36 protein-coding genes (2 of these 36 running past the window's edge) are annotated in these 57671 nt (G+C 73.8%); 19 read left to right on the top strand and 17 right to left on the bottom strand.

Going from position 1 to position 57671, the window contains the following annotated elements; all coding sequences use genetic code 11:
• A protein-coding gene (locus ABZ810_RS39215) for an ABC transporter permease (RefSeq protein WP_358411984.1) crosses the window boundary here: on the top strand, positions 1–315 show its end. 459 nt of this gene lie to the left of the window's left edge; 315 of the gene's 774 nt are visible here — the last part of the coding sequence; its start codon lies beyond the left edge, outside the window; it ends in the stop codon at positions 313–315.
• A 118-nt stretch (positions 316–433) separates the two neighbouring features.
• Here ABZ810_RS39215 and ABZ810_RS39210 read toward each other — a convergent pair whose 3' ends face one another.
• The 10 genes from ABZ810_RS39210 to grpE form a co-directional block, all read right to left on the bottom strand.
• A complete protein-coding gene (locus tag ABZ810_RS39210) occupies positions 434–1336 on the bottom strand; it encodes an LLM class flavin-dependent oxidoreductase (protein ID WP_358411983.1) in 903 nt (300 codons plus the stop codon).
• A 19-nt stretch (positions 1337–1355) separates the two neighbouring features.
• Complete coding sequence (locus ABZ810_RS39205; RefSeq protein WP_358411982.1) at positions 1356–2573, bottom strand: multidrug effflux MFS transporter; 1218 nt, start codon at positions 2571–2573, stop codon at positions 1356–1358.
• Positions 2574–2643: 70 nt separating this feature from the next.
• Entirely contained in the window at positions 2644–3249 is a 606-nt protein-coding gene (locus ABZ810_RS39200; RefSeq protein ID WP_358411981.1) for a malonic semialdehyde reductase, read from the bottom strand.
• A gap of 124 nt (positions 3250–3373) precedes the next feature.
• Complete coding sequence (locus tag ABZ810_RS39195) at positions 3374–4033, bottom strand: PASTA domain-containing protein (protein ID WP_358411980.1); 660 nt, start codon at positions 4031–4033, stop codon at positions 3374–3376.
• A 149-nt stretch (positions 4034–4182) separates the two neighbouring features.
• Positions 4183–5898: a hypothetical protein gene (locus ABZ810_RS39190; RefSeq protein WP_358411988.1), complete on the bottom strand. Its 1716-nt coding sequence runs from the start codon at positions 5896–5898 to the stop codon at positions 4183–4185.
• A 7-nt stretch (positions 5899–5905) separates the two neighbouring features.
• On the bottom strand, positions 5906–8314 hold the full coding sequence (locus tag ABZ810_RS39185; protein WP_358411979.1) for a hypothetical protein: 2409 nt from the start codon (positions 8312–8314) through the stop codon (positions 5906–5908).
• 6 nt (positions 8315–8320) lie between these two features.
• Positions 8321–9553 (bottom strand): hypothetical protein, encoded by a 1233-nt coding sequence (locus ABZ810_RS39180; RefSeq protein WP_358411987.1) that lies wholly within the window; start codon positions 9551–9553, stop codon positions 8321–8323.
• Positions 9554–9555: 2 nt separating this feature from the next.
• Positions 9556–12267, bottom strand: coding sequence for a hypothetical protein (locus ABZ810_RS39175; protein ID WP_358411978.1), 2712 nt, complete (start codon positions 12265–12267; stop codon positions 9556–9558).
• A gap of 16 nt (positions 12268–12283) precedes the next feature.
• Positions 12284–13867: an Hsp70 family protein gene (locus ABZ810_RS39170; protein ID WP_358411977.1), complete on the bottom strand. Its 1584-nt coding sequence runs from the start codon at positions 13865–13867 to the stop codon at positions 12284–12286.
• Between the two features lie 7 nt (positions 13868–13874).
• A complete protein-coding gene (grpE, locus tag ABZ810_RS39165) occupies positions 13875–14612 on the bottom strand; it encodes a nucleotide exchange factor GrpE (protein ID WP_358411976.1) in 738 nt (245 codons plus the stop codon).
• Between the two features lie 200 nt (positions 14613–14812).
• On the opposite strand from grpE, the gene ABZ810_RS39160 reads away from it, so the two are divergent.
• Entirely contained in the window at positions 14813–15478 is a 666-nt protein-coding gene (locus ABZ810_RS39160) for an ACT domain-containing protein (protein ID WP_358411975.1), read from the top strand.
• A 187-nt stretch (positions 15479–15665) separates the two neighbouring features.
• Positions 15666–17216, top strand: coding sequence for an AMP-binding protein (locus ABZ810_RS39155; RefSeq protein ID WP_358411974.1), 1551 nt, complete (start codon positions 15666–15668; stop codon positions 17214–17216).
• A gap of 68 nt (positions 17217–17284) precedes the next feature.
• Here the strand turns inward: ABZ810_RS39155 and ABZ810_RS39150 are convergent, their stop codons facing one another.
• Positions 17285–18199: a sugar kinase gene (locus ABZ810_RS39150; RefSeq protein ID WP_358411973.1), complete on the bottom strand. Its 915-nt coding sequence runs from the start codon at positions 18197–18199 to the stop codon at positions 17285–17287.
• A 73-nt stretch (positions 18200–18272) separates the two neighbouring features.
• Here ABZ810_RS39150 and ABZ810_RS39145 point away from each other — a divergent pair, with 73 nt between their 5' ends.
• Together ABZ810_RS39145 and ABZ810_RS39140 are read left to right on the top strand one after the other, a co-directional pair.
• The gene (locus tag ABZ810_RS39145) at positions 18273–18932 is read left to right on the top strand and encodes a class II aldolase/adducin family protein (RefSeq protein ID WP_358411972.1); all 660 of its coding nucleotides are present in this window, start codon (positions 18273–18275) and stop codon (positions 18930–18932) included.
• Between the two features lie 35 nt (positions 18933–18967).
• Positions 18968–19771 carry an enoyl-CoA hydratase gene (locus tag ABZ810_RS39140; protein ID WP_358411971.1) on the top strand — a complete coding sequence of 268 codons (804 nt, stop codon included), beginning with the start codon at positions 18968–18970 and terminating at the stop codon, positions 19769–19771.
• Between the two features lie 14 nt (positions 19772–19785).
• Here the strand turns inward: ABZ810_RS39140 and ABZ810_RS39135 are convergent, their stop codons facing one another.
• Positions 19786–20736 (bottom strand): formylglycine-generating enzyme family protein, encoded by a 951-nt coding sequence (locus ABZ810_RS39135; protein WP_358411970.1) that lies wholly within the window; start codon positions 20734–20736, stop codon positions 19786–19788.
• Positions 20737–20794: 58 nt separating this feature from the next.
• Here ABZ810_RS39135 and ABZ810_RS39130 point away from each other — a divergent pair, with 58 nt between their 5' ends.
• Together ABZ810_RS39130 and ABZ810_RS39125 are read left to right on the top strand one after the other, a co-directional pair.
• Positions 20795–22999: a sulfatase-like hydrolase/transferase gene (locus ABZ810_RS39130; protein ID WP_358411969.1), complete on the top strand. Its 2205-nt coding sequence runs from the start codon at positions 20795–20797 to the stop codon at positions 22997–22999.
• Between the two features lie 26 nt (positions 23000–23025).
• The gene (locus ABZ810_RS39125) at positions 23026–23451 is read left to right on the top strand and encodes a TIGR03668 family PPOX class F420-dependent oxidoreductase (protein WP_358411968.1); all 426 of its coding nucleotides are present in this window, start codon (positions 23026–23028) and stop codon (positions 23449–23451) included.
• 3 nt (positions 23452–23454) lie between these two features.
• Here the strand turns inward: ABZ810_RS39125 and ABZ810_RS39120 are convergent, their stop codons facing one another.
• The 5 genes from ABZ810_RS39120 to sbnA all read right to left on the bottom strand — a co-directional run bounded on the left by ABZ810_RS39120 (position 23455) and on the right by sbnA (position 27986).
• Positions 23455–24447 (bottom strand): ADP-ribosylglycohydrolase family protein, encoded by a 993-nt coding sequence (locus tag ABZ810_RS39120; protein ID WP_358411967.1) that lies wholly within the window; start codon positions 24445–24447, stop codon positions 23455–23457.
• A gap of 12 nt (positions 24448–24459) precedes the next feature.
• Entirely contained in the window at positions 24460–25569 is a 1110-nt protein-coding gene (locus ABZ810_RS39115; protein ID WP_358411966.1) for an acyl-CoA dehydrogenase family protein, read from the bottom strand.
• Positions 25570–25652: 83 nt separating this feature from the next.
• Positions 25653–25886, bottom strand: a complete 234-nt coding sequence (locus ABZ810_RS39110) for a hypothetical protein (protein WP_358411965.1) — start codon at positions 25884–25886, stop codon at positions 25653–25655.
• 35 nt (positions 25887–25921) lie between these two features.
• Positions 25922–26947, bottom strand: a complete 1026-nt coding sequence (gene sbnB, locus ABZ810_RS39105; protein WP_358411964.1) for a 2,3-diaminopropionate biosynthesis protein SbnB — start codon at positions 26945–26947, stop codon at positions 25922–25924.
• A 37-nt stretch (positions 26948–26984) separates the two neighbouring features.
• Positions 26985–27986, bottom strand: a complete 1002-nt coding sequence (sbnA, locus tag ABZ810_RS39100; protein WP_358411963.1) for a 2,3-diaminopropionate biosynthesis protein SbnA — start codon at positions 27984–27986, stop codon at positions 26985–26987.
• 346 nt (positions 27987–28332) lie between these two features.
• Between sbnA and ABZ810_RS39095 the strand changes: the two genes are divergently transcribed.
• From ABZ810_RS39095 to ABZ810_RS39040, 12 genes are all read left to right on the top strand, one after another.
• Positions 28333–29838 (top strand): amino acid adenylation domain-containing protein, encoded by a 1506-nt coding sequence (locus ABZ810_RS39095; protein ID WP_358411962.1) that lies wholly within the window; start codon positions 28333–28335, stop codon positions 29836–29838.
• A gap of 502 nt (positions 29839–30340) precedes the next feature.
• Positions 30341–39883 (top strand): amino acid adenylation domain-containing protein, encoded by a 9543-nt coding sequence (locus ABZ810_RS39090; RefSeq protein ID WP_358411961.1) that lies wholly within the window; start codon positions 30341–30343, stop codon positions 39881–39883.
• Positions 39880–47532: an amino acid adenylation domain-containing protein gene (locus tag ABZ810_RS39085; protein WP_358411960.1), complete on the top strand. Its 7653-nt coding sequence runs from the start codon at positions 39880–39882 to the stop codon at positions 47530–47532. Before ABZ810_RS39090 ends, ABZ810_RS39085 begins: the two co-directional genes overlap by 4 nt.
• On the top strand, positions 47529–51488 hold the full coding sequence (locus ABZ810_RS39080; protein WP_358411959.1) for an amino acid adenylation domain-containing protein: 3960 nt from the start codon (positions 47529–47531) through the stop codon (positions 51486–51488). The genes ABZ810_RS39085 and ABZ810_RS39080 overlap by 4 nt, the downstream gene beginning before the upstream one ends.
• A 15-nt stretch (positions 51489–51503) precedes the next feature.
• The gene (locus ABZ810_RS39075; RefSeq protein WP_358411958.1) at positions 51504–51713 is read left to right on the top strand and encodes an MbtH family protein; all 210 of its coding nucleotides are present in this window, start codon (positions 51504–51506) and stop codon (positions 51711–51713) included.
• Positions 51706–52335, top strand: a complete 630-nt coding sequence (locus ABZ810_RS39070; RefSeq protein ID WP_358411957.1) for a GNAT family N-acetyltransferase — start codon at positions 51706–51708, stop codon at positions 52333–52335. Before ABZ810_RS39075 ends, ABZ810_RS39070 begins: the two co-directional genes overlap by 8 nt.
• The gene (locus tag ABZ810_RS39065; protein WP_358411956.1) at positions 52332–53072 is read left to right on the top strand and encodes an alpha/beta fold hydrolase; all 741 of its coding nucleotides are present in this window, start codon (positions 52332–52334) and stop codon (positions 53070–53072) included. Before ABZ810_RS39070 ends, ABZ810_RS39065 begins: the two co-directional genes overlap by 4 nt.
• Before the next feature lie 153 nt (positions 53073–53225).
• Positions 53226–54218 (top strand): ABC transporter ATP-binding protein, encoded by a 993-nt coding sequence (locus tag ABZ810_RS39060; protein ID WP_358411955.1) that lies wholly within the window; start codon positions 53226–53228, stop codon positions 54216–54218.
• 51 nt (positions 54219–54269) lie between these two features.
• On the top strand, positions 54270–55421 hold the full coding sequence (gene chrA, locus ABZ810_RS39055) for a chromate efflux transporter (protein ID WP_358411954.1): 1152 nt from the start codon (positions 54270–54272) through the stop codon (positions 55419–55421).
• 86 nt (positions 55422–55507) lie between these two features.
• Positions 55508–56461 (top strand): ornithine cyclodeaminase family protein, encoded by a 954-nt coding sequence (locus ABZ810_RS39050; RefSeq protein ID WP_358411953.1) that lies wholly within the window; start codon positions 55508–55510, stop codon positions 56459–56461.
• 88 nt (positions 56462–56549) lie between these two features.
• Positions 56550–57137, top strand: coding sequence for a helix-turn-helix domain-containing protein (locus ABZ810_RS39045; protein ID WP_358411952.1), 588 nt, complete (start codon positions 56550–56552; stop codon positions 57135–57137).
• Positions 57134–57671: the start of an LLM class flavin-dependent oxidoreductase gene (locus tag ABZ810_RS39040; RefSeq protein WP_358411951.1), read on the top strand. 566 nt of this gene lie beyond the right edge of the window; only the first 538 of its 1104 coding nucleotides appear in the window; the start codon lies at positions 57134–57136; its stop codon lies beyond the right edge, outside the window. The genes ABZ810_RS39045 and ABZ810_RS39040 overlap by 4 nt, the downstream gene beginning before the upstream one ends.

Genomic DNA, 57671 nt, shown 5'->3' with positions numbered 1-57671 from the left:
TTCTTCATCCTCGCCATCACCTGGCTGTCGGTCGCCCTCGGCCTGAAGTCCCCGACCCCCGAAGCCGCGGCCAACGCCCCCATGCCCCTGGTCTTCCTGCCCTTCCTGGGCAGTGGCTTCGTCCCCACCGACTCCATGCCCACCGCCCTGCGCTGGTTCGCCGAATACCAGCCCTTCACCCCCATCATGGAAACCCTCCGCGGCCTCCTGCTCGGCACCCCCATCGGAAACAGCGGCCCGATCGCCCTGGCCTGGTGCGCCGGCCTCATCACCGTCTCCTACCTCTGGGCCAAGAACACCTTCAACAAGGCCTGACCCCATGAACGGGCCGAACAGGGCCGTCAGACCACCCGGTCTGACGGCCCTGAGCCATTCCCGCCGCCGTTCAATGGAGGGCGGGCTCGTGTTCGCGCCGGGACGAGGCCCGGAGTGGTCAGCGGACGGTTTGCAGGTGGAGGACGGCGTCGCGGGTCTCGGCCAGTTCGGTGTCCCAGTCGGCCGGGGGAGCCAGGGGCGCCAGGACGAACTTGGAGAGGCCCGCCTCGACCAGGCGTTTGAGGTGGGACTCCAGGCCGTCCAGGTCGGGGACGACCTCGTCCAGCGGGGCCGGGCCGCGGACGGCGCGGGAACGGGTCAGCCGGGACTCCACTTCCGGGGGCAGCGGGCCGCGGCGGTAGGGGACGACGGCGCCGAAGTGCTCCTCTTCGACCTCGCGGCCGGCCTCGGCGGCGGCCTGCTGGACGAGGAGGCGGCCGCGTTCCCCTTCGGCGGGGGTGACGAACGCGGCGAGCCAGCCGTCGGAGAGGCGGCCGGTGCGGCGGAGTTCGACGTCGGCCGCGCCGCCCATCCAGACGTCGAAGCCGCGCTTGGCGGGCTTGGGCAGCACGCGCAGCGCGTCGTACTGGAAGTGCGCGCCCTGATGGGTGACCTCGTCCTCGGCCCAGAAGCGGCGCAGGAGGGGCAGGGCCTCCTCGAAGATGGCGGCGCGTTCCTCGCGGCGGACGCCGAAGGCCTGCTGCTCGCCGGCGTTGCGCAGGCCCAGGCCGAACGCGGGCAGGAGACGGCCGCGGGCGAGGCGGTCGAGGGAGGCGAGTTCCTTGGCGACGAGGGCGGGGCGCCGGCCGGGCAGCGTCATGACGGACATGCCGAGCTTGATGCGCGTGGTCAGGGCCGCCGCGTAGGTGAGGGCGACGACGGGATCGGCGGACGGGCCGGTGGCGCGTTCGGAGACCCAGAGGGAGTCGAACCCCTCACGCTCCAGGCCCAGGACCAGCGCGGTGAGGCCGTCGGGGTCCGGGACGGCGGCGGGCGTGTTGTAGCCGATTCTGACGATCACGCTTCGACCGTACGGCGGGTTAGTTCTTTGACGCAACCCAGGCGGCGGGCACGGCGGCGAGGGCGCACACGGCGATGGTGACGGCCATCGGGACGGCGGTGCCCCCGGCCAGCGGCGCCGCGGCGCCGCCGATCGCGAACTGGCCGAGGCCCAGCAGGGCGGACGCGCTGCCCGCGATCCTGGGCGGGCGGCCGGTGAGCGCCAGGGCCGTCGAGTTGGGCAGGACCAGCCCCTGCGCCGCCACGACCAGGAACAGCGCGGGGAGGATGACGGCCAGGCCCGCGCCCGCCACGACCGCGATCAGGAGGACGACCGCGCCGGCGGCGACGACGGCCAGGCCGGCGGCCAGCAGGCGGCCGAGCGGGACCCGGCCCACCAGGCGGCAGTTGACCTGCCCTGCGAGCACGATGCCGAGCGCGTTGACTCCGAAGACGGCGCTGAACGCCTGCGGCGACATGCCGTACCCGTCCTGGAGGACGAACGGGCTGCCCGAGATGTAGGTGAACATGGCGGCGAAGGCGAGCCCGCCCGCCGCGGCGTAGCCGGTGAAGTGCCGGTCGGTGAGCAGGGCGCGGAAGGCGGCGAGCGTGGCCCCGATCCCGCCCGTCTCGCGGTTCTCGGGCGGCAGCGTCTCGCGCATGCCGAGCAGCGCGGCGAGGAACAGCGCCACGCCGATCGCGGACAGGACGGCGAACACGCCGGGCCACGGCGTGATCCGCAGCAGCTGGCCGCCCACGACGGGGGCGAGGATCGGCGCGAGGCCGTTCACCAGCATGAGCATCGAGAAGAACCGGGCGGCGGCGACCCCGTCGTACAGGTCGCGCACCACGGCGCGGGCGATGACGATCCCGGCGGCGCCCGCGGCGCCCTGCACCAGGCGGAACCCGATGAACGTCTCGACGGACGGCGCCAGCATGCATGCCAGGGACGCGGCCGAGTAGGCGAGCAGGCCGACGAGCAGCGGGCGCCGGCGGCCCCAGCGGTCGCTCAGCGGGCCCGCGACGACCTGCCCGGCGGCCAGGCCGATCACGCACGCGGTCAGCGTCAGCTGCGCCCGCGTCGCGCCGGTCGACAGGTCGGCGGTGAGGTCGGGCAGCGCGGGCAGGTACATGTCGATCGACAGCGGCGCGATCGCGGTCAGCGCGCCGAGGATGACGATGAGCCGCAGCCGCCGCTCGGGTGCGGCGGACGCGGTGGTCCCGGCGGTGTCGCCGGTGCCGGTGGCTGCCTGGGTCATGTGGTCTCCGGAAGGGGGACGCGCACCGCCGCGCACGGGGAACGCGCGGCGGTGCGCCTTGGGGAGATGGTCACACGGTCGTGACGACCTGGTCGTAGTCCAGGCGGGGCAGGCGAGGGAAGGTGCCCGCGGGGTCGGGACGCCCGATGTTGACCACGGCCACGGCCTGCTCGCCGTCGTTCAGGAACTCCCGGGCGACGCCGTCGGCGTCGTACCCGGCCATCGGCCCGGCCGCGAGCCCGGCGGCGCGGATGCCGAGGATGAGGTAGCCGAGCTGGATGCTCGCGTTGAACCGCGCGATCTGCGGGCGGCCGGGGTGGTCCTCGAACGCCTCGCGCGCGTCCGGCTTGTGCGGGAACGTGGTGGGGAAGTGCTCGTGGAAGCCGGAGTCGGCGGCGACGATCGCGGTGAGCGGCGCGGCGGCGGTCTTGGCCTTGTTGTTGTCGGTCATGTGGGCGACCAGGCGTTCGCGGGCCTCCGGCGAACGCACCAGAACGAGCCGCATCGGCTGGTTGTTCATGGCGGTGGGACCCCACTTGACCAGGTCGTAGATCGCCCTGACCTGGTCGTCGGTGACGGGCTCGCCGGTGAAGGCGTTGGCCGTTCGCGCCGACCTGAACAGCAGGTCCTGCGCCTCCTTGGCCAAGGCCAGCGTGCCGTCGTCCACCGTCGCCATCTCGTCACCCTCTCCGTAGCGGCTGAAATCCGAGTACAGGAGATGTAACGGTGTGACTGTCAGTTATCTGCCGCGTCAGGAAGTGGGGTCGGTCACATCAGCCGGCGCGCCTCGTCCGGTCACGTCAGCGGAGGGCCAGGGTGATCGTGGAGCCGCGCAGGTAGACGGCGCCGGGCCGGGGCTGCTGGCTCGCCACCAGTGTGCCCTGGCTGCCCACGGTGACCTGGAAGCCCAGCATCGCGGCGGTGCTGCGGGCCTGCTGCTCGCTCAGCCCCACCAGGTAGGGAACGGCGACCTCGCGGCCGGTGATGGTGCCGCCCTGGCCCGCCGACACGTACAGGGTCACCGGCGCGCCCGCCCGCAGCGTGGTGCCCGCCGGGGGATAGCTGCGCACGACGCGGCCGGCGTCCTGCGACGACGGCACCCTGATCACCGCGCCCAGCGGGATCTTGCGGGTCGCCAGGTTCTCGACGGCGGACGAGGTGCCGAGGCCGGTGACGGCCGGGATGGCGACGGGCGGGGCCGCGGCGTTCGCGGTGGCCCCGGTGCCGGTCGGCGCGGGCGTCGCGGGCACCTCCTGCTGGACGGGGGACGCCTCGCCCGCCGGCGACGTGCCCGGATCCGGCGTGGCGCCGCCGACGAGCAGGGTCAGGCCGAAGACGCTCACCACGGCCACGCTCATGATGCCCCCGAGGACGGCCATCGCCCGTCCCGACATCTCCGTTCCGGAGTCCGCCGCCTCCGCCGCCGGCCCCGACAGCTCCGGTGCGCTCTGCTCGGGCATACCTGCCCCCATCTTCAGGTGGGGTCCAACCCCCTCTTGGTCGGTGGGACGCCCGCTCACGCGGCGGAGTTCGGTCATCACGCGATTGGGCATCGAACCCGCGGCGCCGGGCGGGCCCGCGCAACGTGATCAGAACGCCGGCGGCGCGGTCAGAAGGGCAGCCGTGCCGCGGTGACGACGACCGAGGCGGTCAGGGCGGCGACGGTCAGCACCGAGAGGCAGGCGAGCACCGCCCAGCGTCCCAGTTGGTAGCCGAGCGGCACCCGGGCCGCGCCCCGGCCCTTGACCGGCCACGGCGACCGCAGCGGCGCGGTCCCCGGGACCTCGGTCGCGTCGGGCAGGGGGGTGCCGGACGACCCGTTCGCGGGCAGCCCGGAGACCCAGCCGAGCAGGCCGGCGACGTCGGCGGGGTCGGTCGCCAGCCCCGAGCCGAGGTACCGCACCTGGCCCGCGACCTGGTCGAGCGTGCGCACCGTGTTGCCGAGCCCGACGCCGCCGAGCCAGCCGCGCAGGTCGGTGCCGCCGCGCAGCGGGCTCCCGATCTCGGTGCGCTCCAGGAGGTCGGTCTTGGTGACGACGACCGCGACCCGCCGCTGCCGGCCCCGGTCGGGCCGGGACCGCAGCTCGTTCAGCAGCCGCTGCAACGTGTCGGCCGGGTCCTCCTCGGAGGACGCCGCCGAACGGTCGACCAGGCCGCGCTCCTCGGCCGTCAGCGACCGGCGGACCTGGGGGAGCGCGAACGGGTCGACGATGAACAGCAGCGCCTCGCCGTGGTCGAGGTAGCGCAGCGACTCCACCTCGGTGGCGCCGGTGTAGTGCTCGCCCGCCGGGTCGAACAGGTAGAGGATCCGGCGCGCGCGGCCCGGCATCTCCACGTCGACCATCGTGGCCAGCGGCAGCTCGGGACCCGTCTTGGCGAGCCGGCCGCCGCGCTGGAACTCGCGGATGGCGCCCGCGTACGCCTGCGCGTGCCGCTGCTCGACGAACGCCAGCCGCCCCTGGACGGCCCGCGCGCGGGCGTGCAGCGCGCGGATGCCCAGGAACATGAACGTGGTCTTGCCGGCCGCCGGGCCGCCGACGAACGGCAGCGGCTCGACCCTGACCCGCCCGATCCGTTCCGGCAGCCGGCCCTCGCAGTGCGGGCAGTACGCGGCGAGCCGGAACCGGCCCAGCGGCACCGTCGTCGGCAGCCGCGTCCCGCACCGGCACACGTGCCGGAACGCGCCCGCCCGGCCCGGCGCCAGCCGCGGATGCCGGGCGTCGCAGTCGGGGTTGGGGCACGCATACACCGGCAGCCCGACCCGCTCGTAGCAGAACGGGTGGGGGCAGGTCTGCAGGATCCTGCCGTAGGCCATGAAGCCCCGTTCGACCAGGGCCAGGACGAGCACGCACACCAGCCAGGCCGCGAGCCCGACCGCCGCCACCACCGCGTACAGCACCGTCAGCAGGGCGGCCAGCACCACCGCCGGGACCGCCGCCGCCAGGATGCCCGCGCACACCGCCAGCCAGATCGGGAACGTGAAGAAGCCCCAGAGCCCGCCGAGCAGGAACGTCCGGGTGAGCGTGACCACGGTGCCGACGGCGGCGTTCCAGATCAGCGGCACCACGGTGCGGGCGATCACCCACCAGTCGCGCCACACCTGTCCCAGCAGGTAGTGGCGGTAGGACACCTCCGGTGCGGGCACCGGAGAGGGCCCCTTCAGCGAGGTCGGCGCGAGCGTGCGGCAGGCGTGCCAGTAGTAGAGGCCGAGCGCGCCGACCGTCGCGACGATCAGCGTCGCGGGGAAGAGGTAGGGGAAGACGAAGACGAAGCCGGCGTACATGACCGCGACCCAGAGGGCCGCGGCCAGCAGGACGAGGATCATCTGCACGTCACTCACCCCGCCGCAGGTCGCGGAGCGCGGCGCTCAGCCCGGCGTCGCCGGAGAAGCGCGCCTCGAGCTGGCGGACGGAGAAGAACTTCGAGACCGCGGCACGCGCCCAGGCCTCCAGGGCCGGCTCGGTGACGCCGAGCGCGCGCGACCTCAGGACGACCTCCACCAGCTCGTCGCGGCGCGCGTTCTCCGCGGTGCGTTCGCCGCGCGCCCGGCGGCCCTTCACGGGCAGCCACGCGTCGGCGAGCCTCGCGCGCACACTCTCGGAGACCGCGGCGAGCAGCTCCGCGCGGAACCGCGGGGCGCGCCGTGCCAGCCGCCGCGCCGCGCCGTCGAAGGCCGCCTCGGACAGCCGCGGCGACGCGCCCGCCGCGCTCAGGGCGCCGAGGGCGGCGGCCGACGCCTCCGGCCGGTCCGCGGTCACCGCCTCGGCGAACGCCCGCACCGCCGCGCCGTCGCGTTCGGCGCCGGTGCCCGGCAGCAGCGCCCCGGCGCGCACGGCCAGCCGCAGCGTCGCCGCCTCCGCCAGGGCCGCGCCGTCGTCCGTACGCGCCACCCGGGCGAACGCGCGGGAGGGCAGCGGGCTCAGCGCCGACCGGCCCAGCACGGCCTCGGGGTACGCCTCCAGCAGTTCGAGGCACTCCGCGACCGTCGGCGGACGGGCCCATACGCGGCTCAGCGGCGGGTCGAGGTCGGTGATGCCGCGCCCGATCCGCAGCAGCTCGCCGGTGACCGCGAGCCGCCGGTCCCGCCGCCGGTGGCCGACCGACGCCAGGACGGCGCACGCCACCGCGGGCGCCGCCGCGAGCCTGCCCGGCTCACGTTCGTACAGCAGGTCGCACGCGGTGTTGGTGAGCACCGCCCGCCGCGTCGTCTCGTCCGCCGACTCCAGCCCGGCCAGGGCGCCGTCGAGCAGCGCCCCGTACGCGTCGGCGGGGCAGGCCGACAGGGCGGTCGGCAGGTCGGCGGCGCCCGCCTCGGCCAGCCCGGCCGCGACCGCCGTCACCTCGGTCGCGTCGACCGGCGCCCCGGCCCGCGACGCGACCGCCATCACCCGGGCCGCCTCGGTCAGGTCGGGGGCCGCCGCCAGCGCCAGGCGCACCGCCCCGGCCAGCTCGGCCCGCGACCCGGGCGGCAGCGGCGCCTCCGGCAGCCGGTCGCGGACGGACGCGTCCGACAGGGCCAGCACGGTGGCGCGCAGCGCGCACTGCGCGGCGACGTCGGCCGCGCCCGCGGACAGGGCCCAGTCGTGGATCGCCAGCGCGAGCCCGAACGCCATCGACGGCACCCCGCGCACGGTGCCGCCCGCAGGGGGGCGATCCCCCACGCCCTCCGGAGCGGCTCCGCCGCGGATGAGGTCACGCCACACCCACTCGGGGACGGCACGGCCGTGGCGGGTCAGCATCGCCGCGACGGCCTCCTCCTCGGCGGGCGGGACGGCCACGCCGCCCCGGCACATCGTCAGCAGGCCCGCCGCCCGGTCGAGGACGCCGGGGTCGAGGGGGTCGGGCTCCAGCAGCGCCAGCTCGCCCAGGGCGTCCAGGCCGGCGAAGTCGGGGCCGCGCCAGCAGTCCGCGACCGTCCGCGCGAACCGCCGCGGCGCCTCCGGCCCGCCCGCCTCGCCGACGGCGCGGCCCGCCTCCCCGGCGGCGGCCCCCGCCGATCGCAGGTCGACCGACAGCAGCGCCGCGGTGTGGTGCTGGGCGCTCGCCCACACGTCGGGCGTGGTGCCGACCAGGCGCTGCGCCGCGCCGCCCGGGTCGGCGCTGTAGGTGACGAACGACATCCGCGCCGCCGCCGCGACCGGCAGCGAGTACGACACCACCGCGATCCAGCGGGCGATCCGCTCGACGTCGTCGGCGACGAGCACGACCCGGCCGTGACCGCGGCCCAGCACCGTGACCATCGCGTCGATCAGCCGGGCCAGCAGGTCGTAGGCGTCCTCGCCGCCCGCCGCCAGCCAGCCGGCGAGCACCTCGGGCTCGAACTCCGCGCCCGGCACCAGCTCGTCCAGATCAGGGAGCTCGCCCCTGTCGTCGGGCCGCCGCGACCACAGCGGGGCACGCCACAACTCGGCGGGCCGCAGCCCTTCCAGCTCGTCCGGCTCGGCCACCACCGCGTGCGCGAAGAAGTTGCCGGAACGGCCCGAGTAGTCCTGCCCGAGGTAGCGGCACCACAGCAGCAGGGCAAGCCCGCCCGCCCGGTCGTACAGGAACGCCTCGGGGAACCCGCCGAGCTCACCCTCGTCCGGGTCGAGCGGCGCGCCCGGCGGCGGCCGGTACGACAGATGCGGCGTGACGGCGGCGCGCGCGCCGTCCGGCAACCCGGGCGTCTCGGCGACGAACTGGAACCCGGCCCGCCCCGTCGGGCCCCGGCGCGCCGAGGTGTAGTGCAGCTGCCAGGCCACGAGAGCTCACTTCCCGCCCGGACGTACGCCGTCCAGCATCCCGAACCGGTAGAGCAGCCACAGCAGCGGATCCTCGGCGCGGTAGGGGCGCACGCCGCCCGCGCCGACCTTGCCGTCGCGCGGGACGCCGCCCAGGGCCGACAGCCCGAACAGCGCGTACTCGGCGTACTGCTGCCGCAGGTAGAGGTCGAGCCGCCCGGCCTGCCAGTCGTGCAGCATCGCCCGGACCTGCTCGTCGACCGCCTCCCTGTCGTCCAGGTCGAGCACGCCCGCGCCGCCGCGCGAACGGTGCAGCGCCGACTGCCGCAGCAGACCGGGGCGCAGCGCGTCGATCTTGGTGAGCGCGACCGCGACGGGGACGCGCAGCCGGTCGCCGGGCCTGGTGCCGTTGCGGTCGCGCAGCGCCTCGGTCACCCGCGCGATGATGTTGATCGGCTCGCTGTCGGGATCGTCGGACGGCGCGTCCCGCGGCTCGTCGGCGACCTCGGCCCGCGCGCCCGGCAGCTCCAGCGGATCGACCAGGAAGATGATCGCGTCCGCCGCCTCCAGGTAGCGCAGGTGCAGGTCGCGGACCTCGCGGCTGCGCAGGTCCTCGCCCGCGGTGTCGAAGAGCACCAGCGCCAGCGACTCGTTCCTCGTGCGCGAACGCGCGAACCGTCCGCCCGCGCGGCTGCGGGTGAGCAGGTAGACCAGCGGCTCGCGCGGGCCGGTGGCGGCGCTCGCGGTGGTCGGCAGCAGCCGCCGCTCCTCGAGCAGCGGCCGGGCGAAGTCGCGTTTGTAGCGTTCGATCGTGCGGTCGTCGCACGCCACCAGCGAGGCGTCGAGCTCGGTGCCGACCCGGTTCATCAGCTCGTGCAGCAACACCGCGATGTAGGTGCTCTTGCCCGCGTTCTTGGCGCCGACCAGCGCGACGATCCGGCCGGGGGAGTCGCAGTACGCCGACGGCAGGGGATTGTGACACTCGGGACAGACCCGGCTGCCGGTGTCCTGGCCGCAGTCGGGGCAGGTGGCCCGGCTCCGGCGGCCGGACGCGGCGAAGACCGGCGGCAGCGACGCGCTCGCCGTCGACCCGGTGTAGGCGGCCAGCCGCTCGTCGAGCACCGGCTCGCAGCCCGCGCGCTGCCCGGCCCGCCCGCGGCAGCGGAAGGCCACCTTCTGCGGCGGCACCACCGCGAAGCAGTACGGGCACGTGACGCCGTCCCGGCCGTGCGAGCCGGGGAAGCGGGCCTTGTCGAGCATCCTCACCTCGTGACCTGGAGGCGGCGGACCGGGGGGTCGCTGAGCTCGACGACGTCGTCGTCGGCGAAGCACCGCAGCCAATATGGCCCGGACGTGGCCGGGAGGGGAAGGGACAACTCCCCGGGAACGGGCACCTGGTCCCATTCGGCGACGGTCTCGCCGTCGCCCGCGCGGTGCGGCATGACCCGGCCGGGGCGCAGCACGAGCACCAGCCGCGCGACGCGCAGCGGCCGGGGCGCCGTCAGCCGGATCGTCAGGGACCGGCGCCACGGCGGGCCGCCGCGTTCGACGTCGTAGCCGACCACCGTGCGCGCGCCGACCTCGGCCGTCACCGCGGGGCCGGTGACGCGCGCGCCGCCGACCGTGCCGGACGCCGCCACGTGCAGTTCGACCGGCTCGTTCTCCGGCACCGGCAACCTGATCCCGCCCTGGGTGTCGTACGCCGCGCGGGTGACGATCGTGACCGTGGGGCCGGGGTGGGCCGAGGCGGTGGTGACGGCGGTGGTGACGGCGGTGGTGACGGCGGAGGCGGCGGTGACGGAGCCGGACCCGATCCGGCAGGTCAGCTCGACCTCGGTGACGTCGTCCGGCCAGTCGAACCCGACGTGCACGAACGCGCCGCGCCGTTCGGCGACCAGCCGCCGCGGCGGCGGCAGGTTGACGTGCCGGTGGTAGGCGCCGATCGCCGCCGTGCCCTCCGCGACGCTCACCGCGAGCAGCCAGCCGCCGGCGCCCGGCCGCACCGCCAGGCCGCCCCGCACCGGCGTCGCCGACACCCGGCGGCTCACCTGCCGCACCTCGTCGACCGGGATGAGCGCGCTGCGCGGCCACGGCGGCGGCGCGGACGTCAGGACCAGCTCCGCCGTCCCGTGGCCGGGCGGCTCGAACCGCACCACGAGCAGCCCCGGATCGGACGGGTCGGGCTCGGCGGTCAGCTCGTAGACCGGCTCGGGCGGCGCGCTCGGCGTCACCGACGCCCGCACGCCGTCCGTCACCACCTCGCGGCCCTCACCGTCGAGGTAGACGGCGCAGACGCGGTAATGGTGGGTGACGCCGTTGGGCACCCGCTCCTGGAAACCCTCGCGCCCGGCCGCGAGGACCTTGCCCTCGCGCACGACCAGCGCCCGCGCGGCCTCCGGCGGGCAGCGCCACCGGCCGGTGACGACGCCGTCGCCGGGGATCAGCTCGACCTCCCGGGGCTCGGGCCGCACCACGACCGGCCCGGCCACGGCGGGCGGCGCCGCGGCCTCGCCGCGCACCGCGACCACGCCGTAGTAGAGGAGAACGTTGACGGGCGGACGGTCGTCGCGCGGCCCCGGCAGCGCCTCGCCGTCGGCGGCGTTGCGCGGCGGCCGGTCACGGCGCCGCACCACGTGGTAGATCACGTCGCCGGCGGTGGACGGCGACGCCGGCCACGACAGCCGGACCCGCGTCGCGTCGTCGACGTCGGCGCTCAGCGACGGCACCGGCCGGGGCGGCAGCCGCCGCTGGTGCCCGGCCGCGCCCGGCAGGTCGCCGACGAGCTGGAGCGCGTCGGCCAGCAGCCGCCAGGCGGTGTCGGGGTCGGGCTCCGCCACCGCCTGCTCGCGCAGCCGGACGGCGGTGTCGACCCGGTGCCGCGCCTCGGCGGCGAGCAGGGCGGCCTCGTCGTCCTCGGCCTCCGCCTCGGTGGCGGCGTCGGCCAGCTCGGCCGCCGCGTACACCTCGCCGGAGTCGAGCAGGGTGCGCAGCCGCCCGGCCAGCCCGCCGCCCGGCGTGTCCTCGCGCAGCACGGCGAACACCAGCCGCCGCGCGTCGTCGGGGTCGATGCCCAGGTCTTCGAGCGCGTGCCGCAGCAGCGCCCGCTCGGAGGCGCGCTGCCGCCGCCGTTCCCGCAGCCGTTCGGCCAGGTCGAAGAGGACCAGCTCGGCCAGGTCGACGCCGGCGCCCTCGGGGGGGCGGGACGAGGCGGCGGGGGCGGGCGCGGGGCCGGACCGGAGCGCGGCGAGGACGGTGTCGGCGTGCGTCAGGCTGGTGTCACGGCTGCGCCGCGCCCACTGGCCCGCGACCGCGGCGACCGCCGCCGCGTCCAGCCGCAGCGGCCCGCCGCCCTCGACGACCGGCGCGGCGAACCCGCCCAGCACCCGCATCGGCCCGGCGATCCGCGCGCCGAACATGAAGTCGGGCAGGTGACGGCAGCCGAGCACGTCCAGCGACTCGCGCACCTTGCGGTACGCCGCGTACGGCGCCGCGGCCGGCAGCAGGTCGGGCTCGCGGATCTCGATCCGGTCGGCGGCGGCCAGCGACTCCAGCTCCGCGCTCGTCACGCCGCCCGCCCGCGCGATGTCCTCCACCTCGGCGGGCGTCACCATCCGCAACATGCCGCCCGCGTCGGCCAGCCGGGCCCGTGCCTGCGCCGACCGCTGCCGGGTGCGCTCCCGGCCGCCGCGCAGCCGCTCGGTCAGCGGGCGCAGGTCGCCGCGCTCGGCGGCGGTGAAGATCGGCGCCAGCTCGCGGTGCTCGGCCTCGAGCCGGTCGATGAGCTTGCGGTACTTCAGCTGCCCGCGCGCCCGCCGCCAGCACTGCCGGACGGCCTTGACGCGCGCGGTGACGCCGTCCGGCGACAACGGCTCGGCGAGCGCGTACCGGACCCGCAGATCCTCGGGCGGCTGGTCGCCCGCCGCCCGCGCGGGTTCGAGGACGTCCCGCTTGTAGTCGTCGTCCGTGAAGGTCACCGGATCCCCAGGGACCTCAGCTGACCTTCACCCGGGAGAGCGCGCTGCGGGACTTCTCGACCTCCTCCTCCGACATCCCGCCCACGTCGATCTTGAGCTCCAGCCGTTCGCCGGTCTCCTTCTCGACGGCGGTGACGTGCAGCAGCCCGGAGGAGTCGAGCGAGAACGTCACCTCGATCGGCCAGCCCGCCTTCTTGCCCGGCGGGATCGCGACCGCGCCGGTGGCGATCTCGGTGTTGTCGATCAGCTCGGGCGACTCGACGCTGCCCGCCTGCTCCATGACCCGGATGTCGGCCGAGGTCTGGTCGTCGAAGACGGTGAAGAAGTCCTCGGTCTCGGCGGCCGGCAGCTCGTCGTTGGCGTGCACCAGGTGCGCGACGTTCTCGGCGGAGGTCTCCCGGTCGACCACGACGATGCCGAACGCGTGCGAGGCGACCGTCTTGATCTGCCGCCCGGCGATCTGCCGCTGCTGCTCGGCCGACAGCCCGGCCCGGCCCGCCATCTCCTCGGCGCGGTCCTGCTCACCCGCCGCCAGCAGCCGCCGGTAGGTCTCCTCGAACGCGTAGAGCGCGGCGCCCTTGGCCACCGCCAGGTCCGGGTCCTGGAGCCGCGGGGCCAGCCCGACCTCGGTCTCCAGCCGCGCCGCCACCACCGGCATCTTGGTGGAGCCGCCCACCAGCACCAGGTCGTCGTAGTCGTGCACGCCCTTGTCGGCGGCGGTCGCCAGCGTCCGGCCGGTGATCTCTATCGTGCGGTCGAGGAGGTCCTTGGTCAGCTCCTCCAGCTTCTCCCGGGTGATCTCGATGGCGGCGGCGCGGCCGTCGTGCATCACCCGGACGGTGTGCGCGGTGCGGGTGGTGAGAGCCTTCTTGGCGTCCTCGGCGTCGCGGCGCAGCTGCTGCTCGGTCGCCTTGTCGTCGAGCGGGTCGCCGGCCTCGGGGTGCTCGGCGCGGAACCGCTCGGCCAGGTACTCCACCAGGCGCGAGTCCCAGTCGGCGCCGCCCAGCTCGTGGTCGCCGTCGGTGCAGACCACCTCGATGTGGCCGGACCGCAGCGTGATGACCGTGGTGTCGAACGTGCCGCCGCCCAGGTCGTACACCAGGATCGTGCGGTCCTGCTCGGGGTTGAGCACGCCGTAGGTGATCGCGGCGGCGATCGGCTCGGACAGGATGTCGATGACGTTGAGCCCGGCGATCTGCCCCGCCTTGCGGGTGGCGTCGCGCTCGGCCGCGCCGAAGTAGGCGGGCACGGTCACGACGACGTCGCGGGCCTCCTCGCCGGTGGTGGTGCGCGCGTCGGTCGCCAGCTTGAGCAGGATGAACGCCGAGAGCTCCTCGGGCGTGTAGTCGAAGCCGTGGATCTGCCGGGTCACGTCGCGGCCCATGTCGCGCTTGATCAGGCTGACCACCTCGTCGGGCGCCAGCACCGCGGTGTCCTTGGCGGTCGCGCCGACGACCACGTTGTCGCCGCTCTCGAAGTAGACGACGGACGGGGTGGTGTCGGTGCCCTCGAGGTTGCGCAGGACCGCAGGCCGCCCCACATCGTCGATCGAGGCAATGCAGGAGTAGGTGGTTCCCAGGTCGATCCCGTAGACGGTCATGTCCCTCTCACCTGAGTCCGTGTTCGCTTGGCCCGCGTTCATCGTCTCGCTCAGCCTCGGCTTCGCGCAGCGGTTCGGTAGTGCCGGATCCGGTCGTCGAAGGCGCGGTGCCGGACTTGGCGGATTCGACGCCTGATTCAGGGCCCGCCGCGCCGTTGGCGGCCTGGCCGACGGGTTCGCCCGGGGGTTGCTCGGGGGGCTCCTCGGGCAATGCCTTGCCGACGGAGACCTCGGCCTTGCGCACCACCCGGCCGTCGTGTTCGAACCCGTCGGTGCGGACGGCGACGACGGTGCCGGCCAGCGCGGGGTCGGTGACCGGCTCGACGGCGACCGGACGGTGCCGGGCCGCGTCATAGGGCTCGCCCGGCTCGACGGTGAAACGTTCGACGCCCGTCCTGGCCAGCGCGTCGGCGACCTCGTCGGCCACGGCGGTCAGCAGCGCGGCGGCGTCCGCGGGCCTGGGCGGGTCGGGCGCGCTCCAGCGGCCGGCGCCGTTGCGGGCCAGGTCATGCAGGCGGTAGAGCGCGGTGCGCAGTGGCTCGAGCGTGGCCTGGAGCTCGCCCCGGCGCAGCCGCTGGTTCTCCTCGTGCAGGCGGTCGATCACCGACTCGCGGTGCACGGCGCGCTCGTGCCCCCGGACGAGCTCCCGCTCCAGGCGCTCGAGGCGTTCGAGCCGCTCGCTCAGCCCGGCCAGGGCGTCCGCGATCTCGTCTTGACTGACAGATTCGTCCCCGGCGCTCGACACGTGCAGTCACCTTAACGGCAAGGAGGGCGGCGGGATAGTCCTGGCCTTGACCTTCCCTGGACTCCACGCTGACCTTTCCGTCCGTTTCGTGCCCGACTTCTCGGCCCTGACACGCCGGGGTAACACGATGGAAACCCCTCTCCAACAACCTGAACGCATCGGTGATGAACAGGCGCATCGGTGAGGAACAGGAGGTGGCGATGTTGCTGCGGATTCGGGTCCGGCTGCCGGACCGTCCGGGGTCGCTGGGCAAGGTGGCGCGCGTGCTGGGCGCCGCCGGGGCCGACGTCGTCCAGATGGCCGTGCTGGAACGCGACAACGGACGGGCGCTGGACGACTTCACGGTGGCGTGGCCCGCCGGGGCGGGCATCGAGCGGCTCTGCGACGGCCTGGCCTCGATTCCGGGCGTCGAGATCGTGGGGATCTGGCCGACCGCCGAGCCGCAGGGCGCCTTCCCGGACGCCGCGCTGATCGGCCAGCTCGCCGCCGATCCCGACCGCGGCGCGGTGACCCTGGCCGACGCGGTCCCCGCGATCCTCAGCGCCGACTGGGCCGGGCTGGCCGAGATCCGCCCGGACGGCGCGGTGCTGGCGCACGTCAGCCTGGGCGGCGACGCCGCAGGCGTGGAGCTGCCGGAGCTGGAGCCGGTCCGGCCGCGGTCCTTCACCGCGCCCGACGGTACCCAGTACGCGCTGGTCGCGATCACCGACATCAAGCGTGCGGCCGACGCCGGCGGCGACCTGGTGCTGCTGGTGGCCCGGACGGGCGCGCCGCCGTTCCACCGGACCGAGGTGTTCCGGCTGGCGCAGCTCGTCGGCGCGGCCGAGGCGGTGCTGGGCGTGGGACGCGCGACACAGAGTTCGTAACGAGGACGAAACCGACGGGACGTCCCAGGCGTCTACTTTGGCGGACATGGCCCCGGGTGCGGCGGCGCGGTCGCACCGGGGGCCATTTCGGTTGTGTGGTAACTCCTCGCGGCTTCGAACTGTTCTTGGGCCCGGCTCTCGACTTAGAGTCCAGATCTAAGATCTGTGCCGGTTCCTGGAGGTCACCGTGGCCGAGCTGCTGCGTCCGTTCGCCGAAGCCCACCCGGACGAGCCCGCGATCACCGACGAGCGCGGCACGACCTCCTGGGGGGAGCTGAACGCCACGACCGACCGGCTCGCGGGCGCCCTGCGCGGGCTCGGCCTGGGCGTCGGCGACGCGATCGCCCTCCACTCGGGCAACCGCCGCGAGCACTTCGAGCTCATGTGCGCCGCCGGGCACATCGGCCTGCGCTACGTCCTGGTCAACTGGCACTGGACGGCCGAGGAGCTTCGCTACGTGCTGGAGGACGCCGGGGTCAGCGCGCTGTTCTCCGAGGCCGAGTTCGGCGAGGTGGCCGCGGCGGCGGCCGAGGGGCTCGGCCTGTCCGCCACGGTGGCGATCGGCGGCGCGATCGAGGGCTTCACCGCGTACGAGGACTTCGTGGCGGGCGGTCCCGACGGCGAGCCGGGCGACCAGACCATGGGCGTGCCGATGATCTACACCTCCGGCACCACCGGCCGTCCCAAGGGCGTCAACCGCAAGCTCCTGGCCGCGGGCGCGCCGATCGAGACAGCCAAGCTCGTCGGCGACGTGTTCGCCGAGATCCTGCTCATCCCCGAGGGCGGCCGGGGCCTGCTGGTCGGCCCGGTCTACCACTCGGCCCAGTGGTTGTGGTCGTTCGTCTTCCTCATGGTCGGCAGGCCGCTGGTGATGCGGCGCTCGTTCGACGCCGCCGAGACGCTGCGGCTGATCGACCAGCACGAGATCGACCAGATCCACCTGGTGCCCACCCAGTTCGTCCGGCTGCTGCGGCTGGACGAGCGGGTGCGCGACGGCTTCGACGGCGGCAGCCTGAAGGTGGTCTGGCACGGCGCCGCGCCCTGCTCGCCCGCCGTGAAGCGGCAGATGATCGACTGGTTCGGCCCGATCGTGCACGAGTACTACGGCTCCACCGAGGCCTCGGTCAACACGGTCATCACCGCGTCCGAGTGGCTGGAGCGGCCGGGCAGCGTGGGCCGCCCGCTCCCCACCACCGAGGTGCACGTCCTGCGCGAGGACGGCGAGCCGGCCAAGGCGGGCGAGCGCGGCCAGATCTGGTTCCGCTACACCAGCGGCGACGACGTGGAGTACTGGGGCGACGAGAGCAAGACCCGGTCGGTGCACCGGCCCGGCGGGCTCTTCACCACCGGCGACATCGGCTACTTCGACGAGGACGGCTACCTCTTCCTCGCCGACCGCGCCATCGACATGATCATCAGTGGCGGGGTGAACATCTACCCGGCCGAGATCGAGGGCGTGCTGATCACCCACCCGGCGGTGCGCGACGTCGCGGTGTTCGGGGTGCCGGACGAGGAGTTCGGCGAGCAGGTCAAGGCCGCGGTCGAGCTGGACGAGGCGATCACCCCGTCGGAGGGGCTGGCCACCGAGCTGATCGCGCACTGCCGCGCCTCGCTGGCCGGTTACAAGGCGCCGCGCACGGTCGACTTCGTGGACGAGATGCCGCGCACGCCCACCGGCAAGCTCTACAAGCGCCTGCTGCGCGACCCGTACTGGAAGGACCAGCAGCAGAAGATCTGAGCCCGGCCCGGCCCGGCCCTGACGGGACCGGGCGGGACCGGAGGATCGGACCGGCCCGGGATCCCGGGTCAGAGCAGGGCCAGCACGGCGTCCAGGTCGGTGAGGCAGGCGTCCGAGCCCAGACCCTGCGCGACGGTCGCGGCCGTCGCGGTGCCCCAGCGCGCCGCCTCCATCAGGTCCCGGCCGTGCTGGAGGCCGGTGATGAACCCGGCGCAGTACGCGTCGCCGCAGCCGGTCGTGTCGACCACGTCCACCTTGAGCGCCGGGAGCCGTTCGATGCCGTCGGCGGAGGCGACGAGGCTGCCGTGCTCGCCCAGCGTGACGATCACCGCGCGCGGGCCCTCGGCGAGCAGCTTGCGCGCCGCCCGGACGATGTCGTCGGTGCCGGTCATCGCGAGCGCCTGCTCCTCGTTGGGCAGGAAGTGGTCGACGTACGGGAGGAACGCGCGGGCGCCGGTGACCAGGTCGGTCATGTTCGACAGCAGGTCCATGGTCACCACGGTCCCGCCGGACCTGGCGGCCGCCAGCGCCTCGAAGAACGCCGGGTCGTTGAGGCCGAACGTGACGTCGGTGCCGCCGAGGTGGACGACGTCGGCGGCGGCCAGCAGGCCGGGCTCGACCGAGCCCGCGGTGAGCGTCAGGTTCGCGCCGGGCACGTGGAACGACGGCCGGCCGCCGTCCGGGCGGATCGGCAGGATGGTGGCGCTGGTCTGGTCGGCGGTGCGGCGCACCAGGCCGCTGACGTCCACGCCGTGCCGGGTCATCACCGCCACCAGCAGGTCGCCCAGCTCGTCGTCGCCGATGGCGCCCACGGAGGTCACGTCGTTGCCCAGGCGGGCCAGCGCCACGGCCGTGCCGGCGGCCGAACCCGCCGCCGTCAGGCGGATCTGCTCCACCACGACGGTGTCCTGTCCCGGCGGGATGGCCTCGACCGGGCGGGCGAGGACGTCCACGATGTGCACGCCGAGGGTGACCACGGTCATTACGGTCCTCCCTAGTGATCGTCAAGGCCGTAGCGTACGGCCTGAAGAGCGTCGAATGTGAGGGGGATTCGCAATGCGGCTGGCGGAACAGCGGCGCGAGCTTTGCGGGATCGGGCGCCGGATGGCCGCGAGCGGGCTGGTGAGCGGGGCGTCCGGCAACATCAGCGTACGTCACGGTGATCTGGTCGCGGTCACTCCGGGGGGTGTGATGCTGGACCGGATGTCCGCTGAGGACTGCCCGGTCGTGGACGTGGCGGGCCATCTGGTGGAGGGGGAGCGGGCGCCGTCGTCCGAGACCCCGATGCACCTGGCGATCTACGGCTGCACGGACGCGGCGGCGATCGTGCACACCCACTCCACCTACGGCACGGTCGTGGCGACGACGATGACCGAGCTCCCGCCGATCCACTACAACACGCTGCTGCTGGGCGGCGTGATCCGGGTCGCCGAGTACGCGACGTACGGCACGCCCGAGCTGGCCGCCAGCGTGCGGGCGGCGCTGGAGGGCGGCAGGCGGGCGGCCCTGATGGCCAACCACGGGGGAGTGGCGATCGGCCGGGACCTGGACGACGCCTACGAGAACGCCCGGCTCCTGGAGTGGCTCTGCGGCGTCTACGTGCGGGCGAAGATGGTCGGCGAGCCGCGGATCCTGACCGAGGAGGAGCTCGTCAAGGTCATCGAGCGCGGGCTGGCCCCGCCGGTCCTCCCGCCGCGGGAGGGGCCTGTAACCTAGCGCTTGCTAGGTTAACGAGAGGAAACGATGCCCCCATGTCGTTCGTGCTGATCGAGAAGCCGCGCCCGCACGTCACGCTGATCACCCTCAACCGGCCCGAACGCATGAACGCGATGGCGTTCGACGTGATGGTCCCGTTCAAGGAGGCGCTGGACGAGGTCAGCACCGACAACGACACCCGGGTCGTCGTGGTCACCGGCGCCGGGCGCGGCTTCTGCTCCGGCGCCGACCTGGAGTCGCCCGGCCGCATCCCCGGCATCGACGGCCTGACGGTCTCGACCATCGCGCTGCGCTCCATGGAGTTGCTGGACGAGGTGATCAAGGCGATGCGGCGCATGCACCAGCCGGTCATCGGGGCGATCAACGGGCCGGCCATCGGCGGCGGCCTGTGCCTCGGCCTGGCGACCGACATCCGCATCGCCGCCGAGGGCGCCTACTTCCGGGCGGCCGGGATCAACAACGGGCTGACCGCGAGCGAGCTGGGGCTGAGCTACCTGCTGCCGCGCGCGATCGGCTCGTCCCGCGCGTTCGAGATCATGCTGTCCGGGCGGGACGTGGGCGCGCCGGAGGCCGAGCGCATCGGCCTGGTCTCGCGCGCCGTGCCCGGCGACAAGCTGCTGGAGGAGTGCTTCGAGCTGGCCGAGCGCATCGCCGCGTTCAGCCGTCCGGGCGTGGAGCTCACCAAGCGCATGTTGTGGTCGAGCCTGGACGCGGCCAGCCTCAACGCGCACATGGACCACGAGGGGCTGGCGCAGCTGTACGTGCGCCTCACCACCCGCAACTTCGAGGAGGCCGTCCAGGCCCGCAAGGACAACCGGCCGCCCGAGTTCAAGGACTGACCGCCCCGGCACCCTCACACGTCGGCGGCGCAGCGGAAGCCGACGTTGCCGCTGGAGGAGTCCGGGGTGTTGGAGGTGCGGGCCGCCACCCGGTAGCGGTTGCAGTAGGAGTCGTGGCAGAGATAGGAGCCGCCGCGCATCACCCGGGACCCGCCCTCGTCCCACCGGTCGGCGCTCCACTCCCATACGTTGCCGACCGTGTTGTAGAGGCCGTAGGCGTTCGGCCGGAAGGCGTCGACCGGCGCGGTGCCCAGATGCCCGTCGTCCACCGTGTTGACGACGGGGAACTCGCCCTGCCAGATGTTGCACCGCCACTGCCCGCGCGGGGTGAGCTCGTCGCCCCAGGGGTAGCGGGCCTGGTCCAGGCCGCCGCGCGCCGCGTACTCCCATTCGGCCTCGGTGGGCAGGCGGCGGCCCGCCCACTCCGCGTACGAGGCGGCGTCCGTCCAGGTCACGTGAACGACCGGGTGCCGTTGCCGCCCGCCGCCGATCGTGCTGCCAGGCCCCTCGGGCGCGCGCCAGGACGCGCCCTCGATCCCGCGCCACCACGGCGTGCCCCCGGCGGGCGCGGACGCGTGCACCAGCTCGGGGGTGAGGAAGCCGGCGAAGACGAACGACCACCCATGGCGCTCGGCCTCGGTGACGTAGCCGGTCGCCTTCACGAACGTGGCGAAACGCGCGTTCGACACCGCGTGCGCCTCGATCGCGAACGGCTCCACGGTCACGGCGCGGACCGGCCCCTCGCCGTCGCCCGGGTTGGCGGCCTCGTCCTCGTTGCCCATGAGGAACGTCCCGCCGGGCAACCGCACGAGCCCCTTGCCGCCGAGCCCTTCGCCGCCGAGCCCTTCGCCGGGACGCACCTCACCGCCGGGCGTTCCATGCTGGACGAGGGATGGGCGGGAGAGCGGAGCCGAGCCCCGGCTCGCGGCGCAGCAAGGGGGGTCGTGGCTGCTCAGGGAGGTCATCCCCAATTCCTATCACTTTAGTTGACTTTATGGGCGATCGCCGTACATGATCTACGCCATGCCCAGCCGCCGCCAGTTCCTCGCCGGGTCCGCCGCCGCCCTCGGAGGCGCCGCCCTGCCCACCGCCGCCGCCTCACCCGCCGCCGCCTCCCACGGCCCCGGAGGCCGCCCCAACGTCGTCGTCGTGCTCGCCGACGACCTCGGCTACGGAGAGCTCGGCGCGTACGGGCAGAAGCTCATCCAGACGCCCCACCTCGACCGGCTGGCCGCCGAAGGCCTGCGCTTCACCGACGCCTACTCCAGCGCGGCGGTCTGCGCGCCCTCCCGCTGCTCGCTGCTGACCGGCCTGCACTCGGGGCACGCGACCGTACGGCAGAACCCCGAAGGCGGCCCGCAGGGATCGCTGAACGACAAGGACACCACGTTCGCCGAGCTGCTGCGCGCCCGCGGCTACCGCACCGCCCTCTTCGGCAAGTGGGGGTTCGGGCCCGAGCGCGGCGGCCAGGCGAGCCACCCGAACGAGCGCGGCTTCGACGAGTTCTTCGGCTACATCACCCACGGCCACGCGCACGACTACTACCCCGCCTACCTCTGGGAGAACGGCGACCGCGCCGAGTTCCCCGAGAACGCGGGCGACCTGAAGGGCACGTTCGCGCCCGACCTGTTCCGGGACCGTTCGGTCGACTTCATCAAGCGGCACAAGGACGAGCCGTTCCTGCTCTTCTTCACCCCGAACGTGCCGCACGCCCCCAGCGACGCGCCGTCCACCGCGCAGTACGACGACCGGCCCTGGCCCGCCGCCGACAAGGGCCACGCCGCCCAGGTCACCCGCCTGGACTCCTACATCGGCACGCTCGCCGACACGCTCCGCAAGGCCGGCGTCGCCCGCGACACCGTGCTGATCGTCACCAGCGACAACGGCCCGCACGAGGAGGGCGGCTTCGACCCCGACCTCTTCGACGCCAACGGCCCGCTGCGCGGCTACAAGCGCAACCTGTACGAGGGCGGCGTCCGGGTGCCGCTCATCGCCTGGTCGCCCGGCCGGATCGGCGCGGGCACCAGCGCCCGGCCCACCCAGCAGACCGACCTGCTGCCCACCCTCGCCGACCTGGCCGGGGCGCCCGTCCCCGGCGACATCGACGGCGTCTCCGCCGCCGCGCTGCTCACCGGCCGTTCCGGCGGCGCCGTCGCGCCCGCGGCCGACCACCTCTACTGGTACCGGCGCGAGCCCGGCTCGACCCGGCGCGCCAACGCCGCGGACGGCGGCAGCGTCACCCGCGTCGCCGAGGCGGTCCGCCAGGGCGACTGGAAGGCCGTGCGGATCGCCCCCGGCCACGACCGGCCCTCGTCCGAGGACCAGTGGAAGGTCGAGCTGTACGACCTGAAGTCCGACGTCGGCGAGGCCCGCGACGTGGCCGCCGCCAACCCCGCGGTCACCGCCCGCCTCGTCCAGCTCATCCGGGACGCCTGGGTGCCCGGCTTCCAGCGCCGCGGCCTCGGGCTCACCCTCGACGCGCCCGAGCTCCCCCTGCCGGGCGAGACGTACGAGGTCACCCTCACGCTCACCAACGGCTCCGCGTCCACCTGGCACCGGCCGAAGCTGGAGTTGTCGCTCCCGCGCGGCTGGCGCGCCCGTCCCGCCGGGGCGCGCACCAGGCCGCGGCTGGCCGTCGGCGAGTCGTTCGCCGCCACCTGGCAGGTCACCGTTCCCGCCACGACGACCGCGAAGACCTGGCCGCTCGCCGCCGAGGCGACGACCACGACGTTGCGCTTCGAGCGGCGGCGCTCGTACACCCCGCCCGCCGCGCCCGCCGCCGACGCCCACCTGAGCGACCTGCCCTGGCTCAGCGCCACCAACGGGTGGGGGCCCGTCGAGATCGACCGCAGCAACGGCAGGCAGCCCGGCGGCGACGGGACCCCGATCAGCTTCGGCGGCACGACCCACGGGAAGGGCCTCGGCGTGCACGCCGCCTCCGAGATCGTCTACTACCTGGGCGGCAGGGGCGCCCGCCTCACCGCCGTGGTCGGCATCGACGACTTCTCCGCGAACCAGAGCACCGCGGGCGCCACCGTGGCGCAGGTCTGGGCCGACGACCGCAAGGTCTTCGAGAGCGGCACCCTCACCGCGGCCGGCGGCCCGGTCACGGTCGACGCCGACCTCACCGGCGCCCGCCTCCTGCGCCTCGTGGTGGTCAACGCGGCGGGCACCGGGACGAGCTTCGACCACACCTCCTGGGCGGATCCGTTCCTGCGCGTCACCTGACCCCCGATCCGTGACAGGCTGCCGCTGTGCCCGACCTTCCGCAGGACATCGCACGGCGGCGCCTGATGACGGTGCCCGTCGTCCGGCTCGCGACCGTGGACGAGAACGGCCTGCCGCACCTCGTCCCGGTCACGTTCACCGTCGACCGCGGCACCGTCTACACGGCCGTGGACCACAAGCCCAAGGCCACCCGCGACCTGAGGCGGCTGGCCAACATCCGCGCCAACCCGCACGTCACCCTGCTGGCCGACCACTACGAGGACGACTGGTCCCGCCTCTGGTGGGTCCGGGTCGACGGCCACGCCCACATCGTCGACGATCCCGCGCGGATGGCCGGCCCGCTCGACCTGCTGGCGGACCGCTACCCGCAGTACCGCGAACGCCGTCCCGAGGGCCCGGTCGTCGCCGTCGTCATCGACCACTACACCGGCTGGTCCGCCGCCCCGGCATGACCCTCAGTCCCAGGCGGCGCCGGCGCGGGCGAGCCGGTCGCGGTACTCGATGCGCTCCTCCCAGCCGGCGGGCCAGGCGTCCATGCCGAGATGCGCCCCGGCGAACGCGCCCGCCAGGCAGGCGATCGAGTCGGAGTCGCCGGAGCTGGCGGCGCCGCGCCGGATGGCCGCGACCGGGTCGCCGGGGAAGAGCAGGAAGCACAGCAGGCCGGTGGCGAGGGCCTCCTCGGCGACCCAGCCCGCGCCGGTGATCTCGCACGGGTCGGTGTCGCGGGAGCCGCGCGCGAGGGCGGCGTCGAGCCGGTCCAGGGCCTGGAGGCACTCGTCCCAGCCCTTGGCGATGAACTCGGCGGGCGAGGCGGCGGTGTGCCGCCACAGGTCGCCGAGCCAGCGTTCGTGGTAGGTGGTGCGCTCGGCGCGGCAGCGGTCGCGGAGCGCGCCCGGCAGGTCGGCCGGGGACATGCCCTGGACGAGCCACCGGGTGGCGAACGCGGTGAGCTCGGCGGCGGCCAGGCCGGTGGGGTGGCCGTGGGTGAGGGCGGCCTGGAGCTGCGCGGCGGCGCCCCGGGTCTCGTCGGAGAAGCCGGGGACGAGGCCGATCGGGGTGACGCGCATGTTGGCGCCGCATCCCTTGGAGTCGTGCTGGGTCGCCTCGGCCCACGGGAGGCCCGCGTCCAGCCCGCGGCAGGCGCGCAGGCAGGTGTTGCCGGGGGCGCGGTTGTTCTCCGGGTCGTGCAGCCAGTCGACGAAGCGGCGCCGCCAGATCGGGGTGATGAGGTCGGGGGTGAACGGCGGGTTCTCCAGGGCGTCGAGGAGCCCGTCCGCCACCGCCAGGGCCATCTGGGTGTCGTCGGTGACCAGGGTGGGCGAGGGCAGGTCGCCCGGGCCGTCGGCGCCGTACCGCTTGTCGATCTGCTTCATGGTGAGGAACTCGGTCGGCGCGCCGAGCGCGTCGCCGTACGCCAGCCCGAAGAAGCTCCCGCTCGCCCGTCTCATGCGGGCATCGTGTCAGATGCCCACCAGGGGAGCGAGGCGGGCGCGGTGGTGCGCGGGGGCGCCGAAGAGCTCCTGCGACGACTTGGCGCGCTTGAAGTAGAGGTGCGCGTCGTGCTCCCAGGTGAAGCCGATGCCGCCGTGGATCTGGATGCACTCGCCCGCGGTGTGGAAGTAGGCGTCCGAGCAGAACGCCTTGGCCAGGGCGGCGGCGACCGGGAGCTCGCCGGGGTTCTCGTCGGCGGTGGCGGCCGCCTGGAGGACGGCCGAGCGCGCCGACTCCACCTGGACGAACATGTCGGCGCAGCGGTGCTTGATGGCCTGGAAGCTGCCGATCGGGCGGCCGAACTGGTGCCGCACCTTCGCGTACTCGACCGTCATGTCCAGGCAGACCTGCGCGCCGCCGAGCTGCTCGGCGGCCAGGGCGACCGCGGCGATGTCGAGGGTGCGGGCGAGGGGCGCCCCGGCCGCTCCCTCGGCGCCGACGAGGCGCGCGGGGACGGCGGCGAAGTCCAGCCGGGCCAGCTTGCGCGTCTGGTCCATGACGGGGAGCGGCGTGCGGGTGAGCCCGGCGGCGTCGCCGGCCACGGCGAAGAGGGAGAGCCCCGTGGCGGTGCGCGCGGCCACCAGCGCCAGGTCGGCGATGTGGCCGTCCAGCACGTAGGTCTTCGTGCCGTCCAGGACCCACCCGCCCCCGTCCGGGCGGGCGGCCATGGCGACGGCGTCCAGGTCCCAGCGGTCGTCCTCCGTCCAGGCCAGGGTCGCGATCGTGGCGCCCGCGGCGATGCCGGGGAGCAGTTCGCGGGCGGCCTTCTCGTCGCCGGCGGCCTGGATCGCGGTGGAGGCGAGGACGGTGGACAGGTACGGGGCGCAGACGAGCGCGCGGCCCATCTCCTCCAGGACGATCGCGACCTCGCGCATGCCGTAGCCGGCGCCGTCGTACTCCTCGGGCACGGCCAGGCCCTGCAGCCCGAGCTGCTCGGCCATCTGCCGCCACATCGCCGGGTCGTGGCCCGCGGGAGTCTGCATCAGGCGGCGGACCTCGGCGCTCGGCGACTTGTCGGCGAAGAACCGGCGCAGCGCGGCGCGCAGCTCCTCCTGCTCCTCGGTGACGACGAGCTTCATCCCCGGCCTCCGTTCAGCCAACCTGACGCTTGCTTGGTTGATTGTGCCGTACGGACGCGCGCCGGGGCCAGAGGGGGTGCCGGTCAGGGCGCCCAGTCGTGCGGGCCGAGCGTGAAGCCCTTGGCGGTCGAGTGCAGGTGGTTGCCCGACACCAGATGGCTCAGCGCCGCCCAGATGTCCTCCTCCGGGCGGTCGATGAGCGTCTGGAGCTTCTCGATGTCGGCGGCGCCGCCGTCCTTGTCGATCTCGGCGACCGTCTCGTAGACCTGTAGCTCGAAATCCGAGAGTTCCTGGACGTCGCCCCTTTTCTCATCCATGCCCGTTTCGTTTCCCGCACGACGGGCGTCACACCTCAGCCGTAGCGCTTGAGCTCGTGGAAGAAGCCGGGCACGGTCTGCAGGCCGCCGTCCTCGGCGACCCGGTCGTAGACGTAGCGGGCCACGGCGAGGTCGAGCACCCCCAGGCCGAACGGGGAGAACACCACCGGCCGGTCGGCCGGGGGAGTGGCCGCGCCGGTGAGCACGTCGTAGAGAGTGCCCGCCACGAAGTCGCGGTGGCCGGCCTTCTGCTCGGCCAGATGCGGCGAGGTGTTGGCCTTCATGCAGTGCTCGACGTCGTCGACCACGTTGTAGGACGCCAGGATGATCTCGGCGGAGAGGTCGCGCAGCGAGACGTGCAGCACGAGCGGGTTGTGCCCGAACCACGCCGGGTCGGTGACGTGCGGCTCGCCCGCCACGGTGGCGAACACGATCAGGTCGGCCGAGCGGATCAGGTCCTCCGGCGACTCGTGGATCGTGACGGTGCCCTTCTCCGAGCGTTCGAGGTAGCCCTTGAATCCCTCCGCGTGCTCGCGCGACAGGTCGTGGACGCCGAGCTCGTCGAAGGCGAGGCCGTTGCCCGCCAGGTAGGTGTGGATGTAGCGGGCGATCAGGCCGACGCCGAAGAAGCCGACCCGGCGGGGCCGCACGCCGCGGCGCTCGCTCAGCTCGACCGCCGCCAGGGCCGCCGAGGCGGCGGTGCGCGCCGCGCTGATGATCGAGCTCTCCAGGCAGGCGAACGGGTAGCCGGTCGCGGTGTCGTTGAGGATCAGGACCGCGGACGCCCGCGGGATCCCCGCCTGCACGTTCTCGGGGAAGCTGGAGATCCACTTGATGCCGTGCACGTCCACGTCGCCCTTGACCGACGCGGGCAGCGCGATGATCCGCGACGACGGGCGGTCGGGGAAGCGCAGGAAGTAGGAGTCGGGGTTGACGGTCTGCCCCTCGCCGTGCAGCCGGTAGGCCGCCTCGATCATCCGGGTGACCTGCTCTTCGCGGCCGGAGACCGCCTCGTGCACCTGGGCGCCGGAGATCACGGAGAAAGAGGGAGGTTGCGTCATGATCGGTCGAACTCCATCGGAAAGGGGTGAGAGATGATCAGATGCCGAGGATATCGGCGCCGGGCAGATTGAGATCTCCGAGGATGTGGCCGAAGTTCTCGCGCAGCCAGCTCTCCTCGTAAATCGAGTCCAGATAGCGCTCGCCCAGGTCGGGGGCGATGGCGACGGCCACCGGGGACTCGCCCGGGTACTTCTCGGCCAGCCAGCGCTCCGCGCCGCTCACCACCGTGCCGGTCGACCCGCCGAACAGGAAGCCGCGCGACGAGAGCCGGTGCACCGCGCGGATGGTGTCGGTCTCCGGCACGTGCACCACGTCGTCGATGAACGACTCGTCCACCAGCTCGGGCCGGCTGCTGGTGCCGAGGCCCGGCACCATGCGGCGCTCGGGGATGCCGCCGAACGTGACCGAGCCGACCGCGTCGACCGCCACGAGGGTCACCGGCCGGTCGTGCTCGCGGAACCACCGCGCGCAGCCCATCAGCGTGCCGGTCGTGCCGGCCCCCACGAACAGGACCTCCAGGTCGGGGAAGTGCCGGTCGATGGCGGGGGCCGTGCCGCGGTAGTGCGCGCGCCAGTTGTTGCTGTTGGCGTACTGGTTGAGCCACACGTACGGGGACCCGTCCGCCGGCCGCGGCTCGCACAGCTCGCGGACGTAGCGGATGCGGCTCTCCAGGAAGCCGCCGTTGGAGTCCTGCCGGGAGATGACCCGCACCTCCGCGCCGAGCGCCCGCATGAGGCGCATCGAGGCCGGGTTGCAGCGCGGGTCGGTGACGCAGATGAAGCGATAGCCCTTGCTCGCGGCGATGATGCTGAGCGCGATGCCGAGGTTGCCGGAGGACGACTCGACGATCACCGACCCGGGGCTGAGCGCGCCGTCCCGCTCGGCCGCCTCGACCATCTCGGCGGCGGCCTTGAGCTTCACCGAACCGGCGAAATTGAATCCCTCGCACTTGAGATACAACGGGACATCGAGAACCGGCCGGAGATCCACATAGAGATCCTCGACATTGAAGTCCTGTGGCGAGGTAATTACGGGCACGCTGCCACCCTCAGGCAAATCACGATCAACAGGTCCGGTGAAAATGTGTCTTTGATGCCGAGGGACATGGACTTGTGATCCCGCGCCGTCCCCTGTCTCGAAACCTCGAAAAGCAATTTCGGGTGTTCCCCCATCGTCCCCCCGAAGCGCGCCGCGAGGTCATGTCAGAACTCTGGCGGAGCATCACCGTACCCTCGGGCATGTGGCCTCGCAACCCCCTACTTACTCACCGGTAGTCTCGTTGATGCGAGTTTCTGTGAGGCTATGACCGGGGCGGACTTATGCTGTTGCGTCGGACGTGATTAATCGATGACGGTGGAGAATTTCTACATCACGGAGAGTAATGATGAATGCTGGCGGACAGGTCGCTGAACGGTTGCTGGGCCATGCCGAGCTGCCCGTGCTGACCCTCTCCCCGGCCGAGGCCGAGCGGGCCCGCACGCTGGCCGCGCGGCACCGCATGACCAGCGATCTCCCGGTCGACCTGGCCGACCCCGTCATCACCCGGGTCGAGCGCTTCGCCGCCGCCGGTGACCCCGCCGCGGTCACCGACGCGACCCGTTCCCTCTCCTACTCCGGCCTGGCGGCGGAGGCCCGCCGGCTCGCCACGCTGCTGGAACGCGCCGGCGTCGAGCCCGGCACGGTCGTCGGCGTCGGCGGTGCGCGCTGCGCCACCGTGATCGCGGCGTTCCTGGCCATCGAGCTGGTCGGCGCCCTCTACGTCCCCGCCGACGAGACCTGGCCCGCCGCCCGCGTCCGCGACGTGCTGCGCCAGGCGGGCGCGAAGGTCCTGGTCACCGTCGACACCGGCCCGTCCGCCCCCGCCCTGGTGGAGGGCGCCGCCGAGGCGGGATGCGAGATCGTGCCCGCCGCCGGCGCGGCCGGGTGCGAGCCGTGGGCGGGGGAGCCGCGGCTGGCGAGCCTCGACCAGCCCCGCTACGTGCTCTTCACCTCGGGTTCCACCGGCACCCCCAAGGGCGCCGTGGTCGAGCACCAGGGGATGATCAACCACCTCTACGCCAAGATCGTCGACCTGGAGCTGACCGCCGCCGACGTGGTCGCGCAGACCGCCCCGCTGGGCTTCGACATCTCGGTCTGGCAGATGCTCTGCCCGCTGCTGCTCGGCGGCCGGGTGGACGTGATCGGCGACGACGTCGGGCACGACCCGGTCGCGTTCGCGCGCGCCGTCGACGACCAGGGCATCACGATCGTCGAGTTGGTCCCGACCATGGTCCGCCACCTGCTGGATGACTTGAGAGACGCGCCCGCGGATTCGCTGGGCGGGTTGCGGTGGATGATCGCGACCGGCGAGGAGCTGCCGACCGAGCTGTCGCGCCGCTGGCTCGCGGCCATGCCGCACGCGCGCCTGCTCAACGCCTACGGGCCGACCGAGTGCTCCGACGACGTCACCCATCACACGGTCACCGCCGCCGACCTCGACCTGCTGCGGCTGCCGATCGGCGCGCCCATCGTCAACAGCCGGCTGTACGTGCTCAGGCAGGAGGACGACGATGCCTGGACCGCCTGTGACCTGGGCGAGACCGGTGAGCTGTTCGTCGGCGGCGTGTGCGTCGGGCGCGGCTACCTCGGCAACCCCGAGCGCACCCGGGAGGCCTTCTACGCCGACCCGTTCGACGAGTCGCCGACGCGGCGCCTCTACCGCACGGGCGACGCCGTCCGGCTGCTGTCACCGTCGGAGTCCGGCGCGGGCCGCCCCACCCTGCAGTACCTGGGGCGCGTCGACCGCCAGGTGAAGATCGCCGGGGTGCGCATGGAGCTCGGCGAGATCGAGGCCGTCCTGCAGAGACATCCCTCCGTCGGCGCCGCCGCGGTCGTGGTGCACGAGTACTAGGCCCGGACGGGGGCGGGGAAGTGCCGCTGCGGCGGTGAGGATTTCTTTAACTCTCCGTAATCGCACTGACCGGGTTCGGTCGTCAACCGTTGTCACTTCCCGCGCGTCGCAAGGATGATCAAGTGTGTCCCGAGCTGCGTTGTTTATCACTGTGGTGAGCAATTTCTGAGCCTAAGTTCTCCTTCCGGGGGGATTGCGAGGCATGTGACAGGCTGGTTAACTGTGGCTCCGCTACTCCTGAGTACAGCGTGTCGAGGGTCTCGCCCTGACCGGGGGGCGGGAAGGCGGCGGCGCTCTGCACAGGTTGGGGCTGCTCGGCATGCGATGAGGCGCGTTCGGATCGCAGACGGGTGACGGCGAGGCCGGCAGGGACTCGGGGAAAGGGGACGGGGTACTGCCCGAAGTTCTTTCGTCACACACATTTCGTCCGTACCCCTGACGGGGATCCGCCCTTCGACGCGGGCGTTATAAATGTCCCCGCAGACCGGGAAAGTGCCTCTCGATGTCGTCCACTGAGTACGTTCCTCTTTCCGCCGCTCAGCAGAGCGTCTGGTACGCGCAGCAACTGGACCCGGAAACGCCGGTCCACATCGCGCAGTACATCGAGATCGAGGGCCCGGTCGACCATGCGTTGTTCGACCGGGTGTGCACCATCGCGGCGCACGAGGTCGAATCGATGAACGCGCGCGTCGTCGAGCGTGACGGCATTCCGTACCAGATCCTCGACAGCGCCGCGACGGCGACGATTCCGCTCACCGACCTCAGTGGAGAAAAGGACCCGCGCGCGGCCGCGCGCGCGTGGATGCGGGAGCGCATGCACGAGCCGCTGCCGCTGGACGGCGACTGCCTCTACGTCACCGCGTGGTTGCGGCTCGGGCCGGAGCTGCACTGGTGGTTCATCCGGGCGCACCACATCGTCGCCGACGCGTTCACCGGCTCGGTGGTGGCCCGCCGCGCCGCCGAGGTCTACACCCTCCTGGCCGGCGGCGGGACCTACGAGGCCGCCGAGCGCGGCTCGTACCGGAGCCTGCTCGCCGAGGACGCCGAGTACCGCACCTCGGAGAAGTACGAACGCGACCGCGCCTACTGGACCGAGCGGTTCGCCGACAAGCCGGTCGCCCTCGGCCTGACCGACGACCTGGCCACCACGCCGGCGTCCTGGCCCATCAGCCGGATCACGACGCTGCCACCGGACGCCACCGCCGACCTCGCCGCGGGCGCGCGGCGGCTGCGCACCGCCACCCAGGCGCTCGCCCTGGCCGCGACCGCCGCGTACATGGCGCGCATGACCGGCACCGAGGACGTCATCATCGGCCTGGCCGTCAGCGGCCGCGCCACCCCGCTGGCCCAGGAGACCACGGGGATGACCTCCAACATCCTGCCGCTGCGGGTGGAGGTCCGGCCGGACATGTCGGTCGAGGACCTGGTCCGCACCGTCACCCGGTCCACCGCGCGGGCGCTGCGGCACCAGCGTTACCGCCGCGAGGACCTGCTGCGCGACCTGAAGCTGCTGGGGGAGCGGCGCCGCACCTACGGGCCGATGGTCAACATCATGGCGTTCGACTACCGGCTCGACTTCGCCGGCACGCCCGCCCGCATGCAGGCCATCACCACCGGTCCCGTCGAGGACCTGTCGATCAACATCTACGACAACTTCGACGGCAACGGCCTGCGGGTCGACTTCGAGGCGCACCCCGACCTGTACGGCGAGGACGAGGTCGCCGCCCACCAGGACCGTTACATGCGGCTGCTGACCGCGCTCGGCGCCGCCGACCCGGCCACGCCGCTGCGCGACATCGAGATCATGGACGAGGCCGAGCGGCGGCTCGTCCTGGAGACCTGGAACGGGCCCGCCGCGCCGCGTCCCACCGCGTTGTGGCCCGAGCTCTTCGCGCGCCACGCCGCCGCCGCGCCGGACGCCCCGGCCGTCCGCCACGGCGCCGAGACGCTCACCTACGGGGAGCTCGACGCCCGCGCCAACCGGCTCGCCCGGCGGCTGATCGAGCTCGGCGTCGGCCCCGAGGACCTGGTCGCCGTCGCCCTGCCGCGCGACGCCGCCATGATCGTCGCGCTCACCGCCATCTTCAAGACGGGCGCCGCCTACCAGCCGATCGACCTCACCTACCCGCCCGACCGGATCGCCTACATGCTGGAGGACGCCGGGCCGGCGTGCCTCATCACCACCAGCGGCTCCGAACTGCCGGGCGGCGTCCCGCGGCTGGAGCTCGACCGGATCGGGGACGACCCGGCGTTCGCCGCGCTCGACGACGGCGCCGTCACCGACGCCGACCGGGTCCGGCCGCTCTTCCCCGGGAACCTCTCCTACGTCATCTACACCTCCGGCTCCACCGGCCGGCCCAAGGGCGTCGCGGTCAACTACGCCGACATGAACGCCTTCCGCACCCGCGTGGTCGAGTTCTTCGGCGCCGAGACGTTGCGGCGGGTGGCGTTCGCGACCTCGCTCAACTTCGACCTGTCGGTGCAGGAGTGGCTGCTGCCGCTGACGCTCGGCGGCGAGATCGAGGTCCTGCGGGACCTGCTGGAGGTCGGCGAGCGCGGCGGCTGGTCCGGCGCGTTCATCGGCGGCGTGCCGTCGGCGGCCTCGGCGGTCATCGGCCGCGAGGGCGTGCGGATCGAGGCCGAGCACATCACGCTGGGCGGCGAGGCGCTGCCCCCGCCGCTGCTGCGCGAGGTGCGGCGGCAGGCGCCGGACGCCCGGGTCTCCAACATCTACGGGCCGACCGAGACGACCGTCGTGGTGACCGGCTGGTACGACGACGGCAACCCCGAGGCGCGGGCCCCGATCGGCCGCCCGCTGGCCAACGTGCGCGCCTACGTGCTGGACGCGGGGCTCCGGCCCGTCCCGGCGGGCGTGCCCGGCGAGCTTTACATCGGCGGCCCCGGCGTGGTCCGCGGTTACCTGGGGCGCCCCGGCCTGACCGCCGACCGGTTCGTGGCCGACCCGTACGGCGAGCCCGGCGCCCGCATGTACCGCACCGGCGACCTGGTGCGCTGGGACGCCGACGGCATCCTGGACTACCTGGGTCGCGCCGACCACCAGGTCAAGGTGCGCGGCTTCCGCATCGAGCTGGGCGAGATCGAGTCGGCGTTCGCCGCGCATCCCGGCGTCCGGCAGAGCGTCGCCGTCGCCCGCACGGACGCCGCCGGCGACGCCGTCCTGGTCGGCTACGTCGTCCCGGCCGCGCCCGGCATGGCGCTCGACCCGGCGCAGCTGCGCGACTTCGCGGCCCGGACGCTGCCGGAGTACATGCTGCCCGCGGCGATCGTCCAGCTCGACGCGCTGCCGCTCAACCCGGCCGGCAAGCTCGACCGCGCCGCGCTCCCCGCGCCCGACTTCACCGCCGCCCGCGCGGGCCGCGGCCCGCGCGACCCGCGCGAGGAGATCCTCTGCGGGATCTTCGCCGAGGTGCTCGGCCTGCCCGCCGTCGGCATCGACGACGGCTTCTTCGACCTCGGCGGCGACTCGCTCAAGGCGACCCGGGTGATGTCGCGCGCCCGCGCCGCGCTGAACGCCGAGCTGCCCATGCGGGTGCTGTTCGAGTCGCCGACCGTCGCCGGGATCGCCGCGCACGTCGCCGCCGCCACGACCGGCGCCGCCGCCCGCCCGCCGCTCCAGGCCGGCGGGCGCCCCGACCCGCTGCCGGTCTCGTACGCGCAGGAACGCCTGTGGTTCCTCAACCGGCTCGAGGGCCCGACCGCCACCTACAACATGCCGATCCCGCTGCGGCTGACCGGCGTGCTCGACCACGACGCCGTGCGCGCGGCGCTGCACGACGTGATCACGCGGCACGAGTCGCTGCGCACGCTGTTCGGCGAGGCCGACGGCGAGGCGTACCAGCGGATCCTGGACGCGGGCGAGGTGACGCCGGAGCTGGTCGTCGCCGACGCCGCCTCCGACGACCTGCACGGGCGGCTCTTCATGGACGCCACCCGCGGCTTCGACCTGGCCACCGAACTCCCGCTGCGGGCCTTCCTCTACCGGCTGGCCGCCGACGAGCACGTGCTGCTGCTGGTCATGCACCACGTCGCCGGCGACGGCTGGTCGCTGGCGCCGCTGGCGCGCGACGTCATCACCGCCTACCTGGCCCGCCGCGACGGCGCCGCGCCGGACTGGCCGCCGCTGCCGGTGCAGTACGCCGACTACGCGCTCTGGCAGCGGGAGCTGCTCGGCACCGGCCCGGACGGCCTCGCCGAGGCCCAGCTCGCGCACTGGAAGCACGCCCTGGCCGGGCTGCCCGACCAGCTGGCGCTGCCCACCGACCGGCCGCGTCCCGACCGCGCCTCGTACCGGGGCGGCCAGGTCGCCTTCGACGTGCCGCGCGAGCTCCTCGACGGCCTGGGCGCGCTGGCCCGCGGTCACCAGGTCAGCCTTTTCATGGTGCTCCAGGCCGCCCTGGCCGCGCTGCTCACCCGGCTCGGCGGCGGGACCGACGTGCCGATCGGCTCGCCGATCGCGGGCCGCACCGACGAGGCGCTGGACGACCTGGTCGGCGTCTTCGTCAACAGCCTCGTCCTGCGCACCGACACCTCCGGCGACCCGGCGTTCGCCGAGCTGCTCGCCCGGGTGCGCGAGACCGACCTGGCCGCCTACGCCCACCAGGACGTGCCGTTCGAGCGCGTCGTCGACACGCTCAACCCGGCGCGGTCGCTCGCCCGGCACCCGCTGTTCCAGGTGATGCTCACCCTGCAGAACAACCCCAGCCCGTCGGTCGAGCTGCCGGGCCTGACCGTGGCCGTCGAGCCGGTGGACGCCGGCGTCGCCAAGTTCGACCTGGAGTTCCTCCTGGAGGAGCGCCTGGACGGCCGCGACGGCATGGCCGGGACGATCGAGTACGCCCGGGACCTGTTCGACCACGCGACCGTCGAACGTTTCGCCGCCTGGTACCTCCGGGTCCTGCGGGCGGTCGCCGCCGACGCCGCCGTCACCGTGGCGGGCCTGGACCTGCCCGGCGTCGAGGAGCTCCGCCCGGCAGAGGCCTCCGCCGGGGCCGGGGCGGCCACCAAGAAGCTCGTCGCGTACGTGGTCGCGGCGCCCGGCCAGTCCCTCGAACCCGAGGAGCTGCGCGCCTACGTCCGGCAGAACCTCCCCGAGTCGATGGTGCCGTCGGCCGTCGTCGTGCTCGACCAGCTGCCGCTCACCCCGAACGGCAAGGTCGACACCAAGGCCCTGCCCCGGCCCGAACTGACCGCCGCCGGGTCCGCGTCCACCGCGTACCGCGCGCCGCGCGACGAACGCGAGGAGACGATCGCCGCCGTCGTCGCCGACCTGCTGGACGTCCCGCGCGTCGGCGTCGACGACGACTTCTTCGAGCTCGGCGGCAACTCGCTCATCGCCATGCGCGTCGTCAGCCGCGTCCGCCGGGTGCTCGAGGTCGAGCTGCCCGTCCGCGCCCTCTTCGAGGCGCCGACCGTCGCCGGGCTGGCGCGGCTGCTCGGCGAGTACGCCGGCGCCACCGGCCGTCCCGCGCTGGAGCGCCGCGACCGCCCCGACGCCGTCCCGCCGTCGTACGCGCAGCAGCGGTTGTGGTTCCTCAACCGGTTCGAGGGGCCGTCCGCCACCTACAACATGCCGATGGCCCTGCGCGTGCGCGGCGCCCTCGACCCCGCGGCGCTCCAGGAGGCCCTCGGCGACCTGGTCACCCGGCACGAGACGCTCCGCACGATCCTGCCCGACAGCGGCGGCGTGCCCCGCCAGCTCGTCCTCGACCCGGCCGCGGCCCGGCCCGAACTCCAGGTCACCGCCACCACCGCGGCCGAGTTGCCGGCGCGGCTCGGCATGGCGGCGGGCTACGCGTTCGACATCTCCGCCGAGCCGCCGCTGCGCGCCCACCTCTTCGAGATCGGCCCGGACGAGCACGTCGCGCTGCTGCTCATGCACCACGTCGCCGGCGACGGCTGGTCGCAGGCGCCGCTCGCCCGCGACCTGATCACCGCGTACGCCGCGCGCGCCGCCGGCTCGGCCCCCCAGTGGGCGCCGCTGCCCGTCCAGTACGCCGACTACACCCTGTGGCAGCAGGACCTCTTCGGCTCGGAGGACGACCCGGAGAGCCTCATCGCGCGGCAGATCGCGTACTGGAAGGACGCCCTCGCCGGGCTGCCCGAGGAGCTGGAGCTCCCGGCCGACCGGCCGCGGCCCGCCGAGTCGTCCTACCGCGGCGGCACCCACCGCTTCCGGCTCGGCCCCGACGTGCACGCCGCGCTGCTGAACGTCGCCCGCGAGGCCGGCGCCAGCCCGTTCATGGTCGCCCAGGCCGCGTTCGCCGCGCTGCTGACCCGGCTGGGCGCCGGCACGGACGTGCCGATCGGCTCGCCGATCGCGGGCCGCACCGACGAGGCGCTGGACGACCTGGTCGGCATGTTCGTCAACATGCTCGTCTTCCGGACCGACACCTCCGGCGACCCGGTCTTCCGCGACCTGGTCGAACGGGTCCGCGAGACCGACCTGGCGGCGTACGCGCACCAGGACGTGCCGTTCGAGCGGCTCGTCGAGGTCATCAACCCGCCGCGCCACCTCGGCCGCCACCCGCTCTTCCAGGTCGGCCTGACGTTCCAGAACAACCCCGAGGCCAGGCTGGAGATGCCCGGCTTCACCGCCGAGGTCGAACCGCTGCACGCCGGGGTCGCCCGCTTCGACCTGCTCATGGTCCTCACCGAACGTGAGGACGGGCTCGACGGCGAGCTGGAGTACGCCCTCGACCGCTACGACCCGGCCACCGCCGCGACGCTCGCCGCCCGCTTCGAGCGCTACCTGACCGCGCTGCTCACCGACCCCTCCGCCCGCATCGGCGACATCGACGTCCTCGACCCCGCCGAGCACGCCGCCCTTCGCGCCGAGTGGGCGGGCGGCGGCGGTGCCCCGGCCGAGCGGACGACGATTCCGGCGTTGTTCGAGGCGCAGGCGGTGCTGCGCCCGGAGGCGCCGGCGGTGACGTTCGAGGGTGTGTCCTGGACGTACGGGGAGGTGAACGCGAGGGCCAACCGTCTCGCGCGGCACCTGGTGGCGCAGGGGGTCGGGCCCGAGCAGTTCGTGGCGCTGAAGCTGCCCCGCACCGCGGACCTGGTGGTGGCGATCCTCGCCGTGCTGAAGGCGGGCGCGGCGTACGTGCCGATCGACCCTGATTACCCCGCCGACCGCATCGCGCTCGTGCTGGAGGACGCCGCCCCCGTCCTCACCCTCGACTCGGTCGAGATCCCCGACGGTTACGACGGCTCCGACCTCGGGGTGGAGATCTCGCCGGACCATCCGGCGTACGTGATCTACACCTCGGGCTCGACCGGTCGCCCCAAGGGCGTCGTCGTCCCGCACCAGAACGTGGTCCGCCTCCTGCGCTCGACCGAGCGGTGGTTCGACTTCGGCCCCGGCGACGTGTGGACGCTCTTCCACTCCTACGCGTTCGACTTCACGGTCTGGGAGCTGTGGGGTTCCCTCCTGTACGGCGGCCGTCTCGTCGTCGTCCCGTACCTGACCAGCCGTTCGCCCGAGGAGTTCGCCGCCCTCCTCGCGACCGAGAAGGTCACGGTCCTCAACCAGACTCCGTCGGCGTTCTACCAGCTGATGCCGTACGAGCGCGACGACCTGGCGGTCCGCTATGTGATCTTCGGCGGGGAGGCCCTCGAACCCGCCCGGCTGCGCGGCTGGCACACCCCGACGCTGGTCAACATGTACGGGATCACCGAGACCACCGTGCACGTCTCCTACGTCGAAGTGGACCGTGACCACCCCGGCAGCGTCATCGGCGTCGCCATCCCGGACCTGCGCCTCTACGTCCTCGACGACCGCCTCCGCCCGGTCGCCCCCGGCGTCGTCGGCGAGCTGTACGTCTCCGGGGCGGGCCTGGCGCGCGGCTACCTCGACCGCGCCGCCCTCACCTCCGAACGTTTCGTCGCCGACCCCTACGGCGACCCCGGCACCCGCATGTACCGCACCGGCGACCTCGGGCGGCGGCTCAAGGACGGGCGCCTGGAATACCTGGGCCGCGCCGACCAGCAGGTCCAGCTGCGCGGCTTCCGCATCGAGCTCGGCGAGATCGAGTCCGTCCTGGCCCATCACGGCTCGATCGCCGACGTCACCGTCGACGTCCGCGACGAACGGCTCGTCGCCTACGCCGTCCCCGCCGCCGGAGCCACGATCGACTCCGGCGAGCTCCGCGCCTTCGCCGGCCTGAAGCTGCCCGCCCACATGGTCCCCGCGACCGTCGTGCCGCTCGAAGCCCTGCCCCTCACCGTCAACGGCAAGCTCGACCGCAAGGCCCTGCCCGCCCCCGACTTCGGCGCGAACGTCTCCGGCCGCGCGCCGTCCACCACCGACGAGGAGACGCTCGCGGCCCTGTTCGCCGAGGTGCTCGGCCTGGAACGCGTCGGCGTCGACGACGGGTTCTTCGACCTCGGCGGCGACTCGATCATCGCCATCCAGCTGGTCTCCCGGGCCCGCCAGTCCGGCCTGGTGATCTCACCCCGCGACGTCTTCCAGCACCAGACCGTCCAGGAGCTGGCATCCATCGCCCGCCCGGTCGGCGAGGGCGAGGAGATCGAGGTCGAGGCGCCCGGCACCGGCACCGGACCGGTCCCGATCACCCCGATCATCGCCTGGCTGCGCGACCGCGTCGGCGGCGACGCCGGCCTCATCCGCGGCTTCCACCAGTCGACGCTCCTGCGCACGCCCGCCGACCTCGGCGTGGACCGGCTGGAGACCGCGCTCCAGACCCTCCTCGACCACCACGACGTCCTGCGGCTCCGGCTCGACGTCACCGGCGGCCACTGGCAGCCGGTGGTCCGGCCCGCCGGGACGGTCCCCGCCACCGGGCTCGTCACCCGCGTCGACGCCGCCGGCCTCGAAGGCGACAAGCTCAGCGGCCTCGTCACCGAGCACGCCCTCGCCGCCCGCGACCGCCTCGACCCGGTCTCCGGCGTCACCGCGCAGCTCGTCTGGTTCGACGCGGGCCAGGCCCAGGGCCGCCTCCTCGTCGTCCTGCACCACCTCGTGGTGGACGGCGTCACCTGGCGAGTCCTCCTGCCCGACCTCGTCACGGCCTGGGCGGGCGGCGACCCGCTGCCGGTCGCCACCTCGTTCCGCCGCTGGGCGCAGCGCCTCACCGCCGCCGCGTCCGACCCGGCCCGCACCGGCGACCTCGACACCTGGCTCGACATCGTGGACGGCCCCGACCAGCGCCTCGCGTCCCGCGCCCTCGACCCCCGGGTCGACATCGCCGCCCGCGCCCGCACGGTCACCCTGACCCTGCCCGCCGACGTCACCGGACCGCTGCTGACCGACGTGCCCGCCGCGTTCCACGGCCGCGCCAACGACGTCCTGCTCACCGGGCTGACCCTCGCCGTGGCCCAGTGGCGCAAGCACCACGGCGGGCGCGGCACCGGCGTGCTGCTCGACCTCGAAGGCCACGGCCGCGAGGAGGTCGTGCCCGGCGTCGACCTGGCCCGCACCGCCGGCTGGTTCACCTCGATCCACCCCGTCCGCCTGGACGCGGGCACGATCGACTGGGCCGAGGTCCGCGGCGGCACGCCCACCGTCGGCACCGCCCTCAAGAAGATCAAGGAACAGCTCCGCGAGATCCCCGACAACGGCATCGGCTACGGCCTCCTGCGCCACCTGAACGAGGACGCCGCCGAGGAGCTCGCCGACCTCCCGCCCGCCCAGATCGCGTTCAACTACCTCGGCCGCGTCGACCCCGGCGGGGACGGCGACTGGAGCCTGGCCACCGAGGACCTCCCCTCCGGCGAGGACCCGCGCATGCCCATGGCCCACGTCCTGGAGATCAACGCCATCACCCGCGACCTCGCCGGCGGCCCCGAGCTCAGCGCCACCTGGACCTGGCCGGACGGGCTGCTCGCCGACGACGACGTGCAGGACCTCGCCGCGAGCTGGTTCGAGGCACTGCGCGGCCTGGTCGCGCACGTCGCCGGTGCCGGCGCCGAGGCGGCCGGCGGGTTCACCCCCTCCGACCTCCTCGTCGACCTCGACCAGGGCGAGATCGACCAACTGCAGTCCGCCTGGAGGAACAAGCTTTGAACCGGGGAGATCTCGAGGACATTCTGCCGCTGTCGCCGCTGCAGCAGGGCTTCTTCTTCCACGCGACGTACGACGCGGACGGGAGGGACGTCTACACGGCGCAGATCGTCCTCGACCTCGACGGGCCGCTGGACGTGGCGGCGCTGCGGACGGCGGCGGACACGCTGCTGCGGCGGCACTCCAACCTGCGGGCCGGGTTCTGGAACGAGGGGCTGTCCAAGCCGGTGCAGGTCGTCCCGCGCGGGGTGGAGCTGCCCTGGTACGAGGTCGACGCGGCGGACGAGGCCGAGGCGGACGCGATCGTGGCGCGGGAGCGGGCGCACCGGTTCGACGTGACGGCGCCGCCGCTGCTGCGGTTCACGCTGGTGCGGCTGGGTGAACTCCGGCATCGGCTGATCTTCACCAACCACCACATCCTGCTGGACGGGTGGTCGACGCCGATCCTGGCGACCGAGCTGTTCCTGCTGTACGTGCAGGGCGGGCATGACGACGGGTTCCCCCGCGTCACGCCGTACAAGGGATATCTGGCCTGGCTCGCCAAGCAGGACCGGGGCGCGGCGGAGGCGGCGTGGAGCCGGGCGCTGGAGGGCGTCGCGGAGCCGAGCCTGGTGGCGCCGGAGGCGGCGGGGCGGCCCCCCGTGCTGCCGGAACGGACGATCACCGAGCTGGACGAGCGGCTGACCAGGAGGCTGCAGCGGGCCGCGCGGCGGCACGGGGTGACGCTGAGCACCGTGCTGCAGGGCGCGTGGGGGCTGACGCTCGGGCGGCTGCTCGGGAGCGACGACGTGGTGTTCGGGTCGACGGTGTCGGGTCGGCCCGCGGAGCTGCCCGGCATCGAGCAGATGATCGGGCTCTTCATCAACACGCTGCCGGTGCGCGTGCGCTACGAGCAGGGGGAGCCGCTCGGGTCGCTGATGGAACGGCTGCAGGACGAGCAGACCGAACTGCTGCCGCACCACCATCTCGGGCTGACCGACATCCAGCGGGCCGCCGGGCACGGGCAGCTGTTCGACACGATGACCGTGCTGGAGAACTACCCGTTCGACCCCGCGTCGATGGACGGCTCCCTGAACGGCGTGCGGATCGTCGGCGCGGACTCCTACGACGCGACGCACTTCCCGCTGTCGTTCGTCGCGGCGCCCGGCCCCGGGTTGTCGCTGCGGCTGCACTACCGGCCGGACGTGTACGGGAAGGAGCTCGTCGAGGCGCTGCTGGCGCGGGTCAGGCGGTTCCTGGAGGCGTTCGCCGAGGACTCCGGGCAGGCCATCGGCGCCGTCGCGCTGGCCGGGGAGGACGAGCGGGCGCGGCTGGCCGCGTGGAACGACACGGCGGAGGCGGCTCCCTCGGGGACCGTGGCCGACCTGTTCGAGGAACGGGCCGCGCGGGCGCCGGACGAGGTGGCGCTCGTCTGCGGCGAGGCGTCGCTGACGTACGCGGAGCTGAACGAGCGGGCCAACCGGCTCGCGCACGAGCTGATCGCGCGGGGGATCGGCCCCGAGGACCGCGTCGCGCTGGTGCTGCCGAGGACGCCCGAGATCGTGGTCTCCATCCTGGGCGTGCTCAAGGCGGGCGCGGCGTACGTGCCGATCGACCCGGAGTACCCGGCCGACCGCGTCGCGTACATGCTGGACGACTGCCGGCCCGCGGTGACGATCCGCGAGCCCCTGGACGTGCCGGACGTGCCGGACGGGCCCGCGGGCGACCCGCGTCGGACCGCGGCGGCGGCGAACACGGCGTACGTGATCTACACGTCGGGCTCGACGGGGCGTCCCAAGGGCGTGGCCGTTCCGCACGCCGGGCTGCTCAACTACTACGCGGCGCACCGTGACGCGTTCTTCGAGCCCGCGATCGCGGCGGCCGGCGGCCGGCGGATGCGGTTCGCGCACCTGGCGTCGTTCTCGTTCGACACGTCGTGGATGGGCCTGCTCTGGATGGCGCACGGCCACGAGCTGCACCTGATCGACGACGGGACGCGGCGCGACGTCGAGGCGTACGCGGCGTACATCGCGCGGGCGCGGATCGACCTGGTCAACACCACGCCGTCGCACTTCCTGTCGCTGCGCGAGGCGGGGCTGCTGAAGGAGGACGGCCGGCACCGGCCGGCGCAGCTGCTGCTCGGCGGCGAGGCGGTCCCCGACACGTTGTGGGACGAGCTGCGCGGCCTGGACGGGGTGACGGTCCGCAACTTCTACGGGCCGACCGAGTCGACGATCGACACGATGAACCAGGTCGTGGCGGACGCCGGGCGGCCCTCGGTGGGCGGCCCGCAGCGCAACACCCGGTCGTACGTGCTGGACGCGGCGTTGCAGCCGGTCCCGGCCGGCGTGCCCGGTGAGCTCTACCTGGCGGGCGCGCAGCTGGCGCGCGGCTACTTCGAGCGTCCCGGGCTGACCGCCGAACGGTTCGTGGCCGACCCGTTCGGCGCGCCCGGCGAGCGGATGTACCGGACCGGCGACCTGGTGCGGTGGTCGCCGGAGGGAACGATCGAATACCTGGGCCGCGTCGACGACCAGGTGAAGATCCGCGGGTTCCGGGTGGAGCCCGGCGAGATCGAGAACGTCGTCGCCGCGTTCGAGGGCGTCGCGCGGGCGGCCGTGGTGGTGCGCGAGGACGCGCCGGGGGAGCGGCGCCTGGCCGCCTACGTCGTGGGCACCGCGGGCACCGCGGGCACCGTGGACGTCGCGGCGCTGCGGCGGTACGCGGCCGAGCGGCTGCCCGACTACATGGTCCCGTCGTTCACCGTCCTCGACACGCTGCCGCTGACCGTGAACGGCAAGCTGGACCGGGCCGCGCTGCCGGTCCCGGACGCCGCCGCCTCGGTCAGCCGCGCGCCGCGCTCGCCCCGCGAGGAGATCCTCGCGGGCCTGTTCGCCGAGGTGCTCGGCGTGGCCCGGGTCGGCGTGGACGACGGGTTCTTCGCGCTCGGCGGCGACTCGCTGATCGCGACCCGGCTGGTCGGCAGGGTGCGGTCGGCGCTGGGCGTGGAGCTTCCGGTGCGGGCGCTGTTCGAGGCGCCGACCGTGGCGGGCCTGGCCGAACGGCTCGCCGAGGCGTCCGGCGACGTCCGGCCGTCGCCGTCGCGCGCCGCCGTGCGCCCCGAGGTGATCCCGCTGTCGTACGCGCAGCAGCGGTTGTGGTTCCTCAACCGGTTCGAGGGCGCGTCCGCCACGTTCCTGATGCCGGCCGCGCTGCGGCTCGTCGGGGCCGTCGACCACGACGCGCTCCAGGCCGCGCTCGGCGACGTGACGGCGCGGCACGAGTCGCTGCGCACGATCTTCCCGGACAGCTCGGGCGTCGCCCGGCAGCTGGTCCTGGACCCGGCCGAGGCCCGTCCCCGGCTCACCGTGACCGAGACGACCGAGGCCCGATTGCCGGCCGCGCTCGCCGCGTTCGCCGGCCAGGGCTTCGACCTGTCGGTCGAGCCGCCGCTGCGCGCCCGGCTGTTCCACCTGGGCGGCGACGAGCACGTGCTGCTGCTCGTCCTGCACCACATCGCGGCGGACGGCTGGTCGATGGCGCCGCTCGCGCGGGACGTCATCCTGGCGTACGCGGCGCGCCGCGAGGGCTCGGCGCCGGACTGGGCGCCGCTGCCGGTGCAGTACGCGGACTACACGTTGTGGCAGCAGGAGCTGTTCGGGTCCGAGGACGACCCGGAGAGCCTGGTCTCGCGGCAGATCGCGTACTGGAAGGGCGCCCTGGCCGGGCTGCCCGACCAGCTGGAGCTGCCGGCCGACCGGCCGCGCCCGGCGGAGGCCTCGCACCGGGGCGCCACGTTCGCCTTCACGCTCGACGCCGGCCTGCACGCGGGCCTGCTGAAGATCGCCCGGGAGAGCGGCGCCAGCCTGTTCATGGTGACGCAGGCGGCGTACGCGGCGCTGCTGACCCGGCTGGGCGCCGGCACGGACGTGCCGATCGGCTCGCCGATCGCGGGCCGCACGGACGAGGCGCTGGACGACCTGGTCGGCATGTTCGTCAACATGCTCGTGCTGCGCACCGACACCTCCGGCGACCCCTCGTTCCGCGAGCTGATCGCCCGGGTGAAGGAGACCGACCTGGCCGCGTACGCCCACCAGGACCTGCCGTTCGAGCGGCTGGTGGACGTGCTGAGCCCGGCCCGGTCGATGGCGCGGCACCCGCTCTTCCAGGTCGCCCTCACCTTCCAGAACAACCCCGAGGCCAGGCTGGAGCTGGACGGCCTCAGCGGCGGCGCCGAGCCGCTCCACGCGGGGGCCGCCAAGTACGACCTGTCCCTCTACCTGGAGGAACGGCACGGCGACGACGGCGCTCCCGGCGGCATCGACGCCGGGCTGGAGTACGCGCTGGACCTGTTCGACCCGGCGACGGCCGAGTCGATCGCGGGCCGCTTCGAACGGCTGCTGCGCGAGCTGGTGGACGCGCCCGACGAGCCGATCGGCACCGCCGAGATCCTCGACCGGTCCGAACGCCGCACGATCCTGCGCAAGTGGGCGGGCGGCGGCGGTGCCCCGGCCGAGCGGACGACGATTCCGGTGCTGTTCGAGGCGCAGGCGGTGCTGCGCCCGGACGCGCCGGCGGTGACGTTCGAGGGTGTGTCCTGGACGTACGGGGAGGTGAACGCGAGGGCCAATCGTCTGGCGCGGCACCTGGTGGCGCAGGGGGTCGGGCCCGAGCAGTTCGTGGCGCTGAAGCTGCCGCGGTCGGCCGACCTGGTCGTGGCGGTGCTGGCCGTGCTGAAGGCGGGCGCGGCGTACGTGCCGATCGACCCTGATTACCCGGCCGACCGCATCGCCTTCATGCTGGAGGACGCCGCGCCGTCCCTCATTCTCGACTCGGTCGAGGTGCCGGACGGTTATGAGGGCTCCGACCTGGGGGTGGAGATCTCGCCGGATCATCCGGCGTACGTGATCTACACCTCGGGCTCGACCGGTCGCCCCAAGGGCGTCGTGGTTCCGCACCAGAACGTGGTCCGCCTCCTGCGCTCGACCGAGCGGTGGTTCGACTTCGGCCCCGGCGACGTGTGGACGCTCTTCCACTCCTACGCGTTCGACTTCACGGTGTGGGAGTTGTGGGGCTCGCTGCTGTACGGCGGCCGTCTCGTCGTGGTCCCGTACCTGACCAGCCGTTCGCCGGAGGAGTTCGCGGAGCTGCTGGCAGCCGAGAAGGTCACGGTCCTCAACCAGACGCCGTCGGCGTTCTACCAGCTGATGCCGTACGAGCGCGACGACCTGGCGGTCCGCTATGTGATCTTCGGTGGGGAGGCGCTGGAGCCCGCCCGGCTGCGCGGCTGGCACGCCCCGGCGCTGGTCAACATGTACGGGATCACCGAGACCACCGTGCACGTCTCCCACGTCGAGGTGGACGACCGCGAGTACCCGGGCAGCGTCATCGGCGTCGGCATCCCCGACCTCAAGGTGTACGTCCTGGACGGCCGCCTCCAGCCGGTGCCGCCCGGCGTGGCCGGCGAGATGTACGTGGCGGGCGCGGGCCTGGCGCGCGGCTACCTCAACCGCGCCGCCCTCACCTCCGAACGTTTCGTCGCCGACCCGTACGGCGAGCCCGGCACCCGCATGTACCGCACCGGCGACCTCGGGCGCTGGCTCAAGGACGGGCGCCTGGAATACCTGGGGCGCGCCGACCAGCAGGTCCAGCTGCGCGGCTTCCGCATCGAGCTCGGTGAGGTCGCCGCCGCCCTCGTGCGGCACGGCTCGGTCACCGACGCGGTCGCGGTGGTCCGCGACGACCGGCTCGTCGCGTACGCGGCGGGGGAGGACCTCGACCCGGCCGAGCTGCGCCGCTTCGCGGGCCGGACGCTGCCCGACCACATGATCCCCGCGACGGTCGTCCGGCTGGACGCGCTGCCGCTGACGTCCAACGGCAAGCTCGACCGCAGGGCCCTGCCCGATCCCGACTTCGGCGCGAACGTCTCCAGCCGCGCCCCGCGCACGGCCGACGAGGAGACGCTCGCGGCCCTGTTCGCCGAGGTGCTCGGCCTGGAACGCGTCGGCGTCGACGATGGGTTCTTCGACCTCGGCGGCGACTCGATCATCGCGATCCAGCTGGTCTCCCGGGCCCGCCGGTCCGGCCTGGTGATCTCACCCCGCGACGTCTTCCAGCACCAGACCGTCCAGGAACTCGCCGCCATCGCCCAGCCGGTCACCGAGGCCGTCGAGACCGAGCCGCCCGGCGCGGGCATCGGACCCGTCCCGGCCACGCCGATCATGCGGTGGTTCCGCGGCCTCCAGGGCCCCGTGGACGGCTACAGCCAGCGCGTGCTGCTCCAGGTCCCGCCGGACCTCGGCGAGGAACGGCTGGCCTCGGCCCTGCAAGCGGTGCTCGACCACCACGACATGGTGCGGCTGCGCGCGGACGGCGACGGGTTCGAGATCACCGAGCCCGGCACGGTCGACGCGGCGCCGCTCGTCCGGCGCGTGGACGTCCGGGGACTCGGCACCGAGGCGCTGCACGACGTCCTCGCCGCCGAGTCCCGCGCGGCCCGCGACCACCTCGACCCTGCCGCGGGGGTCATGGCGCGGCTCGTCTGGTTCGACGCGGGCCCCGCCGCGTCCGGCCGCCTCCTGCTCACGCTGCACCACCTGGTGGTGGACGGCGTCTCCTGGCGCATCCTGCTGCCCGACCTGGTCACCGCCTGGGCGGGCGGCGACCTCCAGCCGGTCGGCACCTCGTTCCGCCGGTGGGCGCAGAGGCTCGTCGCCGAGGCGTCCGAGCCGGCCCGCGCCGCCGAGCTGCCGCTGTGGACCGACATCCAGGCCACCCCCGACCCGCTGCTCGGCGCCCGCCCGCTCGACCCCGCCGCCGACACGTTCGGCACCGCGCGCCACCTCACCGCCGTCCTGCCCGCCGACGTCACCGGGCCGCTGCTCACCGACGTGCCGGCCGCGTTCCACGGGCGCGTCAACGACGTGCTGCTGACCGGCCTCGCCCTGGCGGTCGCCGAATGGCGGCGCGAACGCGGCCGCGCCGACGACCCGGCGGTGCTCGTCGACCTGGAGGGGCACGGCCGGGAGGAGATCATCCCCGGCGTGGACCTGTCGCGCACCGCGGGCTGGTTCACCTCGATCTTCCCCGTCCGGCTCGACCCGGGCCCGATCGACTGGGCCGAGGTCGCCGAGGGCGGCCAGGCCGTCGGCACGGCGCTCAAGCTGGTCAAGGAGCAGCTGCGGGAGATCCCGGACAACGGCGTCGGGTACGGCCTGCTGCGCCACCTCAACCCGGGCACCCGCGACGTGCTCGCCGCCGGCCCGGTCCCGCAGGTCGCCTTCAACTACCTCGGCCGCACCGCGGCGCCCGAGGCGGCCGACTGGTCGCCCGCCGGACCGGCCGAGGACGCCGCGCTCGCCGGCGGCCAGCACGACGGCCTCGGGCTGGTGCACGCCGTCGAGGTCAACGCGCACACCCGCGACCTGCCCGGCGGTCCCGAGCTGACCGCCACCTGGACCTGGGCCGGCGAGCTGTTCGGCGAGGACGAGATCCGCGCCCTGGCCGACCGCTGGTCCGCGGCGCTGCGCGGCCTGGTCGCCCACGTCGTGGAGGGCGGCGACCACGGCCCGGTCGGCGGGTTCACCCCCTCGGACCTGTCCCTGGTGGAGGTCGGCCAGGACGAGATCGACGAGCTGGCCGCGGAGCTCGACGGAGAATGGGAGCAGGAGTGACGACACCGGCGCAGCAGCAGAAGCGGTCTCAGCTGGAGGACATCCTGCCGCTGTCGCCCCTCCAGCAGGGCCTGTTCTTCCACGCGCTGCACGACACCGGCCAGGACGTCTACACCGCGCAGGTGAGCTTCGAGCTGGAGGGGCCGCTCGACGTGGCGGCGCTCAGGGCGGCCGCCGCGACCCTGCTGCGGCGGCACGCCAACCTGCGCGCCGGGTTCCGGCAGCGCAAGGAGGGCACGCCCGTCCAGATCGTGCAGCGGCAGGTGCGGCTGCCCTGGGAGGACGTCGACCTGACCGGGCTGCCGGAGGCCGAACGGGCCGCCGCGGCCACGGCGGTCGCCGACCGCGAGCGGGTGACGCCGTTCGACATGGCCAAGCCGCCGCTGCTGCGCTTCACGCTGGTCAAGATGGCCGCGGACCGGCACCGGATGGTGTTCACCAACCACCACATCCTGCTGGACGGCTGGTCCACGCCGGTGCTCCAGACCGAACTGTTCGCGCTCTACCTCGCGGGCGGCGACGACACCGGGATGCCGCGCGTCGCCCCGTACAAGAACTACCTGGCATGGCTGGCCGGGCAGGACCGCGGCGCCGCCGAGGACGCGTGGCGGCGCGCGCTGGCCGGGGTGGAGGAGCCCACGTTCGTGGCGCCCGAGGCGGGCGCGGCGGAGCCGGCCGAGCCGGGCCGGGTGCGGTGGCGGCTGAGCGAGCGGCTGACCGCCGACCTCAACGCGCGGGCGCGGGCCCAGGGCGTCACGCTCAACACCGTGATGCAGCTGGCGTGGGGCACGCTCCTCGGCCGGCTCACCGGCCGCACCGACGTGGTGTTCGGCGCCGCCGTCTCCGGCCGCCCGGCCGAGCTGCCGGGCGTCGAGCAGATGATCGGGCTGTTCATCAACACCCTGCCGATCCGGGTGCGGGTGCGGCCGTCCGACACGGTCGCCGCGGCGCTCACCCGGCTCCAGGGCGAGCAGGCCGACCTGATGCCCCACCACCACCTCGGCCTCGCCGACATCCAGCGGTTCACCCCCGCCGGCACGCTCTTCGACACCATGACCGTGCTGGAGAACTACCCGTTCGACCCCGACGCCGCGGGCACCGACCTGGGCGGGCTCACGCTCAAGGACGTCGACGGCTACGACGCCAGCCACTACCCGCTGGCGCTGGCGGCCGTGCCGGGACGCGAGCTGTCGCTGCGGCTGGACCACCGGACCGACCTCTACAGCCGGGAGGACGCCGAACGCCTGGCCGGACGGCTGGACCGCGTGTTCACCGCGATCGCGCACCGGCCCGACGTGCCGCTCGCGCGCATCGACGTCCTCACCGACGACGAGGCCGGCAAGGTCCTGCGCGAGTGGCAGGGACCGGTCACCGGCCGTCCCGGCGAGCCGGGACGGCCGGTGACCATCACCGGCTCCTTCGAGGACCGGGTCCGGGAGGCCCCGGACGCCGTCGCGATCCGCTGGAACGGCGAGTCGATCACCTACGCCGAGCTGGACGCCCGCGCCAACCGGCTCGCGCACCGGCTCGTCGCGCTCGGCGTGGGGCCCGAGACGCCGGTCGCGATGCTCCTCGAACGGTCCGCCGACAGCGTCGTGGCCTCCCTCGCGACCCTCAAGGCCGGCGGCGCGTACGCCCCGATCCACCACGCCTACCCGGCCGACCGCATGGCGTGGGCGGTGGCCGAGGTCGGCGCGCCCGTCCTGCTGGTCAACACGCCGATGAAGGACCGCGTCGCCGAGCTGGAGGGCGCGGCGCGGGTGGTCGTCGTGGACGACGACCCCGAGACCGCCGCCCAGCCCAGCACGCCCCCCGGCGTCGCCGCCCACCCCGAACAGCTCGCGTTCGTCCTGTTCACCTCGGGCTCGACCGGGCTGCCCAAGGGCGTCATGCTGCGGCACCGCGACACCGTCGACCTGGCCCGCGACGCGGCCATGCGCGACGGCGGGCACGACCGGGTGCTGGTGCACTCGCCGCACGCCTTCGACGCGTCCACGTACGAGATGTGGGTGCCGCTGCTGGCCGGCGGCACCGTCGTGGTGGCGCCGCCGGGTCAGCTCGACGCCGCCGCCCTCGAAAAGATCATCAACGCCGAGGACGTCACCGGGATCTTCATCACGACCACGCTGTTCAACCTGGTCGCCGAGGAGCGCCCGGAGACGTTCGCCGGGCTCCGGGAGGTCCTCACCGGCGGCGAGTCCGGCTCCCCGGCGGCGATGCGCAAGGTCCTCGCGGCCTGCCCGGACACCGAGGTCGGTCACGTGTACGGGCCCACCGAGGCCACCACGTACACCACATTGGTCGGCATGCGCGCTCCGCTCGCCGGCGGCGACCGCGTCCCGATCCTCGGCCGCCCGATCGACGACATGCGGCTGTACGTCCTGGACGAGGGGCTGCGGCCGGTGCCGCCCGGCGTCACCGGCGAGGCCTACATCGCGGGCGCCGGTCTCGGCCGGGGCTATCTGGAACGGCCGGGCCTCACCGCCGAACGGTACGTCGCCGACCCGTTCGGCCCGCCCGGCGAGCGCATGTACCGGACCGGCGACCTGGTCCGGTGGCGGGCCGACGGGCAGCTGGAGTACGTCGACCGCGCCGACTTCCAGGTGAAGATCCGCGGTTTCCGCGTCGAGCTCGGCGAGATCGAGGCGGCCCTCGCCGCGCACCCCGGGGTCTCCAACGTCGCGGTCGTCGCCCGCGAGGACAGCCCGGGAGTCAAGCGCCTGGCCGCCTACGTGGTCGGCACGGTCGGCCCCGCCGGCCCCGCCGGTACGGCCGTCGTCGCGCCCTCGGCCGACGAGCTGCGCCGGTGGGTCTCCTCCCGGCTGCCGGAGTACATGGTGCCCGCCGCGTTCGTCGCGCTGGAGACGTTCCCGACCAACCCGAACGGCAAGCTCGACCGGAACGCCCTGCCCGCGCCCGACTACGCCGGAGGCGCGGTGGGACGCGACCCGGAGACGCCCGAGGAGGAGCTGCTCTGCGGGCTGTTCGCCCAGGTGCTCGAGGTCGAGCGGGTGGGCGCCGACGTCAGCTTCTTCGACCTCGGCGGCGACAGCATCGCCGCGATCAAGCTCGTCACCCGCGCCCGGCAGGCGGGCCTGGAACTGGCGCCGCGCGACGTGTTCACCCACCAGACCGTCGAGGCCCTCACCCGGCTCGGCGACGAGGAGCGGCTCGGGGTCGAGGTGCTGCTGCCGATCCGCACCACGGGTTCGCGGCCGCCGGTCTTCTTCGTGCACCCGGCGGGCGGGCTGGCATGGAGCTACCTCCAGCTCCAGCGGCACCTGCACCCCGACCAGCCGATGTACGGGCTCCAGGCGAGCGCGTTCACCCGCGCGGAGCTGCCCGGCTCGGTCGGGGAGATGGCCGAGGACTACCTGGCGGAGATCCGCAAGGTCGCGCCGCACGGGCCGTACCACCTGGCGGGCTGGTCGCTCGGCGGGCTCATCGCCTACGAGATGGCGTGCCGCCTCCAGGCCGCGGGCGAGGAGGTCGGGCTGCTCGGCCTCATCGACGCCTTCCACACCCAGGAACTGGAGTCGGAGAAGCGCGAGATCCTGCCCGAGCTGCTGGAGTCGATCGGCATCGACGCCACGATGGTGTCCGCCGACGGGAACCCGGACCTGGAACAGATCATGGCGGTGCTGGCCGAGCGCGAGGACTCGCTGTCCACGCTCGGCGAGGACGACCTGGTCAACGTCTACCGCAACTACGAGAACGGGCTCCACCGCGCCGAGGAGTACCGTCCCGGGCCCTACCGCGGCGACGTGGTCTTCTTCACCGCCACGAAGGGGCGCACCGACCGGATGCCGACCGGGCCGTCCAACTGGGGACCGCTGGTCGACGGCCAGATCGAGGACCACCACCTGGACGTCGACCACCACTTCCTCATGGAGCCGGAGCCGGCCGCCGAGATCGGCGCCGTCCTGGCCGCCACCCTCGACAAGATCCACCGATAGAGAGGTACCCCCGAGATGACCAACCCCTTCGAGGACGCCGACGGCACCTATGTGGTGCTGGTCAACGACGAGGGCCAGCACTCGTTGTGGCCGTCGTTCGCCGAGGTGCCCGCGGGCTGGACGGTCGCCAAGACCGAGGACACCCGGCAGGCGTGCCTGGACCACGTCAACGAGAACTGGACCGACATGCGCCCGAAGAGCCTCATCGAGGCGATGGGTGGCTGATATCGAGCTCCCCGCCGTCACCGAGTGGACGATGGAGATGCTCGATCCGGCCGACCTGCGGCCCGCGCCGGCGGCGGGCGTCGAGATGACGTTCACCCGGGCCGCGGTCGCCTCGGCCGACGTCAGCCGTGCCCTCTACGCCGCGGTCGGCGCCCGGGTCTGCTGGACCGACCGGTTCCCGTGGACGCACGAGGACTGGTGGGCCTGGGTCGACCGGCCCGAGCTCGGCACGTGGCTGGCGATGGCGGAGGGCACGATCGCGGGGTTCTTCGAGATCGAGGCGCAGCCCGGCGGCGACACCGAGATCCATCTGGTGGGGCTCACCCCGGCCTTCGTCGGCCATGGGCACGGTGGCCATCTCGTCGAGCAGTGCGTGCGCCGGGCGTGGCTGCGGGGGGAGACGTGGGCCGAGCGCACCGGCCCGGCGACCCGGGTGTGGTTGCGGACCAGCACGCTCGACCACCCGAACGCGCTGGGCAACTACCGGGCCCGGGGCTTCAAGGTGGCCGCCGAGAAGACCGCGGCCAAGCTCGTCCCCGACCCTCGGGTTGCGCCGTGGCCACTGCCCGACGATCCTCGGTTGAACCCGCGCATTCTGGACGAGCAGGAGTTGATCTCGTGACCTGGTTCCGCTGTGCCGAAACGCGGCCCTGGGCTTCGATGCGGCTGTTCTGCCTGCCGCACGCGGGCGGCTCGGCGGTCTTCTACCGGTCGTGGGCCAAGGAGATCAGCCCGGCGGTCGAGCTGCACGCCGTCCAGTACCCCGGCCGGGCCGACCGGATGGCCGACCCGTTCGTGACCGAGGCCCACCAGCTCGCCCGGCTGATCGCGGGCGCGATGGCGCCGCTGCTCGACCGGCCGGTCGCGCTGTTCGGGCACAGCATGGGCGCCGTGCTGGCGTACGAGGTGGCCGTGCTGCTCCAGGAGCGCGGCGCCCCGCCCGTCCACGTGTTCGCCTCCGGCGCGCGCCCGCCGCACGACCGCGGTGACGACAAGGTCGCCGGCAGGGACGACGAGGCGCTGGTGGCCGAGCTGGTGAAGCTCGGCGGCACCGACGCCGAGGCGCTCCGGGAGCCCGAGCTGCGCGAGCTGGTGCTGCCCTACGTCCGCAACGACTTCACGCTCATCGAGGAGTACGCGCACCGGCCGGGCGGCCCCCGCCTCGGCGTCCCGGTGACCGCGATCATCGGTGCCGACGACCCGCACGTGAACGAGGCGCAGGCGGCGCGGTGGGGCGAGCTGACCGACGGCCGGTTCGCGCTGCGCGTCCTGGAGGGCGACCACTTCTACCTGGTGCCGCGGCAGCCCGCGGTGTTGTCGGAGGTCATGCGCACCCTCGAGGTGCCCGCCGGGCCCTGACCGCCGCACGCCGCCCGCTGGACACGCTGTCCGACACCGGTCGCTGATCGGGGTCTCCCCGCCGCCTGGAGATCGACGTACAGTCGAAAGTGGTGGGGGACCGGCTGGAAGTCGCGGACAACCCCGCCCCGGACGCCCCGACTGGGAGTGGCCATGGGCGTCGAGATCCGGGTGGAAGGGCTCAAGAAGTCGTTCGGGCGGCAGGTCATCTGGGAGGACGTGAGCTTCACGATCCCCGCCGGTGAGATCTCCGCGCTGCTGGGGCCCTCCGGCACCGGCAAGTCGGTCTTCCTCAAGAACCTCGTGGGGCTGCTCCGCCCCGACCGGGGTCACGTCTTCGTCGGCGGCGGCGACGTGCCGCGCCTGCGGGAGAGCGAGCTGTACGACATGCGCCGCAAGTTCGGCGTGCTCTTCCAGGACGGCGCCCTGTTCGGCTCCATGAACATCTACGACAACATCGCCTTCCCGCTGCGCGAGCACACCCGCAAGGGCGAGTCGGAGATCCGCAGGATCGTGCTGGAGAAGATGGAGATGGTCGGGCTCTCCGGCGCCGAGGCCAAGCTCCCCGGCGAGATCTCCGGCGGCATGAAGAAGCGCGCCGGGCTCGCCCGCGCGCTGGTGCTGGACCCCGAGATCATCCTGGCCGACGAGCCCGACTCGGGTCTCGACCCGGTGCGCACCGCCTACCTCAACCAGCTGTTCGTCGACCTCAACACCGAGATGGGCGCCACGTTCCTCATCGTCACGCACGACATCGGCACCGCCCGGGTGCTGCCCGACAACCTCGGGCTGCTGTTCCGGCGCGGGCTGGTGATGTTCGGGCCGCGCGAGATGATCCTGTCGAGCACGCACCCGGCGGTGAACCAGTTCTTCAACGCCCGCCGCCAGGGCCCCATCGGCATGGCCGAGGAGAAGGACCAGGCGGAGGTGGAGAGCGAGGGCCACGTCCCGCAGGCCATGCCCGCGCCCATCCCGCCGCAGCTGATGCCCAGCGACGGGCGCATGCGCCCCTCGATGCGGCGGCCGGGGGAGTGGCTGCGGGCGCACAACACCAAACCGCCGCCCGGGTCGTTCATCGACGACCAGGGGCGCAACTGGCTGAACGACTGGGACGCCCTGTCGCGGTCCCGCCAGCGGCCGCAGTGAGCCGGGTGATCACTTCACCCTCCTGTCACCGGCCTGCGGCACGATGGAGCCGTGACCGAGCCTGACCACGTTCCCCGTCCCGGCCTGTTCACCATCGCCCGCGAGTGGGGCCGGATCGGCTGCGTCGGGTTCGGCGGCCCGCCCGCCCACATCACGCTGCTGCGGAAGATGTGCGTCAAGGACCGGCGGTGGCTGAGCGCGGCGGAGTTCGAGGACGGCATCGCCGCCTGCAACCTGCTGCCCGGACCGGCGTCCACCCAGCTCGCGATCTTCTGCGCGTGGCGGCTGCGCGGCGCGGCGGGGGCGATCGTCGGCGGGTTGTGCTTCATCGTGCCGGGACTGCTGCTGATCCTCGTGCTCGCGGCGTTGTTCCTGGCCGGCGACGCCCCGGCGTGGGTACGCGGCGCCGCGGCGGGCGCGGGCTCGGCCGTCGCGGCGGTGGCCGTGCACGCCGCGGCCGATCTCGTGCCGGCCAGCCGCCGGCGGGCGCGGCACCGGGTCCGCTGGTACGCCTACCTGGTGCTGGGCGCCGCCGCCGCGGTGATCGTCGGACCGTACCTGGTGCTGGTCCTGGTGGCATGCGGCCTCGCCGAGCTCGCCTTCAGGCGGGTGCCGCCGCCGGGGCGCAGCGGCGCCCTGCCGCTCCTGGTGGCCGCGCCCGCGGCGGCGGGCGGCCTGGGCGCGCTGGCGTGGGTGGCGCTCAAGGTCGGCGCGCTGTCGTACGGGGGCGGCTTCGTCATCATCCCGCTCATGCAGGCGGAGTCGGTCGGACACCACCACTGGATGACCGCGGCCGAGTTCACCACCGCGGTCGCGCTCGGCCAGATCACCCCCGGCCCCGTCGTCCAGACGGTCGCGGTCGTCGGGTACGCGGCGGGCGGCGTCGCCGGCGGGCTGCTGGCGGCGGCGGTCGCGTTCGCCCCCTCGTTCGCCTTCGTGCTGCTCGGCGGGCCGCACTTCGACCGGATCCGGTCCAGCGCCGCGGTCCAGGCGTTCTTCGACGGCGCGGGCCCCGCGGTGATCGGCGCGATCGGCGGCTCGGCGCTCACGCTGGCCCTCGTCCTGGACCACGCCTGGCAGTTCGGGGTGCTCGCGGCGGCCACCGGATGGCTGGTGATGCTGCGCCGCGGCGTCGTCGGGACGTTGCTCGGCGCCGGTGCGCTCGGCGTCGCGGCCGCCGTCGCGGGCCTCCCGCTGCCATGACTCGGTGGTCACGATATGCCACCTTGTGTCACGGTATGAAATGTTCCGGCTCGACTCCCGCGTCGTCGTGAGGCAAGAATGAACCGGTGACGCTGCTGCTGAACCGTTCCGACCTGGAGTCCCTGCTCGACCCGGCCGGCTGCCTGGACGCGCTGCGGCGGGGGTTCGCGGCCGAGCGCGGTGAGGTGACGCCGCGGCGGGTGGTCACCCCGCTGTCCGGCCAGGGCAGCGCCACCGCCCTGATCCCCGGCCTGATCCAGGGCGTGCCCGCGTACACGGTCAAGGTCAACGCCAAGTTCCCGCGCTCGCGGCCCGCGCTCCGCGGCGTGGTGTGCCTGCACGACCTCGACACCGGCGAGCTGCTCGGCCTGCTGGACTCGGCCACCGTGACCGCCTGGCGCACCGGCCTCGCCGCCGCGCTCGGCACCCACGTCCTGGCCCGCCGCGACGCCGGCACGGTCGCGGTCATCGGCGCCGGGGCCCAGGCCGACCTGGTGCTCACCGGGCTCAGCTCGCTGCGCCCGGTCAGCGGCCTGACGGTGTGCGACCTGGACGCGGGGCGCGCCGCCGAGTTCGCCGGGCGGCACGGCCGCCGCCTGGGCGTCGAGCCGGTGGTCGAGCGCGACCCGCGCGAGGCCGCCCACGGCGCCGGGATCGTCGTCGTGGCGACCTGGGCGCGGCGGCCGCTGCTGCACGGCGGCGACGTGGCCGCCGGCGCCCATGTCACCTCGCTCGGCGCCGACGAGCCCGGCAAGACCGAGCTCGGCGCCGACCTGCTGGAGCACGCCCGCGTGGTGGTCGACGACGTCGCCCTCGCGGTCGAGATGGGTGTCCTGGCGGGCGCCGGGCTCGACGTCAAGCACTCCGCGGGGACGCTGCGCGACGTGCTGCGCGGCCAGGTGCCCGGCCGGGTGAAGGACGGCGAGATCACCGTCTACGCCCCGGTGGGCCTGCCCTGGCAGGACCTCGCGCTCGCCTGGGCCGCCTACCAGGCCGCCCGGGAGGCCGGCGCCGGCGTCTCCTTCGACTTCCTCGGCTGACGCGTGCGCCCCGGAGTGCCCGGCGGGATTCCGTTCCGCCGGGATCGGGGCTTGACACGCTGAACAACTGGGCGGATCTTGTTCAACCGTGGAGACCAAGCATTTGCTCGGTGAGACCTCCGCCCGCGTGCTCGACGCCGCGGAACGTTGCATGAGCCGGTACGGGCTGCAGCGGGTGTCGATGAACGACGTCGCGGTGGAGGCTGGCGTCTCGCGCGGGACCGTCTACCGCTACTTCCCGGCCCGCGACGACCTGGTCACCGCCGTCCTCGACCGCACCGCGCACGCGTTCGTCCGGGCGAGCGAGCCGTGGGTGGACGCCGGGCCGACCCTCGCCGACCAGGTCGCCGAGGCGGTGCTGTTCGTCCTCGCCCACCGTGACGACGCCGCGTTCACGCTCGAGCTCCCCGCCCGCACCGACTCGCTGCTGGCGATCCTGCTCAGCGTCCGCATCGAACCGCTGCTCTCGGCGTGGGTCGACTTCTGGGGCCCGCGCCTGGCCGCGGCGGAGGCCCGCGGCGAGCTGCGGGCCGGGCTCGACCCGCGGCGCACCGGCGAGTGGATCGTCCGCCTCTGCTTCACGTTCGCCGTGATGCCGTCGGTCGCGGTCGACGTCGGCGACCCCGCCGACGTGCGCCGCTTCGTCCGCCTCCACCTGGAAGGAGTCCTGGCATGAGGTTCGCCCTCTTCTACGAGATCCCGGTGCCGCGTCCCTGGGACGCCGGCAGCGAGCGCCTGGCGTACGAGAACACGATCGAGCAGGCGATCGCGGGAGAACGGTACGGCTGGGACGCCTTCTGGACCGTCGAGCACCACTTCCTGGAGGAGTTCTCGCACTGCTCCAACCCGGAGGTGCTCTACGGCGCCATCGCCGCCCGGACCTCCCGCATCCGCCTCGGCTACGGCGTCCGGCTGATGCCCAAGCCCTACAACCACCCCGTCCGCACCGCCGAGTCCGTCGCCGTCCTCGATCTGATCTCCGGCGGCCGGGTCGACTTCGCCACCGGCCGTTCCGCGACCCGCGCCGAGCTCGAGGGGTTCGGCATCGACCCGAGCGAGACCCGGGAGATGTGGCGGGAGGCGATCGGCTTCGCCGTCGGCGCCTGGACCAGCGACGAGTACGCGCACGAGGGGAAACACTGGCGGATGCCGCCCCGGCGCGTCCTGCCCAAGCCGCTGCAGAAGCCGCACCCGCCGATGTGGGGCGCCA

It is taken from the genome of Spirillospora sp. NPDC047279 (assembly GCF_040643285.1).
Taxonomy (GTDB): Bacteria; Actinomycetota; Actinomycetes; order Streptosporangiales; family Streptosporangiaceae; genus Spirillospora.
The sequence above is the reverse complement of the archived record's forward strand: the minus strand, read 5'-3'. Positions and strand labels throughout refer to the sequence as shown.

Bases quoted from the DNA above. Each gene is read 5' to 3' on its own strand.
- ABZ810_RS39205 (WP_358411982.1), bottom strand. From the start codon at position 2,573: ATGACCCAGGCAGCCACCGGCACCGGCGACACCGCCGGGACCACCGCG.
- ABZ810_RS39200 (WP_358411981.1), bottom strand. From the start codon at position 3,249: ATGGCGACGGTGGACGACGGCACGCTGGCCTTGGCCAAGGAGGCGCAG.
- ABZ810_RS39195 (WP_358411980.1), bottom strand. From the start codon at position 4,033: ATGCCCGAGCAGAGCGCACCGGAGCTGTCGGGGCCGGCGGCGGAGGCG.
- ABZ810_RS39190 (WP_358411988.1), bottom strand. From the start codon at position 5,898: ATGATCCTCGTCCTGCTGGCCGCGGCCCTCTGGGTCGCGGTCATGTAC.
- ABZ810_RS39180 (WP_358411987.1), bottom strand. From the start codon at position 9,553: ATGCTCGACAAGGCCCGCTTCCCCGGCTCGCACGGCCGGGACGGCGTC.
- ABZ810_RS39170 (WP_358411977.1), bottom strand. From the start codon at position 13,867: ATGACCGTCTACGGGATCGACCTGGGAACCACCTACTCCTGCATTGCC.
- ABZ810_RS39160 (WP_358411975.1), top strand. From the start codon at position 14,813: ATGTTGCTGCGGATTCGGGTCCGGCTGCCGGACCGTCCGGGGTCGCTG.
- ABZ810_RS39150 (WP_358411973.1), bottom strand. From the start codon at position 18,199: ATGACCGTGGTCACCCTCGGCGTGCACATCGTGGACGTCCTCGCCCGC.
- ABZ810_RS39145 (WP_358411972.1), top strand. From the start codon at position 18,273: ATGCGGCTGGCGGAACAGCGGCGCGAGCTTTGCGGGATCGGGCGCCGG.
- ABZ810_RS39140 (WP_358411971.1), top strand. From the start codon at position 18,968: ATGTCGTTCGTGCTGATCGAGAAGCCGCGCCCGCACGTCACGCTGATC.
- ABZ810_RS39135 (WP_358411970.1), bottom strand. From the start codon at position 20,736: ATGACCTCCCTGAGCAGCCACGACCCCCCTTGCTGCGCCGCGAGCCGG.
- ABZ810_RS39130 (WP_358411969.1), top strand. From the start codon at position 20,795: ATGCCCAGCCGCCGCCAGTTCCTCGCCGGGTCCGCCGCCGCCCTCGGA.
- ABZ810_RS39120 (WP_358411967.1), bottom strand. From the start codon at position 24,447: ATGAGACGGGCGAGCGGGAGCTTCTTCGGGCTGGCGTACGGCGACGCG.
- ABZ810_RS39115 (WP_358411966.1), bottom strand. From the start codon at position 25,569: ATGAAGCTCGTCGTCACCGAGGAGCAGGAGGAGCTGCGCGCCGCGCTG.
- ABZ810_RS39110 (WP_358411965.1), bottom strand. From the start codon at position 25,886: ATGGATGAGAAAAGGGGCGACGTCCAGGAACTCTCGGATTTCGAGCTA.
- sbnB (WP_358411964.1), bottom strand. From the start codon at position 26,947: ATGACGCAACCTCCCTCTTTCTCCGTGATCTCCGGCGCCCAGGTGCAC.
- ABZ810_RS39095 (WP_358411962.1), top strand. From the start codon at position 28,333: ATGAATGCTGGCGGACAGGTCGCTGAACGGTTGCTGGGCCATGCCGAG.
- ABZ810_RS39090 (WP_358411961.1), top strand. From the start codon at position 30,341: ATGTCGTCCACTGAGTACGTTCCTCTTTCCGCCGCTCAGCAGAGCGTC.
- ABZ810_RS39075 (WP_358411958.1), top strand. From the start codon at position 51,504: ATGACCAACCCCTTCGAGGACGCCGACGGCACCTATGTGGTGCTGGTC.
- ABZ810_RS39060 (WP_358411955.1), top strand. From the start codon at position 53,226: ATGGGCGTCGAGATCCGGGTGGAAGGGCTCAAGAAGTCGTTCGGGCGG.